This is a genomic window from Pseudomonas putida (assembly GCF_004357765.1).
Lineage (GTDB): Bacteria > Pseudomonadota > Gammaproteobacteria > Pseudomonadales > Pseudomonadaceae > Aquipseudomonas > Aquipseudomonas putida_U.
Genome location: NZ_SMTE01000012.1, coordinates 107,493 through 161,997 on the forward strand (window position 1 = coordinate 107,493; position 54,505 = coordinate 161,997).

The window sequence follows — 54,505 nt, forward strand, 5'->3', positions numbered from 1 at the left end:
TCGCGGACGTAGTAACCAATCGATAGGCCGGTGATCGAGCGGGTCTGCATGCCGCGGTAGGCGATACGGGCATACGGCGCATCCTGCAGCCAAAGCTCGCCAGCACCGAACAGGCCCCGGTCGTCTTCCTTCATGCTGCTGATGTCCCAGCTGCCGATCGGCTCGCCGGTTCGGTGCTGCCAGAGCACCGGGAAGGTTCGCGACTTGGCCTTGGCGTCCTCGATCGACTCGAGGAAGGCGCCAGGCGCGACAACCTCGTTGTAGCTGTCGACCACGCCGAACACTGAGCCGTAGCCAGAAAAAAGGCCGTCGTCGCCGACAGCCTTCACGTCATAGTCGAAAGAGCGGTACTTGACCGCCGCCAGTCGATCCTTGTGTCTCATTGGGTGTTACCTCTTGGCTGGTCATTGAGCCAGTCGAGCAGCGCCGACTTGGCCTGGTTGGCACCGCCGGGGTCTTCACCCAGCTTATCGATCGGCAGCATGTTGGATTGCACAGTGAGCTTCGCGGCGTTGCCACCCTGCGGAGGCAGGTTCTCTTTGCGGCGGCAGTCGTCCCGGGTGTAGATCCCGTTCTGCGTCATCGAGCTGTAGAAGGCGGCCCGCGCCGCGCTATCCATGCGGAGCAGCCCTTCCGGGTTGAACTTCACATAGAAGCGGCGGCGCTCATCAGGACGCAACAGGCGTCGGTTAGCGCACATCTCGATGCGCTTGATCCAGGGGAGCAGGGTGAACGACAGGAAGCCGATCATCTGCTGCTCCATGCCTGTGCCCCAGCTGGTGGAGTTCTGCGTATGTCCGACCATCCAAGGCGGCACCCGGAACCAGCGGCAAATTTCCTCGACGTTGAATGCCCTGGTCTGGAGCATCTGCGCATCCTCGGGCGTCATGGAGACCGACTGGTACTTCATGCCCGCCTCGAGCAGCATGGTCTTGCCCGCGTTGGTCACACCCTCGTACTGCTTGACCATATCGTCGCGCAGCTCGCCGCGCTGCTTCGGGTTGAGGATCTGGTCGGTGGAAAGTACGCCGCCGAGCTTCATCCCGTTGGCGAACATCTTGGCTGCCGACTCATCGGCGGCCATGGCCGAGCCCAGTACCTGACGCCCGTAGGACAGAGGCGAAAGCCCGCACAGCGGGTCGGTACCGAACGCCCTGACGTGGACCATCTGCTCATCGGTCAACGTGTGCGGCTTGCCAAAGCTGTCGGTGTATCGGTACTCGATACGGCCATCTGCCAAGCGGCGCGGAGGCGACATGCTCTGCGGAAGTAGAAATTCCAAGCTGGTCAGCGTCCTGCCGCTCATGTGCGGCTCGCAGAAAGAGTTCCCCTGGAGAAGCAAGCTGGCCATGACGTTCTCCCAGAACTCCACTGGGGTCTGGTCGGCGTTTGGCTGTTGACTGATGACGAAGTTGACCGGGTGGGAGCTTGCCACCACCGGCGCGCCGTTCTTGTCTTCGTAGAGCGCGATCGGCAGCGTGGCGATCGTCTCGGCGATGAGCCTCACGCACGCCCAAACTGTCGACAGCTGCAGAGCCGTTTGCTGGCTGACCACTTTCCCAGACGCCGAGTCGGTGCCGTAGAACTTGCTCCAGAACGTCGAATCGGTAAGACCGATGCGCCTTCCTGCCCAGCCTGCCACGCTGGAAGCCATACCTGGCTCGGCGGACTTAACCAGCGCCTGGCCCAGCACCTGAGTGAGAGATTTAGCCACTGGTCAGCCCCTTGCGGATGAATCCGGCTGCAGCGAGGCAAGCGAATGCTGCTGCCAAGAGGCTGTAGCCCAGGCCCGCCAGCACGTATACGCCCGCGATGCCCAGCAGCAGGCCACTGGCCGCGAGCGCCAGAAAGATGATGAGACCAGTTTTCATAGGGTTCCTGTCAGCCAAGCACGATGGGATTGGCGAAGAAGTTGTCGAAGCCGCCGTTTCCTTCAGCTGCCAGCCGCAGCACGGACCCGATTGCCATGATCAGCGCGACCGCGCCGTCGATCTTGTTGTCGTCGCCCTGTTTGATCGGGCGGACCACGTCGTCGTTTCCTGGCAGGTGCTTGCCGATCACGTTGCCGATACACCAGGTCATGATCGGATTGCCGTCGTGATGGAAGCGTCCTGACTCGATCGCCGCCTCCAGCTCCTTCATGCCGTCGGACATGTTGGTGTAGTTCTGGGTGATGGTGATCGGGTTAAAACCCTCGTCATCAAGGTCGTGGCTCAGGCCAGTGGCGCCATGTGGGTCAATCGGACTCTCCTTGATCGGCGCCAGATGATTCGCTTCCTTGGTGTCCTCAAGGATCTCCCGATAGTCCACCTCTGCACCTGGTGTCGTGAACAGGTGCCCGGTATTGACCCAGGCCTGGAAGCGCTCGGCCATGCGCTTGTTGTCCACATCGTTGGCGGTGTCTTCCGGAACCCAGAACGCCGGCGCCACGCTGTAGTAGTGGATCTTTCCGTCGATCTCACGCCAGAACAGCCTGGCCCTGGAGTTCATGTCCAGCTTGCGTGCCAAGTCGAAGCCAGCGATCCACTCCTGCCCCTCGAACTGCTCAAGCGTGAGCGTCTTGTCCTCGCAGGCCTTCCAGCTTTCCATGTTGAAGAAGCCGGATTTGGCACTCACCCACAGGTTCAGGTGCTTGGTCTTGAACGTGTTGGTGAAGCGCGCCGAGCGAATCGCCCTGGCCAGCTGGCTCTCCAGGTACTCCTGAAACACCGACACGCCCATGCACGGGTTGGCCTTGGCCAGATTCTTCGGGTCGGTCCAGTCGTCGCCATCGTCGAGCGTCCAGATGTAGCCGAATAGCTCGTCGTCCGGCACGGTGCCGTTGAGCATCTCGATGACCTGGCGGCGCTTGTCGTAGCAAGGCCCCTCGATGTTCGCGCCGGCAGTGGTAATGATGAACATCAACGGCTGGCGGCGAGCGCCCATGCCGGTGAGCATTGTGTCGTACTGGGCCGCGCTGTCGTGCTCGTGGTATTCGTCGATGATCGCGCAGGACGGAGACGCACCATCACCAGGGTTGCCGATCAGCGGCTCGAAACGGCTGCCGTTCGACGGGATGTTCAGGTTAGAGGCATTTACCTCAATGCCCGCCGCCTCGATCAGCATGGGCGACCGGCTAACCATCAGCCTCGCGGGACGGAACACCTCCCAAGCCTGCTTCTCGGTGGTTGCACCGGAATAGACCTCTGCACCGAACTCGTTGTCGGCGGTGAACATGCTGATGCCGACGCCGGCGGCAATCACCGATTTGCCGTTCTTGCGGGGCACCTCCCAGTAGCTCTCGCGGAAGCGCCGGTATCCGCTCTTCTTCCGGACCCACCCGAAGGTGCAGGCCAGGCCGAAGAGCTGCCAAGGCTCCAGGGTGATCAGCTGTCGCTTGAACGCCCATTCGCCCTTGGTGTGGGGCAGCAGCTGCATGAGGCGCAGCTTCTTCTCGGCCTTCGCCGGGTCGAACTTGTACGGGTAGTTCTTCGAGCGGCTGGCCGCTACATCATCGAAGTGCCGCTCGATCGCCTGATGAATGAAACGGCAAGCGGGAAACTTTCCTTTGAGGACGGACTTTGCCCACGCCATCGCCTTGTCGACGTTGGTGTACTTGGCTCTGGCCATCAGGAACTCAGTAGGGCTGCAAACTCGTTGGTGGATTTCTGCTTGTTTCCGCCGATGATCCGTGTGCGGCTGGCCGGGTCCAGGCCCAGCATCGAACCGAAGGTGACCATCTGGCGCATCGCTTCGTTAGCTGCAGTCAGCGCCGGATTTTTCACCGGCCCGCCAGTGGCCCCAGCCACCACGATGCCGTGGGCGATAACCGATTCTTGCGCCCTGCGCCAGTTTCCGTAGGCAGAGCAGAAAGCCTCGACGTTGTGCATGTCGGTCAGGGCAAGAACTTTTGCCCGGAGCAATTCCGGAACCAGCATTTCCCAAACCCTGGTCGCGTGTTCGCACAGCCATTCGGGCGCGTCGACGTTGGTCACGAGGGCGAAATCTGGCTCGTCCTTGTTCAGCTTGCGCTTGCCGGGATTGCCGGCCAACGCCTTCTGGGCCGTGGGTTTTGGGCGACGGCCGGAGCGCCCGGCAACCCCTGGCATCGGCGCCTCCACTAAACTTTATATTTCGCGGGTGTAAAAAAACGACTGAGGGCGCGGTGTCCGAGCGAAAAGGCCTGAACTTTTGACCCTCCCCCTCCCCATCAATGAGATTTCGTCTCATTTCAGCCGTTTTCGATCATTTTTTGATCGTTTTCGACTCCCGCTGCGTCTTGGCCTTGTGGCAATCGCGGTTGATCGCCCGCAGGTTGTGGTCATCATCGGTCCCGCCGTGAGCCAGGGCCACGATGTGGTCAACCTCATGCGCTTCGCGGATGCGGCCGAGCCGGGTGCAGTCATCACACAGACAAAGGTACTGATCTCGCTTCAGGATTCGCTCACGCTTGCGCCGCCACGGGCGACCGCCACGGCCCGACCCCTTACGTGTCGCCCAGGCCTTGGCTTGTTCGGCAGCCAGGTCGGCATGGCCATCGCAGTAGCCATTGGCATTGCGGTGCAGCGATCGGCAGCCTTGCGCCCGGCATGGTCGTTGTGGTCTCAGCGGCATGGCGAGCCGTCCAGATAGTGCGTGCGAGGAAGTTCGTCAGAGTCGATAGCCGTATCGTCAGCCAGCGCCTCGATCAGGGCTAGGTTCTGGGTCGCGATCTGTTCGAGCAGGCTGGTCTGCTTCTGCTGCTGGTCCAGGATCTGCTGGAGCAAAGAGATTGCTTGCTCGTTCACGGGCCACCTTCATCCACTTGTTGATCCATTCACGCCGGGCCGCGCACCCAGTACAGCTCATCAGCCCTGAGCCTTACGAGACAGGAACAGGTCGGAGTAGCCGCGAAGCTTCTCCACGCCCATGAAGCCGACCATGCCGCCGGCGAATGTGGCCATGCCCTGCGGCAAGCCCATCCATTCGAGCAGCGGCACCAGGGCCAGGGTGATGAGGCCGCATAGCGCGCCCTCCAAGAACATCTGCCGGCGCGTGCCGCCGCCATACACCACCCGGAGGACGGCGATCGCGACTGACAAGCCAGCGGCATACAGCTGAGGCTGATGGGCCAGCACCCAGGTGAGCACAGCGGCCCACAGGCCAGGATCCTTCTCGGGCATGTTTGGCATCTCGGTTCCTCCCTTTGCGGGGAGTTGAATACGAAAAAGCCCCAGCATTTGCTGAGGCCTTTGGAAGGTGGTTTGTGGCGTTTCCCTTCGCCCCCACACGGGGCTAGACTCTGCCTCCCATTAATAGGAGGCAATGCCCATGGAATTAAAAGAAAAAGCCTGGCACATCGCGATGGCCTTGGTAGCAAACGGAACCATCAAGTTCGACTTGGACGACTGCCTGGCCGGCATCGAAGCCATCGAAGAGGCGCAAGAGAAGATTCGTGATGCTTACAAAGCGCGATCTACCGCTAACGTCTCGAAAACTTTGGACTCGCTGAAGGGGTTCCGGCCATAAAAAAACCCGGCTCTAGGGCCGGGCTTTTAATGTCAGTCCTCAACGTGCGCAGGAATGACAGGATGGACATAATTTCGCTCAGTCGCTCACTGATGTCAACAGGCAATCACGCGGCCTCTTTCATCAGCAAGCCTTCAGCCTCCAGAATCACGCGCACTTCAGCCAGCGCGTCGTCGATCATGCCGTCGAGCTTCTCGTTGATCTCCAGCCTCCAGCGCCGGCGCGTAGACTCCGGTGTGGCGTCGAGATCCCAGGTGTTCATGTCGTAAAAGCTGTCCGGCAGGATGATCACATCCTCTTCGAGCGCTTCGATGCGCTTCTTCGCTGCCTGGCCAGCGGCGACAGCAGCATTCACGGCGGCCTCCCGACGCCACGGCGAGGCATCCAGAGGAATATCCACCGATACAGATTGTGGAGCCTTGCGACGTGCCCCCTTGAGCTTTGGTATGGCCCAGGCGGTCACCGCCTTGTAGATGAACAATGCCGGCGCAGGGCTTGCGATCAGTGGACGAACCAGCGTGATCGCCTGCACCTTTTTCGCCTTATTGGTGCTGTATTTTGCTACTAGGGCATCCCAGTGCCGCCCCTTGAGCATGTGATGCAGGCGCGCCGACAGCCAGTAATCGACCTGGGTGCGGTCGATGCCGTCCGACCGCCCACCCAGCGAGGCCAGGCAACCACCCTCCTCCTCTGCCGACTTGTACAGCTTCTGCCAGGCCTGGGCCTTCGCCGCTCCCTTCTCGCCCGCCGCCAGAGCGGCAACTACTGCACCCGAAACGCTGCTGTAAACCATGTCCTTCCCCCTCAATCCCCGGTGTAGTTGGTGCCGCCGGCGCCGCGCCGGTTGCTTCCCTGATATGTCGCCTCAGGCCCGGATGCCTGAGGGTTCTTCAACAGCTCGATCTGCCGGAGCGCTGCCCGAAGCCTCATGCTGAGCTGGGTCACCAGTTCATCCAGGGCCAGGGCCTCGCCGGTTGCAGCCACTACCCAGCCCGAGGCGTTGCAGTGGTCGCATGGCAGTTCGTGAAACAAACCCTTGATTACCGCTCTCCCACGGCACAAACGGCACTCTTCCAGCTCGATCACGGCCTTCTTGAAGGCTGGGCCGTGGCTCTTCCTCACTCAGTCACCTCGCCCAGCACCTCGAAGCCCCGTGGTGGCCAACCGAAAAGGCGCCACATCACTTCCTCGTTCCAGGTAAGCGCACGCTGGCGACCGTAAAGGGTGGTCATGGTGTAGCCGCCCAATTCCTTCTTGATGCGCACTGTGCGCTCGCCGAGACGATGGCAGAGTTCGGCGATCACCGACTTTGGGCTGCCATTCGGGGTGCTGTCGTCGTAGGAAAGGCAACCGCAGATGGCTTGGGCTTTATCGATCAATTGGCTGTTGTTCATCGTTTTGAATCCTCGCTAATTACAAATGCGGTAAGGTCGCTTGAACCCGCGCCTGCCGTGGCCTGGGCCGATTTCTGCGAATTTTCAACTAAGGCGTTATTAAGGCGGTGGATGGACTGAAAGCCGATCCGATCAAGCCAGGCGTGCCACTTCTCCAAGGCTGCCCGACGCTGCTGCATGGCTTGGGTGTGGATGTAGGTGCTGGCGATCTTGCCGAGCGTGTGGTTCAGCAACATCTCGCCGATGTGGCCGTCGATGCCGAGGTCAGTCCAAGTGCTGCGGGATACCTTGCGCAGGTCGTGACTGGTCCACTCGCCCTGCCCCAAGCGCTTGAACACGTTGCTGGCCTGGGTCTCGCTCAGGGACAGGCCGCGCCGGCTTGGAAACAGGTACACACCCTCATAGCCGTTGGCCTGCTGAATAGCCCGGTACCGGACCAGAAGGGCCTGCAGTTGGCCTGTCAGCGGGAGGCGGTGTTCGGTGCGGGTCTTGGTGTTCGCCGCTGGGATGAACCACTCGGCAGCCGCCAGGGAGATATCGCTCCAGCGCGCCATGCGGGTCTCGCCGATCCTGGTGCCGTGGGCCAGCATCATCAGGGCCAGCATGGCATCGCCTGGCGCTGCCTCGAAGGCCTGGGCGAGTTGCTGCATCAGCTCCGGCAGTTGCACGTCACGCAGTCGAGCTGCCTTGGGCAGGATCTTGGCCTTGGTGAAGTCGTTGAAGCGCATCCCGGCCATTGGGTTGGCATCGATCAAGCCCAACTGCAGGGCCTGGCGGAATGCGGTCAGCAGCAGCGCGAACATCTGCCGCAAGTAGGACAGTGACACCTCGGCCTGACACGGCCACATCAGATGCTTGTCCAGAGCATCGGCATTCACATCGGCCACGGCCAGATCTTCCAAGCGCGGCTTCAGGTGCTGGGCAATGGCGGATCGAGCGCCGGCCTTGCGCTTCGCCGACAACGAGCGGTCACGGGCCATACGGTCGCCGTACCAGTCGAGCAGCTGCCCCACGGTGGCCATGCCCGATACCACCGGCGCGGTGGCCGGATCACGCAGCAGTCGCTGACGCAGGGTGTGCAGTTCGGCAATCATCGCCGCCACGGGCAGGTCCGGCCAGCGGGCGACCGGCACCCACTTCTTGCCGCGCACCAGGTGCCAGGTACCGCGCTCGCGGTTGCTCCAGAAGCGCAGGTACAGGCCGGGGTGACGCGGGTCGCGCAGGTCACGCACCGACTTGTCGGCGGCCTGCCGGCGCACTTCGGCCTCGCTCAGCTTTACCTCACGTGTCGCGCTCATGCGGCCACCGTCACAGGCTGGAGCAGGTAGGCGCGAATGGCCTCGACGGCGTCGATGTTGCCTCGGCACACGATCGCCAGGTAGCCCTGGCCGGCCAGCGCCTGCAGGTAGGCGTCTTGGCTTGGCGACACCGGCGCATCGAACGGCGGCATGGCCTTGAACTCGATGTACAGGCCGAAGTACCCACCGCGGGCCATCGGCAGCACTAGGTCGGGCACGCCGGCCTTCACGCCCTGCGCCTTAAGCTTTCCGGCCACTGCCTTGACCCGGTGGCCGCCGTTCGGGACGTGGTAGATCAACTTGTAGGCCTGCGGGTAGCGCAGCTGCAGCTCTTTCATCAGCGCGGCCTGCTCCTGCCCTTCCCTGTCTACGGGCTTGGCGCGGGCTGGTTTGGTCTTGAACGGGCGAAGGACGGAGGCGTTCATGCGACCAGCACCCCCTCGTTGATCAGCACAGCCTGGGTGCGCATGACACCCTCGGCGTGGTACTGGCGGGCGGTGTCGCGATCTACCGCCTTGCTACGCCCGTCGCAGGCGTCATGGCAGGCGCTGCAGCACCAGGCGCCCTGCAGGTCGTGCGGCTTCTTGCCGACGCCACAGGTGCCGGCCAGGCGGTAGTGCGCGAGCACAGCGGTCTCCGGGTTGCCGTTGCACACGCCGGGGATGCGCACCTGGCACTCCCGCCCGCGCGCGGCCTTGGTCAATTTGGTTTGGCGCACGTTCAGGACTCCTTCTCGCCGCGGTGCGATTCCCACTCGAAGGGCACAATCACCCCTCCGCCCTCGCGCAGGCGGTCGTAGCAGCGCTCGCCCATGGCATGGCGAAGCTGGTCTCGGTCGAGGTTGGAAATCACCACCGTGGGGCGCATCTGCTCGTAACGCCCGTTGATAATCGCAAACAGGGTGGTCAGCTCGAATTCGCTCGGCTGCTCCTTGCTCACGCCGACTTCGTCCAGCACCAGTAGCGACGGCTCGATCAGGCTGGATAGGATCTCGGCCTCGGACTGTTCGCTATCGCGGTCGTAAGTGGCGCGGATGGACTGCAGGATCGCCCCCACCGTGCGGTAGACGGCGGTTGCCGAGGTGTTGCGCATCAACTCGTTGGCCATGCCGGCGCCCAGATGGGTCTTGCCAGTACCAACCTGGCCCAGCAGCATCAGGCACCGCCCGGTGCGCTCGATCTCTTCGAACGCCGCCACGTAGCGGGTGCAGTAGGCCAAGGCCTTGCGCTGCCCTTCGTGCTCGACGCGGTAGTTGGCCAAGGTGCGGTCGGCGAAGCGCTTCGGGATAAGCGCCGAGCCCAGCTTGCGCGTCATGGCCTCACGCTTCAGGCGCGTTTCTTCCGCCAGCTGCTTGGCCTCGCGCTCGGCAATGGCGCTCTTCTCGCACTCAGGGCAGCGCCCGACGATCTCGCGCCCCATCAACAGGGTCACTCGCTGCTCGAAGGCGCCGTGGTGCTCGCACTCGGCTGGCTGGACACGGAAGCCCGCGGCGTTTCTCACGTCGGACATGGTGATTACCGATTCAGATCGCATAGGTGCCGTCCTCCCGCGGGGCTAGGCCGGCGGTGTAGTCGCGCTCGTTGAAGCCGTGATGACGGCTGTTGGGGTTTGCTCTGGCTGGAATCTGGGTGCCGATGCGCTTGGCCACCCAGTCCACCTCGAAGCCTCGCCATCCGTTCTCGACGGCGACTGCCAGGGCCTGGGCTGGCTGGATGCCGAAGGCCTTGCACTGCTCCAGCTTTTGGTTCAGTGCGGCCCAGATGCGTGCAGTGACCGGGGCCTTCGCGGCCTTGCGGACAGTCAGGTAGTCAGCGATCAGCGTCTCGTCCAGGCCGTGGGGGTTGTCGGCCAGCATGGCGGCCTTCCCGAACGGTGCTTTGCGGTCAGCTTTGGCCGGAGCCGGCGGCTCGGCGCTGGGGGGGCATGTATTTTCTTCCGAAGGAAGAAATACATAGGGGGTTAGATTCTTAGAATAAAGAAGGGAGTCGGCGGTTTTGGTCTGTTTCGACTCGGATCCGATTCGGACCACTTCAGCCGAGTCGGCTGTTTTGGTCTGTTTCGGCTCGGTGACATAGACCCAGTCTTTCGGGTCATTAACGCCGATGTCGCCCCTGGCGCCGCCCTCACGGAACAGCACGCGACGACGCAGCAGGCTAGAGACCGCCTTCGAGACCGTGTCGGGATGAGCGTTGATGGCTTTGGCGATGTCGGTCGCAGGGATGCGTTGAGCACCTGCCCCGAAGTTGATGGTGGCCTTGGCCACATACAGCACAATCTTCATCTCCCTGGCCGGGAGATCGATAGCCAGCAGGCCATCCATGAGCTGGTTGTCCATCCGGGTGAACCCCCTGGACTTGTCAAGTGGGACTATGTTTGTCATGCTTAAACCCGTAATGAAGCTGTAGAGAAAGCCGCCCTGCCAGGCGGTTTTTTTTCGCCTACGAAACCCCTACTGGATGGATTCGCAGGTGTTTTGAACATCTACTGGCGCAAAGCCAGCCTTGTCAGACTTAACGCACTCCTCTACCGAATGCTTTGGATCCGCCATGAGTTGGCCGCCAGACAGAATTTGGAGTTGATACTGACGAGAGATCGGTACGACCTCCCCCCACATGGTTACTGCGCTTGGCTGAATCCCCAGCGCGTCGGCAAGCTTCTTCTTGCTGCCGAAATGGTTTGCGGCGTCACGCGTTTTCATTGCGCTTCCTCGATGGTGCGTCCGTGAATTTCAGCATGCTGAAAGCTCATAGTCAACGACACTGTTCAGCGAACTGCATACTTAAATTCAGTTAACTTAAACTCAGCGCATGGAAAGACACGAGCGAATCGCCAAGGCCATTGCGGTCAGTGGCAAAAAGAAGGGCGAGATTGCGGCCGCTTGCGGCGTTGCAAACTCAGCCGTTACCCAATGGATTTCAGGCGAAAGCAAAAGCCTACGTCCTGAGAACCTATACGCCCTTGCAAAAGCGACCGGCTTCCGCGCTGAGTGGCTCGCCATCGGTGAAGGCCCAGAGGTTGAGGAAAGTAACGTTCAGGCCATACCCCAGCCCAAGATGTCGTTCCGCTACCCTGTGATCAGCTGGGTCGCGGCGGGTGCTTGGTCGGAGGCAGTGGAGCCGTTCCCGCCAGGCTTCTCGGATCGGTATGAGGTCTCCGACTACGATTCAAAAGGCGTTGCATTTTGGCTGGAGGTCAAAGGCGACTCCATGACTTCGCCTGTCGGTACCAGCATTACCGAAGGCATGATGATCCTGGTGGATACTGAGGCGGACGTCATATCCGGGAAGCTGGTGGTAGCGAAGCTGGCTGACAGCAACGAAGCCACATTCAAAAAACTCGTTGAAGATGGGGGCCGGCGATTTCTCAAGCCTCTAAACCCCGCATACCCCGTCGAGATGTGTGCAGAGGGGTGTCGCATTGTGGGCGTGGTTGTACGAGCTACGATGAAGCTTTGACACTTAAAGCCACGGAAACCCGGACACGCGCCGGGTTTTTTTACGCCTGGACCAAAGCGGATATGTGCCGTTTCTTTACAGGTCCAAGGGATAGAGCCGACGAGGGTCTTGCAAAAATCCTACGACAGAGGATAACTGTACGCATATACAGTACAAGGAGTCGTCAACATGCTGTCTCTCGCGTTTTCACACTCACCTTCTCGTTCATACGAGCGCCTGGGCTACCGAATCCAGCAGGCCGTTTCGTCACCTCATGTGCAGAAGCGTCAAATGGTTGAGCTGACCCCATCCCCAGAAGAATCCGTGGCGGATTGGGCAAGGATTCTGAGCGACCTTGAAGAGACGACCGGCATTCGTGTAGACCGGCTGCCCTCAGGGGCGATCCGTATCGCTTGGCGAGAATTCACCGAGAACTGAAGTGCTTGGCCCGCACACGCGGGCTTTTTTACCCCCTTGTATTTCAGATTACTGAAAATATTTGTTCAGCTTGCTTGACCTGTGAATTTCAGATTGCTTAAATTCACTCATCGCCGAGCTACATCGGCGGGCAGCTACGGCAGCCACCGCTCTTTACACAACTCGACACCCGTCACCCTCAGCGGCACATGAGGGCAGCAGCTGCCTCATGCAGTGAGCTGGGTTCAGGTAACCAAGTGGCGCGCATGCCAATGCGGGGAAGCGCGTAGCCCAGAGAACGATGGGCGCCTGGATCAATTCGATTTCACTGGCTGGCCTTGGCGACAGGGCCAGACGGGAAATCAAAGCAGGTCGTGCGAACTGGCCCAGAAAGTAGATGCTGGGCCAGAAGGGTGAGTTAAAGCATTACAGTGGAAAGCATACCCAAGGCCCCAAGGATGAAACCAATGAGCGCTCCTCGCCCTGGGGTTTCATGGAACAGAAACCACACAATTACGGGCTCGAGAAGCAACAACGAGGTGACTGATACCACGGTGACGATCCAAATATCACCGACAGCAACGTATCCAAGCCAGTATGCCGCCAGTAGGCAAATCCCTGCAAAACACATCAGTGCTAAGGGGAAACTGAGAGCACCCCACGAAGCACTTCCGGTATGGGCCAGTTTAGCGACTACCACCTCACTGTAGATTGCACAGAACTCACCGACCACCATCAATCCTAGAGCAGAAACTCCGAGTAGTTCTTTGGACATATCAAAAACTCCTTCGTATTCAGGGCAATATTTTTCCGCTCCCAGCTGGCAATGCCACTGACCAAGAGTTCGTTGCAGGAATACGAAGCAGCCTTGAACAGGCCTGAATTACCGAAATACTTTCCCATGCTCATGTCCTTCGAAGGAGGTGAGTCTCAGCATCAAACCAAGACGCCGTTCAGATAATACGGCCCAAGAACCATTCTGAACACCCAGCAACGCGTCCGCCTGACGAAAACTGCCCGATCACCTGGTTCCCCATCACCAGGCTGCATCGGTCGTGGCGTTCGCCCTTCCCTGGTCCGGGAGGTAGCGGCAGCGAGCGTCACGACCAATGCAGCCCACCGAGGACACTTCATGGAAACGATCACTTGCGGCTCATGGATTGGCCAGCTCGGCAAGGCGCTGGCTCCCCGCGAGCTTGAAGCATTGCTGTGGGTGGCCCAAGGCCTCACCACCAAAGAAATCGCCCGCCAGATGGCGGTCAGCCCGGGCACCGTGGCCAACCGCATCGAGGCCGCGCTGTTCAAGTTGGAAGCCGGCCGCCGCATCGAGGCGGTCACCAAGGCCATGCGCCAACAGATCATCAGCCCGCTCTGCATCATGCTCGCCAGCCTCATCGCCATGCATGCGGTGATCGACGACGGCGACCCCATGCGGCGCGATCGCCGGGTGCCAGAGCGGCGCACCGCCCAGATTCGAATCGTCCGCCGGGCCGAAAGCCTGGAACTTCACGCCTGACCCTACCGAGGATCAAACCATGCACCCTTCCATGCAAGAGCGTGTGAGCGGCCTGGCCGACCTGCGCGCTCGCTCCGTAATCGCCACCGCTGAGTTCTACGAGCTGATCGGGCGCCCAGCCCCAGCGCCTGGCCCCTTCTATCAGGCCGTCACCAAGGGCAATGCCTGGCACATCATCGAAATCGCCACCAGCAAGACCAAAGGCTTCTGTTTCAGCCACCGTGCCGCTATGCGCTTCGTGGACGCCATGGAGGCCGGCGCTGCCAGCAAGCGAGGGCTGCAATGATCGGCTCGCCCATCCCCGACCAGCGCGCACAGGTGTTGGCCCAGCTCAATGCCAGTATTGATAGCTTCTTCTCGCAGGGCGGCGCCGTAGAGACGCTGCCGAGCAGTGAGTACGTGCCGCATCGTCCCCGCCGTGAGCTCGAGCCTGAGCGCAAGGTTGAGCCTCCCGTGCCAAAGCGTTTGGCAAAACGCCTCGAACAGCTCGACTACCTGCGTCATCTGGCCAAGACCATGACCTACGCAGAAGCTATGGCGCATACCGGTCTTTCACAGTCGGCACTCGTTCGCGCGGTCAAGCAAGGCGGCTTCAAGTTCCAACCACACCCGAATCGGGGCAAGGGGAACCTGGGCAAGAAGTTCACCGACCAAGCCGAGGACAGGGCGAAAGCCGAGCAGATCGTTGCCTTCCGAAACGTCGGCATGAAACGGGTCGATGTCATTCGCGAGCTGCAGATCTCCTACAAGCAGCTCAGCCGCATCCTGCGCGAATTCGAGATCGATTTCCCGACCACAGCCGAGAAGCGAGCGAAGCGAAGAGCATGAAACGCATCACCGCCCGCGTCCGGCACGGCCGGCGCCAGCAACACATCAATCTGCCGCCCAGCGGCTTGGGAGGTATCGGCAATGGCCGAGCAAAAGACGGGAGCCGCGAAGCACTCTGCCGACTACCGGGACCGCAAGAAGAAGAAGGCCGAGAAGCTCGGAATCGAGGTGGTGAGCATCACGATGCCTGCAGGGATCAAGAAAGCACTTGCCGCCGAGATCAAGCGCCACGGCTACAAGCAGGTGCAGGAACTGTGGCAGGACCTGGCCTTGTCGTGGATTGCGCAGGATCCTGAAGAGCGTGCGCGCCGACTTGAACGACCTGACGCGCCAGCTTTTTACATATCGCCAAAGCTAGCGCGTCAGTTCGAATCGGCAAGCATTGCGGAACTGAAGCGCGACCCAGGTGACGAGATCAGGCCGCCAGAATTCGATCTATAACCGATCGCCCCATTGAGAAGGCTGAAACCTGTGCCTGGAAGACGTCGGCGTACTCGCCTTTCAGATTTTCTCGCGTGCCAGATAGCTCTTGCCCGTCCTTGAAGATGGCAAGCGTCACCGCATAGTGCTGCATCGGACACGATGGATCGTCCCGATTCGTTTTGATTGGGCCAGTTATCCGGGTCCGGATTTCGTGGTCGAGGTAGTCCTCGAAGTCTTGTCGGTGCGTTGGTTCGAGCGACATTCAGACACTCCTGTACCCGGCCCCATGCCGGTCACCCGTAATACCCCATCCCAAACCAAATTGCCACCATGCCGCATCCGGCCACTGAGCGACAAATACATGTGCCCCCAACCGGAGGGGAACTATAAACAAGAGGCTAAGTCAACTCGGTTGAGGCCCTAGGAAAGCGGTGATTACACCTGCTACTACAGCAGTTCCGACCTCTTTGCCAAACGCAGCGAGTCTAGTCAGAGCCGAGGTTTTGTCTTCAGTTTCGGACGAGGCAAGCTCTTGAAGGATGGACGTGAGCGAAACGGATTCTTCGGCTGAAAGCGTCCCTAACAACGGGGTTATCTCCGCTAAAAAAGCGTTGAGTTTATTGTGATCAACGTAGATCTGAGCATTGATAAGCTCAGCTGACATATTGAACCCTTTGTTACCCTCAATGAGGACATCCGCTGTATGCGGAGCACTCAATTCTAAAAGAGTGGTCCCATTGATCACTGTGTTGTTCGTAATTCTGATCAAAATCTTTTCGCTCCTTGATACGGCGAATCGCCGCTCTCCTGTAATAGCCCATAGCCACCGCCTTTTCAAATCGCGCTGCCCGCCAGCGCCTTCCCCTATTCAACGACAGGATCGGCGCCAAGGCCTTTTCGGTAGCGGGCAATCGCGATGATCTGGCGCAGGCAGATGGCCATTTCCTTCTTCAGATGGTCATCCGGAAGACCGATCTTTTTCAGCATTGCCTGGGCTTCTTCCTCGATCGAGGCAAGGGCCTCGGTATCGCTTTTCAGTGTCATGGCGACCTCCTCCAGGTCGAGTCAGCCATGAATTGATAGCTCACCAGAACAATGCGCGCCAACTACGGCGCCTTCCCCTATTCAACGATAACGCCTCCCCGGCGAGGGCGGCGCCTGCAATGGAGATTGCCCATGAACCCCTACCAGATCAATGGGCCGGCGCAGATCGGTGTCAGTGGTGGCCGCACCAGCGGGCACATGCTCTGGAAAATACTGGAGGCCCACGGCGGCAAGCTACCGGCAGACGTGCACGCCTTCTTCCAGAACACCGGCAAGGCGGAATTCCTGTGCCATATCATTCTCCTGGCATAAAAAACCGCCGAATAGGATTTTACTGTTTCGTTGGCTCAATTATGTTCCAGTAACAATCAGAGTACGCGGTGTTTCTAAAATCAAAAACCACCTTTCGCTTACCTTCTGAGCTAACCACTACAGGCGCGGTATACGCTTTAACGACCATGGCATCAGAGAACCTGTTCTTGTCCCCGACAGAGGACATGGCGTCTTCCAGTAGGTCACCCCTCTGCCGAGCCTCCATAGCCTCGCCAGCCACGGCAGAGATCTTCTTGCAGGTTTCCTCGCCACTCGCGGCAAAGGTAAGTGTAGAAACGGACGCGAGAGCAGCAATCAGCAAGACTCGATTCATGACGTTCTCCATTAAAATCGCCTGCAATCTACTGTGCGTGGCGAAAAACGAGCCCAGGTAGCCCAGCCGCTCGGACTATCACTACCCATCCAAATTACTCACGCGAAGGGCACGGATATGCCCGAGGATTAGAAGCGAAGATTTGCTGAGGCGCTCAGCGCACAACGGCAGGAAGCGACGGACCCGAGCCAGCTGCGAAAAGCACAGGCGGGGCCTCTATCAATGTCCGCTAAGATGTGGGCCGGCATCGCCCCCGTTCAACTACTCAAGTGGGCGCTTGTGATGGCTATAACGCTCGGCATTGGATGACCGCGATGAGTCCGGCGGGCCTTGTCTTTGACCGCCTCGAAAGGGCCGGATTTTGATGTAATCGTCACGTTCCTCTGGGTGTGCTCTTTTGTTCACATCGTCTCGACCGCTTGGAGAACCATCACTTTCAGATGGCTTGTTACTCAGCCTGTCACTCTCTATCCCATACCTATCTCTGGTCATACACACCTCTCAATGCTCAGAAGTTCTGAGCAAATCAAGTATGCGCTGATAACAATCAAAGAAATTTTTTATCAGACCACCGGACATAGCTAAATAAAATTTATAAGCACCGCTATCGCTCGAGTGCTACGGATGACGTGATATTCAAAAAGCTGACGATCGATCTGTGTCGGTGCGAGATCGTCGGCGAAACAAACGCGCTGGACTACTGCTGTGACGAAGTGGCTGATCAGTTTGAGCTTGTGAAGACGTCCCGACGACTGGAGTACAAAAGTACTCCGATCAGCTGTAACCCCTCTCCCCTCTATTCACTGCCGCGATATGGCGGCCAAGGAATCCGTATGCCCAGCGCACAAACGGCGGCACGTTGGTGCCCGGACGAATGCCCGATAACAGGCCGCAAGTTCTTCATGTGGATCGAGCACCCCGATGACGGGATGGTTCCGACCTACGGTGGTCCTTTCGACAGCTACACGATCCCCGTCCGTGACGGCGACGAAGGCTTCTGCTGCGAACGCTTCGATCATGACCTGGGCGGCTGGCGTGATAGCGAAATCGTCGGGCTCAAGCTGATCGACGACCAGAGCGACGAATGCGAACACGGTCAAGTGGCCGAGATGCAAGCAGAACTGGCAGCTCGAGATGAACTGATCGATCAGTTGCGCAGCGGCTACGTCTTCGAGACCGGGCCTTACGAAGTGGAGCTTAGCGATGCCCAGTGGTCCGCTGCGCTAGGCGTCTTCGAGAACTACAACATGGGCGATGACAAGCACTTCGTCTTCCTGGAAGAGCAAGGGCGCGGGGTGATTAGCGAAATCCTGATCGAGATCGGCGTCGCCCAGGCGCCTGATGCTGATGAGGTGCGCGAATGACCCGCCTCGCCCTCTGCCTCCTGCTGCTGGCCACCGGCGCCAGCGCGGACCCACGCGAAACCCGGCCACTGCCTTACAGCGCCCAGGTCTACCACGACGATCAGCGCGGCGTGACCTGCTGGCAGTTCTCGAATGGACTGAGCTGCATCCCCGACAGCCATCTCCAGGCCGGCAACGAGCGCGAGCTCTCCCCGCACGAAACCCAACCCGAACCTACACCCGCTACGGCGCCTGGGCGCTGGATTGATGAGAGGTATCAGCTGTGAGCAAGTATCGCAAAGGTCAGCTTTACACCCGTCGCATGCGCCCGTCCGACGATACCGACAGTTGGCGCCTGGCAATGCGCCTGGCGTTCTACACCACGATGCTGCGCAGTGGCGATTACAAGAGCGCATACGTGCTCTGCCGCCACGGTGTGAAAGGGATCATGGAAGTTGGTCGGAGCCGGAAGGACCTGACCTCAACCCTATTCATGTCCGGTTGCCGCAACTTCAAAGATATCCAGCGCAAGAACAAGTTCAGCAACATCGAGCGCGCCAAAGCGGCCAAGGCAAAGCAGGTAGCACCATGACTGACCTGATCGAAGTGAAGACCAGCGATCTTTCTGGCGAGGCGCTTGGATGGTCCGTGGGCAAGGCTGAGGGACTGGAAGTGTTCTTGGCCCCGCCCGAGTACGGCAATCCCTGGCGGGTGTTCGCCCGGTACCAGGGCGAAGCCATCGTGCACGCCAAGCGCTACAACCCCTGGGAAGACTGGGCGCTTGGCGGGCCGATGATTGATCGCATCGACCCGCAAGAAAAGCGTTTACCCAAAGTCCTTGGCGGTGGCCGGAGCGCCGAGGTGTGGATTGATCTCGATGACGGCGATGCCCGAGTGGGATTCGGGTGGGGTGAAAACCGACTGATCGCCGCAGCCCGCGCCTACGTCGCCGCCAAGATGGGCGAGTTCGTCCAGGTGCCGAAGGAGCTGATGCCGTGACCAAATACCAGTTCAATCTGATCCTGTCGCTGCTGTTCATGATCGCGGCCAATGGCGCTGGCACGCCTGGCGCCACAGCTATCGGCTACACGATCGGCATCGCATGCGGCCTCGTTGCGTTGGTTTATGCCTTCTTGGAGCGAAAGTCATGATCCTGCCCCTGATGTACGTAGCCCTCCACCTCTACCGGTGGCCGCGATGAGTGATGCACCGATCGAGCCGCAAGACTGGTCGTTCGGCGTCAAGGTTGTGCAGATCGAAGACATCCGCGTCGCTCGCGGCCTCACACGAAGGCCGAAAACGACCTGTCGCCACCGGAAGCTGGTCTATGACGACAAGGAGCGCCGCATCTGGTGCAGCGACTGCGAGTCAGAGGTCGAGCCTTTCGATGCATTCGCCGGCTTGGTCGAGATGTTCAGCGGCGCGCAGTCGCGGATCAACCGCCGTGCTGCGGAGCTGGCCGAGGCGGAGAAATTCCAGATCCGCAGCCGGGCAGCCAAGGTGATGGACGAGGCCTGGCGCAGCACAAAAACCGCACCGCTGTGCCCTCACTGCAATAACGCCCTGCTGCCAGATGACGTCGTAGGCGGCCTGGCCAGCGCCAGCAAGGCCCTGGTTGTCGCCGCTCGCAAGCGCAACGAAGCCAACAAGCCGAAGTAACCCCTCCCCCTACTACTCAAGCCCGCCGGCGTGCCGACCAGAAATGCGTCGCAGCCAGCAACACACCCGGTATGGCCATGCCAAGGCCGCTGTAGATGAATGCAGGCTGCTCTGTCATCAGCCCACTTAAAGCGAACCCGATACCAGTTGGTATCAGGGTGACTGCTGCATAGCCCCACGGCTTTCTAGTTTCCTTGGCCATATCGTTCCTCCCATTGAACCCCGATTAAACCACATGAGCCCGCCGACATGCGCGGGCGAGGATGACCTATGTCCGATAACACCGTGAAGTGCAGCAGGTGCCGCAACCAGCACAAGGAAAGCGAGCGCGTTCTTGCTCCCTGCAAATGGCTAAAGGGTGCCAGCACCATGGTCTGTCCGCGCTGCCGGTGCACCAGTTACTACATCGTCGAGCCTGTGCCGGCGGCCTGACCAACAACCTGCCGCCACCGGCGGCGTGGAGACCATCCCATGGAAACCGAGATCCTTTCGGATGAAGAGCTGGTGGCGATCACTGGCTACAAACCTCGGGCGTGGCAGCGCCGCTGGCTCACTGACAAGGGCTGGCACTTCGTGGAGAGCCGCGGCGGTCGCCCCCTGGTAGGCCGCCAGTACGCTCGCCAGAAGTTGAGCGGCGTGGTTATCGACACCGTGCCCGTGACCGCTGCACCACCCCCGGCGCCAGCCTGGACCCCTGACTTCTCCCGAGTGAAGTGAAATGCGACCCAGAAGTACCGAGAATCGCGACCTGCCGCCGGGAATGTACCGGCGCAAGCGCACCAGGAAGAACGGAAAGGTGTGGGTCGGGTACTACTACCGCGACCAGAACGGCAAGGAAATCCCACTCGGTACCGACCTGGTGCAAGCCAAGCTGGAGTGGGCTGCCCTGGAGGCAAAGGCGACGCCGAGCGAACTGAAGACCATGCAGGGCATTTTCGACGAGTACGAGCGCAAGATCATCCCGGGCAAGGCAGCACGGACGCAGAAGGACAACATCTACGAGCTCAAGCAGCTGCGGGCCGTGTTCGATTCGGCGCCGATCGATGCCATCACGCCAGCCATGATCGCCCAGTACAGGGATTCGCGGTCGGCCAAGACACGCGCAAACAGGGAGATCGCCCTGCTCTCCCACGTTTTCAACACGGCGCGGGAATGGGGGCTGACCACACGGGATAACCCGTGCTTGGGCGTGAGAAAGAACAAGGAGAAACCGCGCGACTTCTACGCCAACGAAACGGTGTGGCAGGCGGTGTATGAGGCAGCTCCACCGGAGCTGAAGGATGCGATGGACCTGGCGTACCTGACCGGACAGCGACCGGCAGACGTACTGTCCATGCGAAAGGACGATGTGGAGGGAATCTATCTACTGGTTAGCCAGGGCAAAACCAGCAAACGATTGAGGATCGTCCTTGAGGTGGACGGAGTGAAGAACAGCCTGGGACTGCTGCTCGAGCGCATCATGATCCGCACCAGCCAGCACCTGTCGCCGTTCTTCATCGTCAACGAGCACGGTAAGCGCATGAGCTGGGCGATGCTGCGCAATCGCTGGGCAGCTGCGCGGGAGGACGCCAGAGTGAAAGCCGAGGTCGAGAAGAAGCCTGACCTGGCCAATCGAATCGCCCAGTTCCAGTTCCGCGATATCCGACCGAAGGCGGCGTCGGAGATCAACGACCTGAGCGATGCAAGCGTGCTGTTGGGGCACTCAAAGGAGGGAATTACCGAGCGTGTTTACCGCCGCGTCGGGGCCATCGCCAAGCCTTCGAAAGGCTGAAGTTTCGGAACTCCATGCCTTTAGTTTCGGAACTCCTGCCTTTTTCAGCCCATAAAGAAAAACCCCGCATACGTTAATCTGCGGGGCTTTCGAATATGGAGGCCGAGGTCGGAATCGAACCGGCGTAGACGGATTTGCAATCCGGAGCATAACCACTTTGCTACTCGGCCTCAAAGTCGGACATAGCGGCTTGCGCTTTGCTATCTCCTTGAAACACTGAACCTTTTTCAAAGTTCGCTGCGTTTCGATGGGCGCCATTATGTCTGCATTCGAACAACCTTGCAACCCCCTGATTTAAAAAAATCTTCAAGGGGTTCAAGGTGTTAGCGCAAGCGACCGAATTTGCTCCAGAGGCTGACCAGCGTGTTCTCCACGGTACCGCTCGCCGCCACACCGATCCGCTCCTGCAGGCTCTTGCGTTCGGCGTAGTGCACATGGAACAGGTTGGCCTCACGGGCACGATCGCTGAGGTACTCGTCGCTGGTGCGCAGCTCGTCCACCAATTTGCGGTTCAGTGCCGCGACGCCGAGCCAGACCTCGCCGGTCGCCACTTCATCGATGTGCAATTGCGGGCGATAGCGGGTGACGAAGTCCTTGAACAGCTGGTGGGTGACGTCGAGGTCTTCCTGGAATTTCTCGCGGCCCTTCTCGGTGTTTTCGCCGAACACGGTGAGGGTGCGCTTGTACTCGCCCGCGGTCAGCACTTCGAAGTCGATGTCGTGCTTCTTCAGCAGGCGGTTGACGTTGGGCAACTGGGCCACCACGCCAATGGAGCCAAGCACGGCGAACGGTGCGCTGACGATTTTCTCACCGATGCAAGCCATCATGTAGCCGCCGCTGGCCGCGACCTTGTCGATGCACACGGTCAGCGGGATACCGGCCTGGCGGATACGCGCCAGTTGCGAAGCGGCCAAGCCGTAGCTGTGCACCAGACCGCCGCCGCTCTCCAGGCGCAGCACCACTTCGTCGCGCGGAGTGGCCAAAGTCAGCAGCGCGGTGATTTCGTTGCGCAGGCTCTCGGTGGCCGAGGCCTTGATGTCGCCGTCGAAGTCGAGCACGAACACCCGGGCCTTCTCCTCGCCCTTGCTTTTGCCTTTCTTCTGCTGTTTTTCCGCTTTGGCCTGCTGTTTGCGCAGGGCCTTGAGCTGGGGCTTGTCGAGCAGGCCCGACTCCAGGCGCTCGCGCAGCTCCTTGTAGAACTCGTTGAGGCGGGTGACCTGCAACTGGCCGCCCGGCTTGCGCCGGCCTTTGCCACGCATGCCGGCGATGGCGGAGAGCACCAGCAGGATGGCGATCACCAGGGTGGCGGTTTTGGCCAGAAAGCTTGCGTATTCGGCAAGAAACTCCACGTTGACTCCTTGATAGACCTGCGCCTGAACGGCGCGAAACTGTTGCAAGCATACCGGTGCGCCTGTGACGCTGCCAGCCGGCGCAAACGCTGGCAACACAGTTCAAACAAGCTTTTCAAACGCTTGTATGTTTTTTCGTTGACAGCCTGGTTGGCGCATCCTAACCTCGCAACAACCTTACTGCGCCGGACACTTTCGTGGGCAACCTGTACCTGATCCGCCATGGCCAAGCCTCATTCGGTGCCGAGGACTACGATGTCCTGTCGGCCACTGGAGCGCGCCAGAGCCACGCCCTGGGCCAATACCTGGCACAGCTGGGGGTTCGCCTGGATCGTTGCCTGGCCGGCAGCCTGCGGCGTCAGCAAGACACCGCCCGCCTCGCACTTCAGGCGATGCAGGCCGACGGTTGCCCGGCCCCGGTCATTGAGACCGACCCGGCCTTCAATGAGTTCGACGCCGACGGCGTGGTGCGCGCTCTAGCGCCGGGCCTGCTGGTGGACGAGCCGAACGCGCTGCACATCCTGCGCAACGGCGCGCAACACCGCAGCGAATTTCAGCGCCTGTTCGCGCTGATGGTGCAACGCTGGCACGACGGCCAGCATCACAGCGAGGGTCTGGAATCCTGGGAGGCCTTCACCGGCCGGGTCGAAGCCGGCCTGCAGCGGGTGCTGGACCAAGCCGCCAGCGGCGACAACATCGCCATCTTCACCTCTGGCGGCACCATCGCCGCCCTGCTCCACCTGGTCACCCGCATCACCCCCAGCCAAGCCTTCGCGCTGAACTGGCAGATCATCAACACGTCGCTCAGCCAATTGAAGTTCCGTGGCCGCGACGTGTCCCTGGCCACCTTCAACAGCCAGGCCCATGTGCAGCTGTTGAAGGCGCCGGAGCTCATCACCTATCGATGACCCGGCCTGTTGAGTCCTCTCGGGGACGTGAAAATCACTCTATAAGGAATGCACCATGACCTCCGTAGCTGATGCCGTTAAAAAGATGCAAGAGAAGTTCAACCCATCCGCTGCCGCCGGCCTGGACCTGGTGTTCGGCTTCAATGTGACCGACGAAGACAAGCAATACGCGCTGATCGTCAAGGACGGCACCTGCGACCTGCAGGAGGGCGAAAACCCGGATGCCAACTGCACCCTGGTGATGGACAGCGAAACCCTCAAAGGCATCGTCAGCGGCGAAACCGACGGCATGCAGGCATTCATGAGCGGCAAGCTGCGTGTCGAAGGCGACATGATGCTGTCGATGAAGCTGAGCGAGCTGTTCCCAGCCTGATTGGTGGGTCTGTCGAGCCAGACGAAAACCGAAGCCCGGGCGGCTTCGGTTTTTTTTTGCGCGGCCGATGGGAGCGTCATCAAGGCAGTTGATCGGCCGGCAACACCCGCGCCTATATGAACGTTGGCACGCTTGTTCCAACCCCGGTCGGCCATTAGATTAGCCAATAGTCCTCGTGACAGATAATAAGGAAAACGCATGACGCTCACCGACCCGTCCACCCAGGTACGCCCCGGCGAAGAACTCGATGCCCAGGTCATCGACACCTTTCTCAAGGCCAACATCACCGGGCTCGAGGGCTCGCCGGGCATCAGCCAGTTTCCAGGTGGCGCCTCCAACCTGACCTATCTGGTGAGCTACCCTGGCCGTGAGTTCGTGTTGCGCCGTCCGCCTTTCGGCGAAAAGGCCAAGTCTGCCCACGACATGGGCCGGGAGTATCGCATCCTCAACCAGCTCAACAGCGGCTTCCCCTACTGCCCAAAAGCCTATGTGCATTGCACCGACTCCACGCTGATCGGCAGTGAGTTCTATGTCATGGAGCGGGTCAAGGGCGTGATCCTGCGTTCGGACATCCCCAGCGAACTCGGCCTCGATGCACCACGCACCGAACGACTGTGCAAGAGCTTCATCGAGCGTCTGGTGCAACTGCACCAGGTCGATTACCTGGCGTGCGGCCTGGCCGACCTGGGCAAGCCTGAAGGCTATGTGCAGCGCCAGATCGAGGGCTGGAGCAGCCGCTACGGCAAGGCCCGGACGCCGGATGCACCAGCCTGGGAGCAGGTGATGGTTTGGCTGCGTGAAAAGATGCCGGCCGACCACCCGCGCCCAGGTATCGTGCACAACGACTACCGCTTCGACAACGTCATCCTCGACGCCGACAACCCCATGCGCATCATCGGGGTGCTGGACTGGGAAATGGCCACTCTCGGCGACCCGCTGATGGATCTGGGCAACAGCCTGGCCTACTGGATCGAGGCAACCGACCCGCCCGCCGTACAGCAGATGCGCCGCCAGCCCAGCAACGCGCCGGGCATGCTGACGCGCCGGCAGTTCGTCGATCATTACGCTGAGCGCGCCGGCATTCGCCTGGACAACTTCGACTACTACTATTGCTACGGCCTGTTCCGCCTGGCGGGGATCGTTCAGCAGATCTACTACCGCTACTACCACGGCCAGACCCAGGACAAGCGCTTCGCCCAGTTCATTCATATGAACCGCTTGCTCGAGCAGATGACCCTGCAGGTCATCGACAAGTCCGCGCTCTGACATCCGCCCCGACGACCGACAAGGAACACCCCATGCCCAAGACCCACCTGTTCGACCTCGACGGCAAGATCGCCTTCGTTTCCGGCGCCAGCCGTGGCATCGGCGAAGCCATCGCGCACCTGTTGGCCCAGCAGGGCGCCCATGTGATCGTGTCCAGCCGCAAGCTCGAAGGCTGCCAACAGGTCGCCGACGCGATCATCGCCGCTGGCGGCAAAGCCACCGCAGTCGCCTGTCACATCGGCGAGCTGGAGCAGATCCAACAGGTGTTCGCCAGCATCCGGGAACAGTTCGGACGCCTGGATATCCTGGTCAACAATGCCGCCACCAATCCGCAATTCTGCAACGTGCTGGACACCGACCCAGGGGCCTTTCAGAAAACCGTGGACGTCAACATCCGCGGTTACTTCTTCATGTCGGTGGAAGCCGGCAAGCTGATGCGCGAGCATGGTGGTGGCAGCATCATCAACGTCGCGTCGATCAACGGCGTGTCACCCGGCCATTTCCAGGGTATCTACTCGGTGACCAAGGCTGCGGTCATCAACATGACCAAGGTGTTCGCCAAGGAGTGCGCACCGTTCGGCATCCGCTGCAATGCGTTGCTGCCGGGCCTCACCGACACCAAGTTCGCCTCGGCCCTGGTGAAGAATGACGCCATCCTCAACGTCGCGCTTCAGCAGATCCCACTCAAGCGCGTGGCGGCGCCCGAAGAAATGGCCGGCGCCGTGCTGTACCTGGCCAGCGAAGCGTCCAGCTATACCACCGGTACCGCGCTCAACGTCGACGGTGGCTACCTGTCCTGAGCAGACCGCTCAGCCATGGCGACGCTGCCCCGGGCTACAGGCAGGTCGCCGCGGCGGCACGACGCTGCAGGGCCACGCCGTCGTTCTGCTTGGCGTAGTAGTCGACGTGGGTGCCGCCCGCCTGCGGGTAGACATCGACGAACGACTCGGCGCCACGGGTGTACACCGTCAGCCCGCCTTGGGCGCGCGGCTCGAGGTAGCCGCTGGCGTCGACGCCGAAACGCACCTCATCCTGCCAGCTGTACTGGATGCACTGGGCAACCAGTTGCGGCGCTTTCTGCGAGTCGAGCTGGGCTGTCGGCTTGCCGCCACGCGCGGTCTCCATGGTCGCTGAAGCACAACCGGCCAGCATCAGTACTACGGCCATCGGCACGATCGCTCGCATGTTCCACCCTCGCTAGGAAAAAAGAACGCGACTCTAGCACTGCCTGGTGATTGGAGTGAATTGTCATGGGCCTGGCGCTGTCGCAATAAAGACCTATCACTGCACAAGGAACTGCCATGCGACTGCTTCCCCTGACCTGCGCCCTGCTCTTCGCCGGCCTGCCCCTGTTGCCCATGACCGCCTCGGCGGCGCCCTCGGCCGAGGAAAGCATGCAGGGCCCGGAAACCCATAACCGCGAAGTGAAGGTCGGTGACAAGGCCCCCGACCAGTACAAGCGCGACGACCAGACCATCCGCGATTGGAAGGCCAAGGGCCTGCCTGAACCTGAAAAAGAGAGCCACTGGGTACGCATGGGCGACCACTACGTGCTGGTGCAGATCACCAACGGCGTCATCCTGGCCATCCATCCCGCCTCCTGAAATACCCCGGGCCGCTCTACGCAGCGGCCCGGCCAGCAGTCTCGTCCCCAGCCAATCCCCCTTGTCGACAGGCGCCGCTCATCGCTGGCGCCTGAAAATATTGCGCGTCAAGGAAACCAAATGGATCGTTGCCAGTCATAGTGGGTGTCCCGTAAACCTTTGCGGATCAAGGACCTATATCGTGATCAAGCGCATTGCCAGTCTTTCCCTGCTCGCCGCCATCCTGCTCAGCGCCGGGTGCTATCACCACCACTACCGCGACGACGATGGCTGGCGTGACCACGACCGTGGTGACCGCCACCACCATCGCCGCCATGACCGCGATGACGATGACCGTCAATACCGTGATCGTTATTACCGCTGAAGCGTCCTTTCAACCCTATTTCACCCGATGATTCCTCTGAGGTTCATATCATGCGTTTGACTTTGCCTTCCCTCGCCCTCGGCCTGCTGCTGTGCCAAGGCGCTTTCGCCGGTGACGGTACCGCCGCCATCGGCGGTGGCCTGGGGGGAGCCTTGGGCAATATCGTCGGCCAATCGATGGGCGGCAAGACCGGCGCCGCCATTGGCGCAGGCCTGGGCGGCGCAGCCGGCAGTGCCGTGGGCGCACGCAAAGGCAACCGCACCGAAGCGGCGATCGGCGGCGGCCTGGGTTCGGCCGGCGGCTCGCTGCTGGGCGGCGCGGTCGGAGGCTCGACCGGCTCGACCATCGGTGCCGGTCTGGGCGGCGCGGCCGGTGGTGCACTGGGCAACCATGTCGGCGACAACAACCGCAGCAGCAGCCACCATTACAAGCACAAGCACCGCCGTCACCGTCACTGATCCATCGCGGCCAGGGCGCCTGCCCCTGGCCTGCCCCTTGCGGGCAAATTCCTGCAACATGTCAATAATCCCTTCACCGCAGGCTGGCACACTGACTGCTACTGTCTATCGTGCCCCTTGAGTGAAGGAACACCCTCTCCCCATGAACCATGAGCTGCTCTGGGTCCTCGGCCTGCTGGCCATCGTCGTCACCCTCTTCATCATCAATCGCCCACGCATGGACGTGGTCGCGCTGCTGGTCATCCTCACCCTGCCCTTGTCGGGCATCCTCACCGTCGAACAGGCCTTGGCAGGTTTCGCCGATCCCAACGTGGTGCTCATCGCGGCGCTGTTCGTGATTGGTGAAGGCCTGGTGCGCACCGGCATCGCTTACCGCATCGGTGAATGGATGAGCGAACGGGCCGGCAACAGCGAAGCGCGCCTGCTGGTGCTGCTGATGGTATCTGTAGCAGGCCTGGGCTCGATCATGAGTTCCACCGGCGTAGTGGCGATCTTCATTCCCGTGGTGCTGAGCATTGCCGCCCGCCTGCACATCTCACCCAGCCGCCTGATGATGCCACTGGCCTTCGCTGGCCTGATCAGCGGCATGCTCAGCCTGGTGGCCACGCCACCAAACGTGGTGGTCCACAGTGAACTGGTACGCAGTGGCGAGGTTGGCTTCCAGTTTTTCAGTTTCACCCCCTTCGGCCTGGTGGTGCTGGCGCTCGGTGTCGGCTACATGCTGCTCACACGCAACTGGCTCAAGGGCGAGGCGCGCAAGGACGGTCGCGTGGAAACCCGACGCACCTTGCTTGACCTGGTGCTCGACTACAAGCTCAGCGGTCGTGAGCGACGCCTGCGCATCCGCCCGCACTCGCCGCTGATCGGCCACACCCTGGGCGAACTGCAACTGCGTACCCGGCACGGCGCCAACGTGATCGGTATCGAGCGTCAGCACAAGTTCACCACCCGTGTCATGACCGCCGACTCGAGCACGGTGCTGCACCCTGGCGATGTCCTGCTGCTCGATCTGTTCGGGCCGCGCGACGGGGACGACCTGCGCACTTTGTGCCAGACCATGCAGCTCGAACCGCTGCGCTTCAAGGCGGCCTACTTCATCGACCAGTCGCAGGACCTGGGCATGGCTGAAGTCTCGCTGCCTCCCGGCTCGCAATGCATCGGCAAGAGCGTCCTGGAGCTGACCTTCCGCACCCGCTTCGACCTCAACGTGGTGGGCCTGCGCCGGGAGCAGTCGGCCATCGAGGCGCAGTTGCTGGAGGAAAAACTGCGCCTGGGCGACACCTTGCTGGTGGTCGGTCCCTGGAAAGCCATCCGTCAGTTGCAAAGCCGCCCCTACGACTTCCTGGTGTTGAGCATGCCAGCGGAAATCGACCAGGTCGCCCCCGCTCGGGAACGCGCACCCTATGCCCTGATCAGCCTGGCGGTGATGGTCGGTCTGATGGTCAGCGGTGTGATACCCAACGTACTCGCGGCCCTGATCGGCTGTCTGCTGATGGGCGCTGGCCGCTGCATCGACATGAACAGCGCCTATCGCGCCATCCACTGGCAGAGCCTGGTCCTGATCGTCGGCATGCTGCCCTTCGCCCAGGCGCTACAGAAAACCGGCGGTATCGACCTGGCGGTGAGTGGCCTGGTGAGCGTGCTGGGCGGCGCCGGGCCGGTGGCTATCCTGGCCTGCCTGTTCGCGGTCACTGCACTGATCGGGCTGTTCATCTCCAATACGGCCACGGCGGTGCTGATGGCACCGGTGGCCGTCGGCACCGCCGCACAGCTGGGCATGTCACCGTATCCGTTCGCCATGACCGTGGCCTTGGCAGCTTCGGCCGCGTTCATGACGCCGGTCTCGTCGCCGGTGAATACCCTGGTGCTCGGACCCGGGCAATACCGCTTCGCTGACTTCATCAAGGTCGGCGTGCCATTCACGGTTCTGGTGATGGTGGTGACTGTGCTGATGGTGCCTTGGTTGTTTGGGTTTTAGGGGGTTCGCTTGAGAGGTGTGGTGTTGCGGATATCGAGCGCCGCCCGCGCGGCGCTCGATATCCGCAACACCACACCTCCCCAGCGCACGCCTAGTGAACTGCGCTAGATCCCCTCTAAACCTCAGCGACTCCGCCTCTAAACCCCTCATGCAACTTGGGGCAGATTGACATCAGCCTGCCAGTGGAAACACACTGCAGCGTCATCGCCCCAGGTGCTCGCAGCCGTCGTCCTGGTTTTCCGTTTCCGCTTGTCGGTCGAGCCTATGGTTTCCCCAGCCCACTCACGCCTGTTGCCCTACGCCATTCTTTTCTGCCTGACCCTGGCCTTGACCCTGGGTGGGATCCTGGCGCGCCCCATCGAATCGCTGTCGTTGTTCTGGCCGGTCAATGCCGTGCTGGCCGGCATGCTGCTGCGCTATCCACGCCAGGCAAAGCCCGTCGGCTTCGTGCTGGTGTGGCTGGCGATGGTGGTGGCCGACCTCGCCACCGGCAGCGACTGGGCGCCGGCATTATGGTTCAACCTGTGCAACCTCGGCGTGGTGGTCACCCTCTGGGCGGTGCTGTCGCGCCTGCCCAGGCTGCACCGGCGGATGCGCACGCCCCAAGGGGTGCTTAGCGTGTTCGCAGCCTGCGCAGGTGGTGCGATGGTTGCGGCCAGTCTGGCCAGCCTGATGGCCACGCCGTGGTTCCAGCAGTCACTCTGGGCGACCTGGATAGCATGGTTCAGCGAACAGTTCTCCACCAGCGTGCTGGTGCTGCCGGTCTTGCTCACCGCCCCCTCGGCGCGTGCCTTGGTCCGCAGCGGCGGCCAGCCTGTACGCCTGGCACCGCTGCTGGTGCTGCTGGCCTCGCTGGGGCTGAGCATCGTCTTCGGTGGGCCGGGGGCTATCGCCTTCCCTGTCGCTGCGCTGCTGTGGTGCGCATGGACTTATTCGCCGTTCCTGGTCTCGCTGCTCACCCTGACCGCGGGCAGCACCCTGATCGTGGCAGTGGCACAGAACCTCATGCACTTCAACATGCCGCAGAGCGAAACCGGCGTGACCACGCTCATGTCGGCCCGCCTGGGCATCGCCATGCTGGTGCTCGGTCCCCTGGTGGTGGCCTGCGTCAGCCAAACCAACCGTAGTCTGATGGCGCGCCTGGCACATCAGGCGACCATCGACCACCTCACCGGCACGCTCACCCGCAGCGCCTTTGCCCGGCGAGCCTATGCCCTGCTGGAGAGCCGCCAGCAGCACACCCCCGCCTTGCCCCTGACCGTGATGATGCTCGACATCGACCACTTCAAGTCGATCAACGACCTGCACGGCCATGCAGTCGGAGACCAGGTGCTGCGTCAGTTCGCCCTGACTTTGCAGGAACACCTGCACGAGGGTGAATTGCTGGCCAGGCTGGGCGGAGAGGAGTTCGTGGTGGTCATTCCGGGCCTGGCCCCGGAGCGTGCGCCGTTCACCGCCGAACGCCTGCGCCGGGCAGTGCAGGAGCTGCACGTGAGCCAGGGCGATGCACGCCTGCGCATCACCGTGAGCATCGGTTTGGCCGGCTGCCCCGCGGACGCCCCGGCGCCGACCCTCGACCAGCTTTTGGCCAGCGCCGACCAGGCGTTGTACCGGGCCAAGGCCAAGGGTCGCAATCGGGTCGAACCGGCCGAGACCACCCGCCGAGTGATCTGACTCAGCCCAGCTGCTGGGGCTGCTCAAATTCTGCTCAATTTAACAGAGCCCGCCACTCGCTTGGCTTACAGAATGTTATCCACAGACCTACCCACGTTTTTTGTGGACAGATTTCCCTGTGTGAAGAACGACTTATCGCACAACCAAATGGCAATTTGCCGCTCGCCTGCCAGGGCCGTCGGAATCAGCTCGGAGGGATGGTACCGAGCAGCCCCACCAAAATCGTCAAGAGCAGAAAACCACCCAGAAACAGCGCCAGCTTACCCATTGGAACCTCTGCAATGTGATGAGGAGATGGCATCTATTTTCGCGCCCACACTGATACCGTTACAGATTCAGGTTGACGGGAAAAAACCGTATCAGATGCCATGTCGTGCGCTCCTCTGCCCCTCTGCGGCAATCTGTCGCAGGCGCCAACGTTTGCGTCATAACCAAAGTGACCAGTGGGTCATTTTTTTATCTCATCTTCTCCTACACTCAAGGTCTGGCCATCCTTCCGTTCGGAAAACTCGACAGAAAAAAGTCGAAACTTTCCGCTTGCAAGGCAGGTCAGGAATTAAGTAGGCCAAACGCAAGGGACGTTTCATTCGGGCGCCCCGCCTTCGGTCGACCCATCCCGTTCAGTCCAATCGCTTTTAGGCTGGAATGCCAGGCGCGCCGTGCTTGCGCGCACGACTCAGGGGCATGGATAGCTTTTGCAGTTACAGATCAGAGAGAACCAACACGAGATGAAACGACGGGTGCCTGCACCCAACCAAGCATAGGGACGGAAAGAAGTATGATCAGTGCCGCTGTCGAACCCAACGCAACAACTTTTCACCCGGACAATCGCGAACCGCTCACCCCGGATTTCGCCACGACAGCCAAGGCACCTGGCGCTCAGCGCCAACACAACCCCAACAAACGCAAGATCCTCTTCGTCACGTCGGAAATCGCCGACTTGGTCAAGACCGGGGGGCTGGGCGATGTGTCCGCGGCGCTGCCGCGCGCCCTCGCCCATCTGCATGATGTGCGGGTGCTGATTCCCGGCTACCGGCAGGTCATGGAGAGCGACAACCCGATTCATATCGTCGGTGAACTCGGTGGCCACGCGGCGTTGCCGCCGTGCAAGATCGGACGCATGGACCTGGCCGACGGCCTGGTCATCTACGTGCTGATCTGCCCGGAACTGTACCAGCGTGACGGCACCCCCTACGGCGCCAACAATGGCCGCGACTGGCCCGACAACCACATTCGCTTCGCGCGACTAGGCCTGGCGGCGGCGGAAATCGCCGCCGGCGAGGGCATGATCCACTGGAAGCCGGAAGTGGTTCACGCCCACGACTGGCCGGCGGGCCTGGCGCCCGCCTATATGCACTGGCGCGGTTTGAACACGCCGACCCTGTTCACCATCCACAACCTGGCCTACCAGGGTGTCTACAGCCGCGGCTGCAGCCCGGAGCTGGCGATCCCCGAGCACGCCATGCAACAGGAAGGCATGGAGTTCTACGGCAAGCTGTCCTTCCTCAAGGCCGGGCTTGCGTATTCCAGCCACATCACCACGGTCAGCGCCACCTACGCCCAGGAGATCACCACCCCTGAGTTCGGCTGCGGGCTGGATGGCTTCCTGGCCAGCAAAGCCCAGCAAGGCCTGCTCGGCGGCATTCCCAACGGCATCGACGAAAGCTGGGATTCGGCCACCGACAAGCACCTGCAGCACAACTTCAGCATCAACGACTGGGAAGGCAAGGCACGCAACGCCGCCGCCGTGCGCGAGCTGTTCGAACTCGATGAGTCCGAAGGGCCGCTGTTCGCCGTGGTTTCGCGTCTGGTCTACCAGAAGGGCCTGGACCTGACCCTGGGCGTTGCCGACTACATCGTCGAGCAAGGCGGGCAGATCGCGATCATCGGCCGCGGCGAGCCGGAAGAGGAGCAGGCCATGCGCGAACTCGCCCTGCGCCACCCCGGCCGCATCGGCGTGCGCATCGGTTTCAACGAGACCGATGCACGGCGCATGTTCGCTGGCAGCGATTTTCTGCTGATGCCTTCGCGCTACGAGCCCTGTGGCCTGAGCCAGATGTACGCGCAACGCTTCGGCTCGTTGCCGGTGGCACGCAATACCGGCGGGCTGGCCGACACCATCGAGAATGGCGTGACCGGTTTCCTGTTCGACGAGTCGACGGTAGACAGCTACCGCGAAGCGCTGAGCCGGGCCTTCTACGTCTACGGCAAGCCCGACCTGCTCAATGCCATGCGCTGCCTGTCGATGACCCAGCCCTTCAACTGGTGCCAGGCAGTGGAACCCTACGCCCGTCTTTATGAGGATCTGGTCAAGCAGACCCGACTGGCCCACTACTGAACGGAGCGTTGAAGATGCAAAGACATGGCGCACACTTGCTGGACGCCACGTCTGCGCGCTTCGCCCTCTGGGCGCCGGATGCGCGCAGCGTGAGCTTGGAAATCCAAGGGCAGCCGGCCATCGAGCTGCTCCCAGGCGCCGACGGCTGGTTCAGCGGGGTCGCCCCGTGCCAGCCCGGAGCACGCTATAACTATCGTATCGACGATGAACTGCAGGTCGCCGACCCCGCTTCGCGCTTTCAGCCTGAAGGCGTGCATGGGCCGAGCCAGGTCGTCGACCTGGCCAGCCATGCTTGGAAACACCCCTGGCAGGGCCGTCCCTGGCACCAGGCGGTGATCCAGGAGCTGCACGTTGGCGTGCTCGGCGGCTATGCCGGGGTGGCGCAGCAATTGCCGCGCCTGGCCGAGGTCGGTATCACCGCGATCGAACTGATGCCCCTCGGGCAGTTTCCTGGCGATCGCAACTGGGGCTATGACGGCGTGTTGCCTTACGCCGCACAACACAGTTATGGCCGTCCCGAACAGCTCTGTACCCTCATCGACCAGGCCCATGGGCATGGTCTGATGGTGATGCTCGACGTGGTCTACAACCACTTCGGTCCCGACGGCAATTTTCTGCACCAGTATGCCAGCGACTTCTTTCGGCAAGACCGGCAGACGCCGTGGGGAGCCGCCATCGATTTTCGCCGACCCGAGGTGCGCGAGTACTTCATCCAGAACGCCTTGATGTGGCTGTGCGAGTATCGCTTCGATGGCCTGCGCCTGGATGCCGTGCATGCCATCGACCAGCCCGACTTCCTGGTCGAACTGGCGCAACGGGTACGTGCGGCCGTGGAGCCGGGCCGCCACGTCTGGCTGGTGCTGGAGAACGAGCACAACCAGGCGTTCCTGCTCGAGCAGGGCTTCGACGCTCAGTGGAACGACGATGGCCACAATGCCTTGCACGTACTGCTGACCGGTGAAACCGAAGGTTATTACCAGGACTATCAGACCGACCCGATCGGCAAGCTGGCCCGCTGTCTGGGCGAAGGTTTCGTCTACCAGGGCCAGCCCAACCGCCATGGCGAGCCACGCGGCGAACCCAGCGGGCATCTGCCGCCCAGTGCCTTCGTGTTGTTCCTGCAGAACCACGACCAGATCGGCAACCGTGCCTTGGGCGAACGCCTGTCGCGCCTGTGCCCACCGACAGCGCTGCGCGCCGCGACCGCCCTGCTGCTGATGGCGCCGATGATCCCGTTGCTGTTCATGGGCGACGATGACGGCAGCCGCAGTCCGTTCCTGTTCTTCACCGACTTCCATGACCAACTCGCCGATGCCGTGCGCGAGGGCCGTCGTGGAGAGTTCGCCCACTTCGCCGCCTTCAATGATCCGGCGCTGCGCGAACGCATTCCCGACCCCAACGCCCTGGCCACCTTCACTGCCTCGCAGCCCGATAGCCGAGAGGTACTGGCCGGTTGGCACGGCCTGTACCAGCAACTGCTGGCCCTGCGCCGCACCCACATCGTCCCGCACCTGCCGGGCAGCCGGGCCCTGGGCGCCGAAGTATTGGGCGACAAGGCCCTGACCGCGCGATGGCGCCTGGGCGACGGCAGCACCCTGCGCATCGACCTCAATCTCGCCGCCGAGCCCCAGGCCGCCGCCTTGCCCAGCCCCGCGGTGCGCCTGTTCGACAGCAGTGACAATGCCCATCCGGACTCGAGCCTGGCTGCGTACAGCTGCGTGGTCAGCCTGCTTCCCCCTGGCCAGGAGGCTGCATGAACGAACACCTTCTCCACCGCCTGGCCGCGCGGGTTGGCCTGGCCCGCGACTGGCTGGACGCCAACAACCGCCCACAGCAGGTCAGCGACGAGGTGCTGCGTCGGGTGCTCACAGCGCTCGGCCATCCGGCCGATGACGACGACGCCCTGCACGCCAGCCTCAAGCGACTGGACCAGGCCGAGGACAGCGAGCACCTGCCACCGCTGTTCACGGTGCAGGTCGGCACGCCGCTCGCGCTGCAACGCTACTTCGCTGCCGCCAGCCCGGTGCGCTGCACCCTCGAAGATGGCAGCCAGCACACCCTGGCACTGGACGACCAGGCCAACCTGCCGGGCGAACTGCCGATCGGCTACCACCAGATCGAAATCGAGGGCCACCGCTTCACCGTTGCCGTAGCACCGCCCTATTGCCACAGCCTGCAAGCGGCGGTGGATCAACCACCGCCGCGCTGTTGGGGCATCGCCGTGCAGCTCTACAGCCTGCGGCGTCCCGGCGATGGCGGCTATGGCGACTGTCTGGCTTTGGAGCAACTGGCACGCAGCGCCGCCGAGCGCGGAGCCGATGCCGTGGCGATCAGTCCGATCCATGCGTTGTCGGCCTACGACCAGGAACACTACAGCCCGTATTCACCGTCCAGCCGCCTGTTGCTCAACCCTCTGTATGCCAGTCCGGCCAGCGTGCTGGGAGAACGCGCCGTGCGCATGGCCGTCGAGGCCTGCGGCCTGGAACAGACGCTGGAGGAACTGGAGCAGCAACCTTTGGTGGACTGGCCGCGTGCCGCCGCCGCGCGCACCCAACTGCTGCAGGCGCTGTACCGGGACTTCAGCCAGGGTGAGCATCCACAGCGCAGCGATTTCGAGAGCTTTCGCGAAGCGGCCGGCGAAGCGCTGGAGCACCATTGCCGCTTCGAAGTGCTGCAAGCCGAAGCGGTCGATCGTGGGCTCGGCGCCGACTGGCGCGCCTGGCCTGAAGCCTGGCGCGACCCCTACCATCCTGAGGTCGAAGCCCTCGCCGCCACCTATCCGGCGCGGGTGGAATATCACGCCTTCTGCCAGTGGCTGGTCGAACGCAGTCTGCAACGCGCCCAGGAGGCCGCGCACAGCAACGGCATGCTGGTCGGCCTGATCGCCGACCTGGCCGTCGGCGCCGACGGTGCCGGCAGCCAAGCCTGGAGCCGTCAGGACGAACTGCTCCCCGGTCTCAGCGTGGGCGCTCCGCCCGACATCCTCAATCGCTCAGGACAGGACTGGGGGATCTGCGGGTTTTCCCCCGAAGGGCTCAAGCGCAACGGCTACCGAGCTTTCATCGAGATGCTGCGGGCCAACCTGGCCCATGCCGGCGGGCTGCGCATCGACCACGTGATGGGACTGCGCCGGCTGTGGGTGATTCCGCGCGGGTCCAAGCCCAGCGACGGCGCCTACCTGTACTACCCGTTCGACGACCTGCTACGCCTGTTGGCGCTGGAGTCGACCCGGCATCGGGCGGTGATCCTCGGCGAAGACCTCGGCACGGTGCCGGACGGGCTGCGTGAAGCATTGGCCGAGCAGCGAGTGCTTGGCATGCGCGTACTGCCGTTCGAGCAATCGGCGCCCGGGCAGTTCACCCCCATCCTCGACTGGCCGGACGACGCCCTGGCCACCACCGGCACCCACGACCTCGCGCCACTGGGCGGTTGGCTGGCGAGCCGCGACATCGACTGGAACCATCGCCTGCAACTGATCGACGCCGCCACCGAACTCCACTGGCGCCACGAACGTCACAAAGAACGCAGCGGGCTGCAACGCACGCTCGAAGCCAACTATGGCCCCCTCAAGGACAACGACGCCGTGATCGACGCCGCCATTCGTTACGTTGGCCACACCCGCGCCCCGCTGGTGCTGGTCCCCCTGGAAGACTTGCTGGGTTGCGACGAGCAACCCAACCTGCCGGGCACCACCGCCGGCCACCCGAACTGGCGCCGACGCTTCGCCGCCCCGGTGCGCGAACTGCTTGACGACGAAGACGCCGCCCGGCGCCTGGAGCTGTTGGCCCAGGCCCGCGAACAAGCCTGGGAGCGTGATCGATGAAAGCCCTCACCGCCACCCAGCGTCTACAGTTCCACAGCGACTTCACCCTCGACGATGCCGTGCCGCTGGTACCCTACTTCGCCCAGCTGGGTATCAGTCACCTGTACGCCTCACCGATCCTCAAGGCACGAGCAGGTTCGCGCCACGGCTACGACGTGGTCGACCCGACCCAGGTCAACCCCGAGTTGGGCGGCGAAGCGGCACTCGAACGCCTGGTGGCGGCTCTGCGTCAACACGGCATGGGGCTGATCGTCGACACCGTATCCAATCACATGGCCGTCGGCGGTGCTGACAACCCTTGGTGGCAGAGCCTGCTGACATGGGGACGCCGCAGCCCCTACGCCGAGTTCTTCGACATTCAGTGGCATTCCAGCGACCCCCTGCTGGCCGGCCAGTTGCTATTGCCGTTCCTGGGCAACGACTACGGCGTGGCCCTCAAGCAGGGTGAGCTACCGCTGGCCTTCGATGCCCAGCAGGGCGTGCTGCAGGTCGAACACTACGAACACCGCTTCCCGATCTGCCCACTGGACTACGGTTGGATCCTGGCGCAAAGCCCCGACCCGCGCCTGCAGGCTCTGGCGGCGCACTTCACGGCGTTGCGCGACTGCGCCGAGCCACTGGCCGATGCCTCGCCGCTGCATGCGGAACTGGCGCGCCTGGTGGAAGAAGGTGCCGACCTGCAATCGGCCCTGGCGGCTTTCGACAGCCGCGCCGAGGCCGGCTTCAAGCGCCTGCACCTGTTGCTCGAACGGCAGACCTATCGGTTGGCCAGCTGGCGCACCGCCGCCGACGACATCAACTGGCGGCGTTTTTTCGACATCAACGAGCTCGGCGGCCTGCGCGTGGAGCGCGCGACCGTGTTTGAGGCCACCCATGCCAAGCTGTTCGAACTGATCGAGCGCGGCCTGATCGACGGCCTGCGCATCGACCATATCGACGGCCTGGCCGACCCACGGGCCTATTGCCGCAAACTCCGTCGCCGGGTCACCGGCCTGCTGGCCAAGCGGCCACTGCAGGCGGCCGTCGAGCACTTCCCGATTTTCGTCGAGAAGATCCTCGGCCCCGGCGAGCACCTGCACCGTGACTGGCTCACCGACGGCACCACCGGCTACGAGTTCATGAACCAGGTGTCACTGCTGCAGCACGATCCCTGCGGCGAGGCGCCGCTGACCGAGGCCTGGGCCAACATCAGCGAGCGTCCGGATTTTGCCGAGGAAATCCGCCTGGCCCGTCATCTGGTGCTCAATGCCAGCCTGGCCGGTGACTGCGAGTCGGTGGCCCAGGCCTTGCTGCAAGTGGCTCGCGACGACCTGATGACCCGCGACCTGACCCTCGGCGCGATTCGCCGTGCGCTGCAGGCCCTGGTCGCGCACTATCCGGTCTACCGCACCTATTTCAACGCCTGCGGCCGCCCCGCCGAGGACGAGGCGTTCTTCCAGCAGGCCCTGGCCAATGCCCGGCAAGACCTCGGCGAAGCTGACTGGCCGTTGCTCGAGCACCTCGAACGCTGGCTCGGTGGCCAACCTTGGCGCAGCCTACCCCCCGGCCGGGCGCGAAAGCACCTGCGCCATGCCTGTGTGCGCTTTCAGCAACTCACCGCGCCGAGCGCTGCCAAGGCCGTCGAGGACACCGCCTTCTACCGCTCCGCACGTTTGCTGTCGCGCAACGACGTAGGCTTCGAGGCCGAACAGTTCAGTGCAGGGCCCGAACACTTCCACAACGAGTCCCAACGGCGTCTGCGCGACTTTCCCGACAACTTGCTGGCTACCGCCACCCACGACCACAAGCGAGGCGAAGACACCCGCGCCCGCCTGGCAGTGTTGAGCGAGCGTGGGGCCTGGCTGGCCAGTCGCTTCGAGCACTGGCGCGAGCTGGCAGCGCCTCTGCGCGCGACACTCGAGGACGGTCCAGCACCCAGCCCCGGCGACGAACTGCTGCTTTACCAGACCCTGCTTGGCAGCTGGCCGCTGGGCCTGGAAACCGACGATGAGGCAGGCCTGCGTCAGTACGCCGAACGTGTGCGTCAGTGGCAACAGAAGGCCCTGCGTGAGGCCAAGCTACGCAGCAGCTGGAGTGCGCCCAACGAAGCCTACGAGGCAGCTTGCGCGGCGATGGTCGATGGCCTGCTGCTGGACCCGGAGAATCAGCAACTGCGGCAGTCGCTGGCCGACGCGACGCAGTTGATCGCCTGTCCCGGGGCGCTCAACGGCCTGGTCCAGACCTTGTTGCGCATGACCGTGCCAGGCGTACCGGACCTGTATCAGGGCAACGAGTACTGGGACTTCAGCCTGGTCGACCCGGACAACCGGCGCCCCGTGGACTACGCTTGCAGACGTCAAACCTTGGATGATGGCGCCTCGCTGGCCGACCTGTTGCGACATTGGCAGGACGGACGCATCAAGCAGACGCTGGTCGCCCGGGTGCTGGATTGCCGCCTGGCCCATGCCGAGCTGTTCCAGCGAGGTGCCTATCTGCCACTGAACGTGCAAGGCCGACATGCCGACAAGGTGCTGGCCTTTGCCCGTCTTGGCGAAGGCCAGCGTGCCATTGTCGTGGCACCGCGCCTGGCCAGTGGCCTGCTCAATGGCGCCGCTTCACCGTTGATCCCGGCACAGAACTGGGACGATACCCGGCTGATACTGCCGTTTACCTTGTCGCCTGCCACCTGGAATGGACTTTTCGGCGGTGCCGTTGTCAGCCCTACAAGGGAGCTGAAGTTGAGCGCCGTGCTGTCGGAGTTTCCGGTCAACCTGTTGATTGAGCATGCCTAACGCATTCAGGAGCATCGTGATGAGCGTCGATGAAAAACGCATTCGAGAATTTGCCTACCAGATCTGGGAATCGGAAGGCCAACCCCATGGACAAGAGGAACGCCACTGGGAGATGGCGCGCAAGCTGGCCGAAGCCGAGGCCCTAGCACCCAAGGCCACGGCCCGCAAACGTGCACCGGCCAAGCCCAAAACCGCTGAATCCAAGCCCGCTGCATCCAAGGCCGTCGAGACCAAGGTCGCCGCCCAGCCCAAGGCCGCACCGCAGCCCAAGCCAGCAGCGCCAAAACCGGCGGCCGTGAAGAAGCCTAGGACAGCGAAGAAGCCCGCAGCCAGCTGAGCCTGGCCCGGCCTCTTCGCCGCGGTTCGACGCGAAGAGGCCGGACATCCCCCGCACCATTCCTTTCCCCAGGCTAACCGAGGTACGCCATGAGTCCCCGCACCCCAAAGAAAACCCGCTCCGTCGCTCCTTCGCGCATCCGTGAGGGCTCACCTTTCCCTCTGGGTGCCACCTGGGACGGCCTGGGCGTGAACTTCGCACTGTTTTCCGCCAACGCGACCAAGGTCGAGCTGTGCCTGTTCGATTCCACCGGCGAAAAGGAGCTCGAACGCATCGAACTGCCGGAATACACCGACGAGATCTACCATGGCTACCTGCCCGATGCGCACCCCGGCCAAGTCTATGGTTACCGGGTGCATGGGCCCTACGAGCCGGAGAACGGCCACCGCTTCAATCCCAACAAGTTGCTGATCGACCCCTATGCCAAGCAATTGGTCGGCGACCTGAAGTGGTCCGAGGCACTGTTCGGCTATACCATCGGCCACCCCGACGGCGATCTGAGCTTCGACGAGCGCGACAGCGCACCCTTCGTGCCCAAGTGCAAGGTCATCGACCCGGCCTTCACCTGGGGCCGTGACCAACGCGTGCAGGTGCCCTGGGAACGTACCATCGTCTACGAGGCCCACACCAAAGGCATCAGCATGCGCCACCCGGCAGTGCCTGAGAAACTGCGCGGCACCTTCGGCGGCCTGGCCAACGACGAGTTGCTCAAGCACATCAAGGACCTGGGGGTCTCCAGTATCGAACTGTTGCCCATCCACGCCTTCGTCAACGACCAGCACCTGCTGCAGAAAGGCCTGAACAATTACTGGGGCTACAACAGCATCGCCTTCTTCGCCCCGCACCCCGCCTATCTGGCCAGCGGCAAGATCGCCGAGTTCAAGGAAATGGTCGCGCACCTGCACGATGCCGGTCTCGAAGTGATCCTCGATGTGGTCTACAACCACACCGCCGAAGGTAACGAACTGGGCCCTACCCTGTCGATGCGCGGCATCGACAACGCTTCGTACTACCGGCTGATGCCCGACGACAAGCGCTACTACATCAACGATTCCGGCACCGGCAACACCCTCGACCTCAGTCATCCCTGTGTGCTGCAACTGGTCACCGACTCGCTGCGCTACTGGGCCGGCGAAATGCATGTGGACGGCTTCCGCTTCGATCTGGCGACCATCCTCGGTCGTTACCATGACGGCTACAGCGAACGCCACGGCTTCCTCGTCGCCTGCCGCCAGGACCCCTTGCTCAGCCAGGTCAAGCTGATCGCAGAGCCTTGGGACTGTGGCCCGGGTGGCTACCAGGTAGGCAACTTCGCGCCTGGCTGGGCGGAATGGAACGACCGCTTCCGTGATACCGTACGCGCGTTCTGGAAAGGCGACGAAGGCCAACTGGCCGAGTTCGCCGCACGCATGACCGCCTCCGGCGACATGTTCAACAACCGCGGACGCCGCCCCTACTCGTCGGTCAACTTCATCACCGCCCACGATGGCTTCACCCTGCGCGACCTGGTCTCGTACAACCACAAGCACAATGAAGACAACGACGAGAACAACCAGGACGGCACCGACAACAACCTGTCCTGGAACTGCGGCGCCGAAGGCCCCACCGACGATCCCGACATCAACGCCCTGCGCATGCGCCAGATGCGTAACTTCTTCGCCACCCTGCTGTTCGCCCAAGGCACGCCGATGATCGTCGCCGGCGATGAATTCAGCCGTACCCAGCATGGCAACAACAATGCCTACTGCCAGGACAGCGAGATCGGTTGGATCAACTGGGAGCTGGACGAGGACGGCGCCGATCTGCTGGCATTCGTCAAGCGCCTGACCCGCCTGCGCCTGGCCTACCCGGTCCTGCGCCGCTCACGCTTCCTGGTGGGCGACTACAACGAGGCCATCGGCGTGAAGGACGTGACCTGGCTCACGCCCGAAGGCGAAGAAATGAGCGTGGAGCAATGGGAAGACCCCCATGGCCGCTGCCTGGGCATGCTCATGGATGGTCGTGCCCAGGTCAGCGGTATCGCCCGACCTGGCGCGGAGGCGACCCTGCTGCTGATCGTCAACGCCCACCACGATACCGTCCCGTTCCTGCTGCCGGCCGTGCCCGAAGGTGACTACTGGAGCTGCCTGGTGGACACCGATCGACCGCAACTGCGCAAACCTCAGCACCTGGCCTTCGACACCCGTTTCGAGGTGACCGGACGCTCGCTGCTGTTGTTCGTGCTGCAGCGTGAGGAGGACTGAACCGGTTTGATCTCGATCAACCCCCGCAGTGCATCGGCTGCGGGGGCTCAGGGTGAACACAGCGCTAGCAATGATTCGGCATAGCCCGCCCCGGGCAAATAGCGAACCTCGCTATGCCGAATAAAATATCCTTCAAGTTCAATCAGTTGATCCTTATCACAGGCCGTCGACATCGACTTCACGCTTTCTTGACGCCGCCTCCGACCTCTCCTTAGCTGAACAATACCGTAGTCGTTGAAACTCATGCCGGGCGTCTAGCTCGCGCCTTTGTGCGCGCCCTGGAAAGCCAGCGTGCTGGTTTGGGTCGTCCCTGTTTTTGCCGTACAGCTCGAGACATCAGGCCAGGTCATTGACTGTACCCACAAGAACAACAGGAGATCCGCCATGAAAAGCACCTCGATACCCTCGCGTCTCGATCGCATTTTCTGCGCGGTTTCCACGTCGCTGCTTCTGGCAACCCCGGTGGAAACCTTCGCGCTCGAACTGCAGGAAGACCCCGTCTCGCCCAACTTCCTGCAGCAGCCGGCGGTGCCGCAGTTATCACTGGAACCGCTCAGCGCCAGCAGCCTAGGCCTGGGTACGTTGCAGGCGTTCTCCGAGCAGATGAGCGACCGCCACGCCCAGGTGTCCCCCGCGCGGCTCAGCAGCCAGTGGGCACAGTTCTTCCCTGCCCCGTCACGCCAGGGCGCGCAACCACCGGCGCAACTCGAAGCGCCCAGCCAACAGTTGATGATCGGACCGGACCTGTTCGTGCGCGAAACCAACACCGGCAATGTGCATCGTGCGGGGATTTTCGTGGGTCACAACAATCTGCAAAGCAGCTTCAACGGCATGCGCCCGCTACTCGGCGACAAACAACGCAATGCAGTCAACCTCAGCGGTGAAAGCCTGGGTGCGTACTGGAGCATGACCCATGAACGGGGTTGGCATGTGGATGCCGTGGCGATGGGCTCGCGCATCGACATCAACGGCCGCGGCGAGAGCGGCCAGCGCCTGGACGACAGTGGCCATGCGATGACGTTCTCGCTGGAGGGCGGTTACCCGATCGGGCTGGGTGGCGGTTGGGTGATCGAGCCGCAAGCGCAGTTGATCAACCAGCAGTTCTACCCCAGTAGCCGGGCGCAGGAGGAAACCTTGCAGGCATTCGACAGCCAACCGAGCTGGAGCGGTCGGGTCGGTGCCAAACTGTCCGGGCGCTACAACGTGCGCGGCATGCCCATCGAGCCCTATGTGCGGACCAACGTCTGGTATGACTTCAACGAGGGCAGCGAGGTGAAGCTGGACAAGGTCGACAAGATTTCCAGCTCCCGCTACTCGACCACGGTGGAACTGGGCTTGGGGCTGGTGGCGCGGGTGACACCGACGGTAGCGTTGTTCGTCAGCGCCGACTACAGCAGCGATGTGGACGACAATGATCTGAATGGGCTGATCGGCAGCCTGGGTGTGCGGATGCGCTGGTAGGCCGCGTCTGCTGTTTAGCAGGGCAGGCCTGCCCCCACAGAATCTTCACCGCCTTCGCAACCTGCGCGGTACCTGTGGGAGCGGGCTTGCCCGCGAAGCGGTCGTGACCGACGAACGATCAGGCCGGCTTCATTACCAGTACCCCAAGCGGTGGCAGGTTCAACCCCAGCGACAACGGCTGCCCGTGGCTGCTGATCGACTCGCTTTCCACCGCCCCCAGGTTGCCCACGTTGGAGCCGCCATACAGCTGCGCGTCACTGTTGAGCAATTCCTGCCAACGTTCGCCGAACGGCACGCCGATGCGGTACCCCTCGCGCGGCACCGGGGTGAAGTTGGCCACCACCAGCAACGGCTCGCCGCTGCTGCTCCAGCGCAGCCAGGCGAACACGCTGTTCTGCGCGTCATCACCAATCAGCCATTGGAAGCCCTGGGGCTGACAGTCCTGCTCGTGCAGCGCGGGCAGTTCGCGGTAGAGCCGGTTGAGGTCGCCGACCAGTCGTTGCACGCCCTGGTGCTCAGGGTACTGCAGCAGGTACCAGTCCAGTTGCTGGTCATGGTTCCATTCGCGCCACTGGCCGAACTCGCAGCCCATGAACAGCAGCTTCTTGCCGGGGTGGGTCCACATGAAGGACAGGTAGGCGCGCAGGTTGGCGAACTTCTGCCAGCGGTCACCGGGCATCTTGTCGATCAACGAATGCTTGCCATGCACCACTTCGTCGTGGGAGATCGGCAGGATGAAGTGCTCGGAGTAGGCGTAGATCAGGCCGAAGCTCATCTCGTTGTGGTGATAGGTGCGGTGCACCGGGTCGTTCTGGATGTAATGCAGGGTGTCGTGCATCCAGCCCATGTTCCACTTGTAGCCAAAGCCCAGGCCGCCCTGCTGGATCGGCTGGCTGACCCCCGGCCAGGCCGTGGATTCCTCGGCGATGATCAAGGCACCCGGCGCCTCGTGCTCGACCACGCCATTGAGGTGGCGGATGAAGTCGATGGCCTCCAGGTTCTCCCGCCCACCATGGCGATTGGGCACCCACTCCCCGGCCTTGCGCGAATAATCGCGGTAGAGCATCGAGGCCACCGCATCGACGCGCAGGCCATCGATATGGAAGTGTTTCAGCCAGTGCAGCGCCGAAGCCAGCATGAAGCCTCGCACTTCGTTGCGGCCCAGGTTGTAGATCAGCGTGTTCCAATCCTGATGGAAACCTTCCAGCGGGTTGTCGTACTCATACAGCGCCGTGCCGTCGAAACGTGCCAAGCCATGTTCGTCGGTGGGGAAATGCGCCGGGACCCAGTCCAGGATCACGCCGATGCCGCCCTGATGGCAGGCGTCGATGAACGCAGCGAAATCCTCCGGCGTGCCGTAGCGCGAGGTGGGCGCGAACAACGACAAGGGCTGGTAGCCCCAGGAACCGCCGAACGGGTGCTCCATGATCGGCAGCAGTTCGATGTGGGTGAAACCCAGGTCCTGGACATAGGGCACCAGGCGTTCGGCCAGCTCGCGCCAGTTGTAGTAGCGTGCGACTTCACCCAGGTCGTCGGTTTCGCAGCGCCAGGAACCGGGGTGCAGCTCATAGATCGACAAAGGTGCGCTGTAGGCATGGCGTTGATCGCGCTGGGCCATCCAGTCCTGGTCACGCCAGTCATGTTGCAACGCCAGGGCCACTTTCGACGCGGTGCTCGGCGGCAACTCGGTAGCGCGGGCCAGGGGGTCGGCCTTGAGTGGCAGCACACCGTCCTTGCCCAATACCTCGAACTTGTAGGCTTCACCACTGCCCAGGCGCGGCACGAACAATTCCCACACCCCGGCGCTGTGGCGCAGGCGCATGGGGTGGCGACGCCCGTCCCAGTTGTTGAAGTCGCCCACCACCGACACCCGCCGGGCATTGGGAGCCCACACCGAGAAGCACACCCCGGCGACGCCATCCACTTCGATCAACTGCGCGCCGAAACGCCCGGACAGATCGCGGTGATTGCCCTCGGCGAACAGGTACAGGTCCATGTCGCCCAGTTGCGGCCCGAAGCCGTAGGGATCTTCGGTGATCTGCTCGCCGCCGGCCCAGCCGATTTGCAGCAGATAGGGATGAGCCTGTTCCAGGTGCGCGGTAAACAGCCCAGGCAGGCTGCCCTGCTCCATCTCGGCGAGGATTCGCCCATCGTGGCGCGCCAGCAGGCGGACACTCAGGGCATTGGGCAGATACGCCCGCACCCACAGCCCACCTGCTCCATCATCGTGCGGACCCAGTACAGCGAATGGATCGGCGTGCTCGGCGCGGGCCAGGCCATCGAGGTCCTGCTGCCGAAGGCCGCCGTTGTCACGCATGGTCGCGTTCATTTATGACTCTCCCCAGGTACTGATCAGTCCATGCAGGCCATGCAAAGGCACGGCCAACCAGCTTGGACGGTTTTCGGCTTCGTAAGTGATTTCGTAGGCTGCCTTCTCCAGGCAGAACAGCTCCAGTGCGGCACGCTCGCCTTCGGCCTGTTGCCAGGCGTGTGGCAGGGCCGCGGTGGCCAACCCATAGGCCTCGACGAAGGCGTGCCGCGCTTGGTGCAGGTACTGTCGCGCCACCCGCTGCCGGGCCTGGCGCGCAGGCTCGGAGAGGTCGACCGCCGAGGCGCTGCGCAGAACCATGGCAGCAGCATAGTCGAAGGATCGCAGCACGCCGCTGACGTCTTTGTAGGGACTGTGCCGGGCTCGACGCTCCTCCAGTGGCCGCGACGGCTCGCCTTCGAAATCGATCAGGTAGGCATCGCCCTGCACCACCAGCACCTGGCCCAGGTGCAGGTCGCCATGCACGCGCATCAACAGGCCGCCCTGGGCCTGCTCGGCGAGCTGATGGACGTGGGCCGCCAGGCCGTCGCGCTGTTGCTGCAGGTCGTCGACCAGCGCCTGGCTGTCGCGGTCGAGGCTGTCGCGGTGTTGCGCCAGCAGGTCCAGGGCGTGGCTCAGCTCGGCACTGATCTGCCGGCTCCAGCGGGCACTGTCATCGCCATCGCTGGCGCGCGGCGCGAATGCCGGGTCTTCGCTCGGTGCCGCCAGCAACAGGTGCATTTCACCCAGGCGCTGACCGAGCAAGGCAGCGAAGCCGGCGAGTTCGGCCAGCGCATTGGTGTGCGCCTCGGGCTCGGCGCTGGCCGGTTCCATTTCGTCGCGAATCGCCCGCTCCAAGGTGTTCTGGGTCCAGGCCCAGGCATCCCCCTGATTGTTCAGGTAACCCTGGGCGATCATCAACAGGTGCGGCGTGCCCTGAGCGTCCTCGCGGCTGACCCACGCCAGCAGCGGCGAGATGTTGGCGAAACCGGCAGCGGTCAGATACGCGCTCATTTCAAGCTCCGGGTGAACGCCGGGATTGACCCGGCGAATCAGCTTGAGCACCACTCTGTCGCCAATCACCACCGAGCTGTTGGACTGCTCGGCGCTCAGGTAGCGCACCTCGCTCTGCTCATCGAGCTCGAGCGCGGCCAGGGCCTCGTTGCTGTGAAAACGCAACTCGCCCAGGCCGTGGCCGCAGGACCGTCGGTCTCCCGCCTGGCAGGCGTGCAGGACCGCACGGATGAACGGTTCGAGGACGAAGGCATCGGTGATCAGCCCGACCTGACGGCCTCGGCGCACCCGGGCCAGGGCCAGTTGCTGGGGCAAGGCGCTGTTGATCTGTTCCTCGGCGAGCAGGCCGAAAGGCAGCAGGTACTGGCTGGCCACACCCTCGCTCAGCACCTGCAGTTCGCCGAGCAATACCGGCGTGGTGGCGGTGTCGAAGCGCACGCCGTAGCTCAGGCGCACCTGATCGATGGGCCCTTCCTTGCCGGCGAACCAGCGCCGCTTGGGCAGGTATTGGGGCAGGATGGTCTCCTGCAGCGTGTCTCGCGATGGTGATTCGAGCAGTTCTTCCATGCGCTTGCGCAAAACCAGGGTAGTCAATTCGGGCAGGCCCTCCGTGGGCCGGGTGTGCCAGCTGGGCATGCGGTCGTGAGCCGCCAGCAGGAACCAGTAGAAGCCATAAGGCGGTAGGGTCAGCAAGAACGGCAGTTGGCCGATCGGCGGGAAGGCGCTGCCGCCAAGCATTTCCACCGGTACCTGATCGGCGTACTGCGACAGGTCCAGCTCGGCTGCCTGGGCGGCGCGGGACACGTTGGCGACACAGAGGATCACCTCGGTGTTGCCGTCGGCGTCGGTGTATTCACGGATGTAGGCCAGAATGCGTCGATTGCTCGGAGTCAGCAGACGCAGGCTGCCGCGACCAAAGGCTTTCTGCTGCTTGCGCACCGCCAGCAGCCGACGGTTCCAGTTGAGCAGCGAATGCGGGTCGTGAGCCTGGGCTTCGACGTTGACGGTCTGGTAGCCGTACAGCGGATCCATGATCGGGGGCAGTACCAGGCGCTGGGGCTCGGCACGGGAAAAGCCGCCGTTGCGATCAGGCGACCATTGCATCGGTGTGCGCACGCCGTCGCGGTCGCCGAGGTAGATGTTGTCACCCATTCCCAGTTCGTCGCCGTAGTACAAGGTCGGCGTGCCCGGCATCGACAGCAACAGGCTGGTCAGCAGTTCGATGCGGCGGCGATCGCGTTGCAGCAGCGGCGCCAGGCGCCGGCGAATGCCGAGATTGATGCGGGCGCGGCGATCTTCGGCGTAGTAGTTCCACAGGTAGTCGCGTTCCCGGTCGGTGACCATTTCCAAGGTCAGCTCATCGTGGTTGCGCAGGAAGATCGCCCACTGGCAGTTGGCGGGGATCTCCGGGGTCTGGCGCAAGATGTCGGTGATCGGGAAGCGGTCTTCCATGGCCAGGGCCATGTACATGCGCGGCATCAAGGGGAAGTGGAAGGCCATGTGGCACTCGTCGCCCTCGCCCTCGCCGAAGTACGGCCGGGTGTCCTCCGGCCATTGATTGGCCTCGGCCAGGAGCATGCGATCAGGGTAGTTGGCGTCGATTTCGGCGCGGATCGCCTTGAGCACCTGGTGGGTTTCCGGGAGGTTCTCGTTATTGGTACCGTCGCGCTCGATCAAGTAAGGAATGGCATCCAGGCGCAGGCCATCGACGCCCAGGTCGAGCCAGAAGCGCATCACTCCAATCACCGCCTTGAGCACCTGCGGATTGTCGAAATTGAGGTCCGGCTGGTGGGAGTAGAAACGGTGCCAGAAGTACTGGCCAGCGACCGGGTCCCAGGTCCAGTTGGACTTCTCGGTATCGAGGAAGATGATCCGCGTGCCCGCGTAGTGTTGGTCGTCGTCCGACCACACGTAGAAGCTGCGGGCTTTGCTGCCGGGCTTGGCGTGGCGGGCGCGCTGGAACCAGGGGTGCTGGTCGGAGGTGTGATTGATGACCAGCTCGGTGATCACCCGCAGGCCGCGCTTGTGCGCCTCGGCAATGAAACGGCGTGCGTCGGCCAGGCTGCCGTAGTCGGGATGCACCGCCTTGTACTCGGCGATGTCGTAGCCGTCGTCACGCCGCGGTGACGGGTAGAACGGCAGCAGCCAGAGGGTGTTCACGCCGAGGCCGGCAATGTAATCGAGCTTGCCGATCAGACCTGCGAAATCACCGATGCCATCGTTGTTGCCGTCGAAGAACGACTTGACGTGCAGCTGATAGATGACCGCGTCTTTGTACCACAACGGATCGTCGATGAATGCTGCCGGGCGTGAACGCTTGGCCATGGGCGACTCCTTTCAATGACGGTTTACCTGGGTTCTGGCAAAGACCTCAAATGGCTTTACCGGGCCTTGCGGATACGCCAGATGCCAAATGGCAGATAACCGGGGTCGATGCGCATCCATTGGGTCTTGCCGTACCACGACCAACGATGCCCGTTCATCAGGTCCTCACCGTGGGTCTCGGCATCGTCGTCCAACCCCAGCTCCCAAAGGGGCAGCTCGAAATGCGCCTCCTGAACGTTGTGCGGATCAAGGCTCACCGCTACCAGGATGTAATTGTCGCGATCGGGGGTGCGCTTGGCGAAGTACAGGATGTTGTCGTTCCAGCAGTTGAAGAACGCCACGCCCAGGTGGGTCTGCAACGCCGGGTTCTGTCGGCGAATGCGGTTGAGTTGGGCGATCTCGGCGATGATGTTGCCCGGCTGGGTGAAGTCGCGTGGCCGGATCTCGTACTTCTCCGAATCCAGGTATTCCTCCTTGCCTGGCAGCGCTGCGCTCTCGCACAGCTCGAAACCGGAATACATCCCCCACAGGCCGGAGCCCATGGTCGCCAGCGCGGCACGGATGAGAAACCCGGCACGGCCGGATTGCTGCAGGAAATAGGGGTTGATGTCCGGCGTGTTGACGAAGAAGTTCGGCCGGTAGCACTGACTCCACGGCGGCTGGTTGAGCTGCTCGAAATACTCACGCAACTCCTGCTTGTGGTTGCGCCAGGTGAAGTAGGTGTAGCTCTGGGCGTAGCCGACCTTGCCCAGGCGGGCCATCATCGCAGGCTTGGTGAAGGCCTCGGCGAGAAAGATCACCTCGGGGTGCTGGCTGCGCACATTGGCGATCAGCCATTGCCAGAACGGCAAGGGCTTGGTGTGCGGGTTGTCCACGCGGAAGGTCTTGACCCCTTCTTTTACCCAACCGACCACCACGTCACGCAGCGCCAGCCACAATGCTGGGACGGCATCGGGCGCGTAGAAATCGACATTGACGATGTCCTGGTACTTTTTCGGCGGGTTCTCGGCGTAGCGGATGGTGCCGTCAGGACGCCAGCTGAACCAGCCAGGATGCTCCTTGAGCCAGGGGTGGTCCTGGGAGCACTGGATGGCGAAGTCCAGGGCGATCTCCAGGCCATGCTCGGCAGCGGCGGCGACCAGCCGGCGGAAATCTTCGCGGCTGCCCAATTGTGGGTGGATGGCCTCGTGGCCGCCCTCGGGACTGCCGATCGCGTAGGGGCTGCCGGGATCGCCAGGCTCGGCGCGCAAAGCGTTGTTGCGGCCCTTGCGGTGTTGGCTGCCGATGGGGTGGATCGGCGGGAAATACAGCACATCGAAGCCCATGTCGCGGATCATCGGCAGGCGCGCATGGACATCGTTGAAGGTGCCGTGGCGCTCGGCGCTGTCGGTGATCGAACGCGGGAACAGCTCGTACCAGCTGGCGAACTGCGCGGCCGGGCGGTCGACGTCGAGGGGGAACTCCTCGCTGCGGGTCAGGTAGCTGCGGTGCTCGGCCTCAGCCATCAAGCGCGCCGTATCGCGGTCGAGCAACAACGCCACCTGATCGTCGGCGGACAGACTCGTCAGGCGTTGCTGCAGGGCATTCAACTCATCCCGCAGCACACCTTCGCTGAGTTCGATGCCCTTGCCCAGCATCAGACGCCCTTCTTCGAGCTCCAGCTTGACCTCGACACCCGCCTGGTACTTCTTCTCCAGGTCGTGGCAGTAGGTGGCGAACGGATCGATCCAGGCCTCGATGCAGAACAGGTGCGGGCCCAGCGCCAGAGGGGTGAATTCGGCCAGCCACAGGTCATTGCCTGGCGACTGCATCGGCACGCAGTGCCAACTCCGGCTGTGTGCCTGGCGCCAGTGCAGCATCACTGCCAGGCGGTCATGGCCATCGCTGTAGACCTTGCTGCTCACCGCCACCGGTTGGCCGCTGGTGGCCTTGGCGGCGAAGGTGCCGGCATCGAGCACGGGCTGGGTGTCTTCGATCACAATACGCGGCGCCAGCAGCGCCTGAGCCAGGCTGATGGCCTGGTCCGGATGGTCGTTCGCCATGGGCACGCTTTCGAAGGGCTCGTTTCGTGTCATCGGACCATGCTCCCTTGGGCTTGTGGCGGTAAGGGTTCAGAGCCGCGCGCAGGCGATGGGGTTCAAAAAAATTGAGCGATGCCGATCGACCGACGGTCAAAGCCTGTATCGCCCTTTCATTCACCCATGCGAGGTCAGGCCATGAACATTCCCATTCCACCGGAGACACCCGACCCCAACATCGACGACCCGAGCCTGCCGCCGCCCGTGCCGGAAGAAGAGCCGGACGAGCTGCCGATCAAGCCGACCGTGCCGCCAACGGTGGGCGACCCGCCGAGTGATGAACCACCGGTGAAGGCTTAAGCGTAGACGAGGCAGCTGGTAGTTTTGGCAGTTGTCCGGCTACCGCCTGCGCACGCTTCGAAGCAGCCGCCGAAACTACACCTGATACTTTTACCAGTTGTGCACTCCCAGTGGAAAAACAACCATTACGTCTCGTCCTGCTGACGGGAGTATGGCCATGATCAAGAATAATGAAGACATTTACTGGAATCTTAGCGGTAAGACATTGCAACGATTCGATGGGTGGTTCAGCAAGCATTCCGATCACCTCAAGGACGCCGACGTGGACCAACCGCTTTCCGAGCTGTTCGCGACAAAGACGGATTTCGAGAAGTTCATCGATAGCGTCGAAGCGCTGAGAGAACCAGATGCGGGTCGACTCAAGGCCAGTCTCATAAAAGCCTACGACGAGGGCCTTACGCTTGGAGACCTGCTCAGTCGATATCAGGATTACGGAGAATCCAGCTAGCTGAGGGCTTTGGCTCTGGCGTCTACGGATCGACGTCAGGGCCACCGCTTTCAAACGAGTTCTGTGACGCGGGTATCCCTCTTTGTGTGTGATCTGGGCCTGGGTCAAGCGGCAGACCCAGACTCAACCGCATCTTAACGTTTACGTAAAGGTCACAAGTCGATTGACAGTATCCAAGGCCAGGTTTACGTTAACGTAAAGGTGACGAACAGGACCGAATCCGAGCTCGACACCTAACCTTGTGGGAGCGGGCTTGCCCGCGAAAGCGATCGCCCAGGCAACGACGGTGGTCCTGATACCGCATTCGCGGGCAAGCCCGCACCCACAGGGTTTGGTGTTGCAGTCTTGAGCTACGGTTTACCCACATATCAAGAACAACAAGGTGCCCCGCATGCATTACCCTTCCCTGAACTTCGCCCTGGGCGAAACCATCGACATGCTTCGCGACCAGGTGCGCACCTTCGTTGCCGCCGAACTGGCACCACGTGCCGCGCAGATCGACCACGACAACCTCTTCCCTGCCGACATGTGGCGCAAGTTCGGCGACATGGGCCTGCTCGGCATCACCGTGCCGGAGGAGTACGGCGGCGCCGGGCTCGGCTACCTGGCACACGTGGTAGCGATGGAGGAAATCAGCCGCGGCTCGGCCTCGGTGGCCCTTTCCTATGGCGCCCACTCCAACCTGTGCGTCAACCAGATCAACCGCAACGGCACCCCTGAACAAAAGCACAAGTACCTGCCCAAGCTGATCAGCGGCGAGCACATCGGCGCCCTGGCCATGAGCGAGCCCAACGCAGGTTCGGACGTGGTGTCGATGAAACTGCGCGCCGAAAAACGCGGCGACCGCTACGTGCTCAACGGCAGCAAGACCTGGATCACCAACGGCCCCGACGCCAACACCTACGTGATCTATGCCAAGACCGATCTGGACAAGGGCGCCCACGGCATCACCGCCTTCATCGTCGAGCGCGACTGGAAAGGCTTCTCGCGCAGTAACAAATTCGACAAGCTGGGCATGCGCGGTTCCAACACCTGCGAGCTGTTCTTCGATGGCGTCGAGGTGCCAGAGGACAGCATCCTCGGCCAGCTCAACGGCGGCGTGCGCGTGCTGATGAGCGGTCTGGACTACGAGCGCGTGGTGCTCTCCGGCGGCCCCACCGGCATCATGCAAAGCTGCATGGACTTGGTCGTGCCGTACATCCACGACCGCAAGCAGTTCGGCCAGAGCATCGGCGAATTCCAGCTGATCCAGGGCAAGATCGCCGACATGTACACCCAGCTCAATGCCAGCCGCGCCTACCTGTATGCCGTGGCCCAGGCCTGCGACCGTGGCGAGACCACGCGCAAGGACGCTGCCGGGGTGATTCTCTACACCGCCGAGCGCGCTACCCAAATGGCCCTGGAAGCGATCCAGATCCTCGGCGGCAACGGCTACATCAACGAGTTTCCAGCGGGCCGCCTGCTGCGTGACGCCAAGCTGTACGAAATCGGTGCCGGCACCAGCGAAATTCGCCGGATGCTGATCGGTCGCGAACTGTTCAACGAAACCCGCTGAGCAGGAGGAACCTCGCAGATGGCCACCTTGCATACCCAGATCAACCCGCGCTCGGCAGAGTTCGCCGGCAACAGTGCGGCCATGCTCGAGCACGTCCAGGCCCTGCGCCAACTGCTCGCCCAGGTCAGCCAGGGCGGCGGGCCCAAGGCCCAGGAGCGGCATACTTCGCGGGGCAAACTGCTGCCACGCGAACGTATCGACCGCCTGCTCGACCCAGGCTCGGCATTTCTCGAAGTCGGCCAGTTGGCCGCCCATGAGGTGTATGGCGAG

At 62.3% G+C, this 54,505-nt stretch carries 64 protein-coding genes and 1 tRNA gene (2 of these 65 only partly in view); 37 read left to right on the forward strand and 28 right to left on the reverse strand.

What is annotated here, in order from left to right; translation table 11 throughout:
* The 8 genes from E2H86_RS19345 to E2H86_RS19375 form a co-directional block, all read right to left on the reverse strand.
* Window positions 1-383, reverse strand: partial view of an HK97 family phage prohead protease gene (locus E2H86_RS19345; protein ID WP_133330697.1) — the 5' portion only. The gene continues 319 nt to the left of window position 1, outside the view; the window shows 383 of its 702 coding nt (coding positions 1-383); its start codon is at window positions 381-383; the stop codon falls past the left edge of the window.
* Window positions 380-1,714, reverse strand: coding sequence for a phage portal protein (locus E2H86_RS19350; RefSeq protein ID WP_080641088.1), 1,335 nt, complete (start codon window positions 1,712-1,714; stop codon window positions 380-382). Before E2H86_RS19350 ends, E2H86_RS19345 begins: the two co-directional genes overlap by 4 nt.
* Complete coding sequence (locus tag E2H86_RS26015; RefSeq protein WP_165976100.1) at window positions 1,707-1,871, reverse strand: hypothetical protein; 165 nt, start codon at window positions 1,869-1,871, stop codon at window positions 1,707-1,709. The genes E2H86_RS19350 and E2H86_RS26015 overlap by 8 nt, the downstream gene beginning before the upstream one ends.
* 10 nt (window positions 1,872-1,881) lie before the next feature.
* Window positions 1,882-3,609 carry a terminase large subunit gene (locus tag E2H86_RS19355; RefSeq protein ID WP_133330699.1) on the reverse strand — a complete coding sequence of 576 codons (1,728 nt, stop codon included), beginning with the start codon at window positions 3,607-3,609 and terminating at the stop codon, window positions 1,882-1,884.
* Window positions 3,609-4,088: a phage terminase small subunit P27 family gene (locus tag E2H86_RS19360; protein ID WP_108078152.1), complete on the reverse strand. Its 480-nt coding sequence runs from the start codon at window positions 4,086-4,088 to the stop codon at window positions 3,609-3,611. The genes E2H86_RS19355 and E2H86_RS19360 overlap by 1 nt, the downstream gene beginning before the upstream one ends.
* A 136-nt stretch (window positions 4,089-4,224) precedes the next feature.
* Window positions 4,225-4,593: an HNH endonuclease gene (locus E2H86_RS19365; RefSeq protein ID WP_133330701.1), complete on the reverse strand. Its 369-nt coding sequence runs from the start codon at window positions 4,591-4,593 to the stop codon at window positions 4,225-4,227.
* Window positions 4,584-4,766, reverse strand: a complete 183-nt coding sequence (locus E2H86_RS19370) for a hypothetical protein (protein WP_010952644.1) — start codon at window positions 4,764-4,766, stop codon at window positions 4,584-4,586. The genes E2H86_RS19365 and E2H86_RS19370 overlap by 10 nt, the downstream gene beginning before the upstream one ends.
* A gap of 60 nt (window positions 4,767-4,826) precedes the next feature.
* Complete coding sequence (locus E2H86_RS19375; RefSeq protein WP_010952643.1) at window positions 4,827-5,150, reverse strand: phage holin, lambda family; 324 nt, start codon at window positions 5,148-5,150, stop codon at window positions 4,827-4,829.
* Between the two features lie 139 nt (window positions 5,151-5,289).
* Here E2H86_RS19375 and E2H86_RS19380 point away from each other — a divergent pair, with 139 nt between their 5' ends.
* Window positions 5,290-5,487: a hypothetical protein gene (locus tag E2H86_RS19380; protein ID WP_133330704.1), complete on the forward strand. Its 198-nt coding sequence runs from the start codon at window positions 5,290-5,292 to the stop codon at window positions 5,485-5,487.
* Between the two features lie 106 nt (window positions 5,488-5,593).
* Here E2H86_RS19380 and E2H86_RS19385 read toward each other — a convergent pair whose 3' ends face one another.
* From E2H86_RS19385 to E2H86_RS19425, 9 genes are all read right to left on the reverse strand, one after another.
* Window positions 5,594-6,280 carry a hypothetical protein gene (locus E2H86_RS19385; RefSeq protein ID WP_133330706.1) on the reverse strand — a complete coding sequence of 229 codons (687 nt, stop codon included), beginning with the start codon at window positions 6,278-6,280 and terminating at the stop codon, window positions 5,594-5,596.
* Window positions 6,281-6,291: 11 nt separating this feature from the next.
* Window positions 6,292-6,609: a hypothetical protein gene (locus E2H86_RS19390; protein WP_133330708.1), complete on the reverse strand. Its 318-nt coding sequence runs from the start codon at window positions 6,607-6,609 to the stop codon at window positions 6,292-6,294.
* Window positions 6,606-6,881 carry a hypothetical protein gene (locus tag E2H86_RS19395; RefSeq protein ID WP_133330710.1) on the reverse strand — a complete coding sequence of 92 codons (276 nt, stop codon included), beginning with the start codon at window positions 6,879-6,881 and terminating at the stop codon, window positions 6,606-6,608. Before E2H86_RS19395 ends, E2H86_RS19390 begins: the two co-directional genes overlap by 4 nt.
* Entirely contained in the window at window positions 6,878-8,179 is a 1,302-nt protein-coding gene (locus E2H86_RS19400; protein ID WP_133330712.1) for a tyrosine-type recombinase/integrase, read from the reverse strand. The genes E2H86_RS19395 and E2H86_RS19400 overlap by 4 nt, the downstream gene beginning before the upstream one ends.
* Window positions 8,176-8,604, reverse strand: coding sequence for a VRR-NUC domain-containing protein (locus tag E2H86_RS19405; RefSeq protein WP_133330715.1), 429 nt, complete (start codon window positions 8,602-8,604; stop codon window positions 8,176-8,178). The genes E2H86_RS19400 and E2H86_RS19405 overlap by 4 nt, the downstream gene beginning before the upstream one ends.
* Window positions 8,601-8,897, reverse strand: coding sequence for a DUF1364 domain-containing protein (locus E2H86_RS19410; protein ID WP_133330717.1), 297 nt, complete (start codon window positions 8,895-8,897; stop codon window positions 8,601-8,603). The genes E2H86_RS19405 and E2H86_RS19410 overlap by 4 nt, the downstream gene beginning before the upstream one ends.
* A 2-nt stretch (window positions 8,898-8,899) precedes the next feature.
* On the reverse strand, window positions 8,900-9,712 hold the full coding sequence (locus E2H86_RS19415; RefSeq protein ID WP_133330719.1) for an ATP-binding protein: 813 nt from the start codon (window positions 9,710-9,712) through the stop codon (window positions 8,900-8,902).
* On the reverse strand, window positions 9,702-10,559 hold the full coding sequence (locus E2H86_RS19420) for a replication protein (protein ID WP_133330721.1): 858 nt from the start codon (window positions 10,557-10,559) through the stop codon (window positions 9,702-9,704). The genes E2H86_RS19415 and E2H86_RS19420 overlap by 11 nt, the downstream gene beginning before the upstream one ends.
* 69 nt (window positions 10,560-10,628) lie before the next feature.
* Entirely contained in the window at window positions 10,629-10,877 is a 249-nt protein-coding gene (locus E2H86_RS19425) for a Cro/CI family transcriptional regulator (protein WP_133330723.1), read from the reverse strand.
* A gap of 109 nt (window positions 10,878-10,986) precedes the next feature.
* Between E2H86_RS19425 and E2H86_RS19430 the strand changes: the two genes are divergently transcribed.
* Entirely contained in the window at window positions 10,987-11,634 is a 648-nt protein-coding gene (locus tag E2H86_RS19430) for a LexA family protein (protein ID WP_133330725.1), read from the forward strand.
* Between the two features lie 168 nt (window positions 11,635-11,802).
* Window positions 11,803-12,051 carry a DUF1654 domain-containing protein gene (locus tag E2H86_RS19435; RefSeq protein ID WP_133330727.1) on the forward strand — a complete coding sequence of 83 codons (249 nt, stop codon included), beginning with the start codon at window positions 11,803-11,805 and terminating at the stop codon, window positions 12,049-12,051.
* A gap of 397 nt (window positions 12,052-12,448) precedes the next feature.
* On the opposite strand, the gene E2H86_RS19440 is transcribed toward E2H86_RS19435, so the two are convergent.
* Entirely contained in the window at window positions 12,449-12,766 is a 318-nt protein-coding gene (locus E2H86_RS19440; protein ID WP_133330839.1) for a hypothetical protein, read from the reverse strand.
* Between the two features lie 396 nt (window positions 12,767-13,162).
* On the opposite strand from E2H86_RS19440, the gene E2H86_RS19445 reads away from it, so the two are divergent.
* From E2H86_RS19445 to E2H86_RS19460, 4 genes are all read left to right on the forward strand, one after another.
* Entirely contained in the window at window positions 13,163-13,546 is a 384-nt protein-coding gene (locus E2H86_RS19445) for a response regulator transcription factor (protein WP_133330729.1), read from the forward strand.
* A gap of 19 nt (window positions 13,547-13,565) precedes the next feature.
* Window positions 13,566-13,832: a hypothetical protein gene (locus E2H86_RS19450; RefSeq protein ID WP_133330731.1), complete on the forward strand. Its 267-nt coding sequence runs from the start codon at window positions 13,566-13,568 to the stop codon at window positions 13,830-13,832.
* Entirely contained in the window at window positions 13,829-14,374 is a 546-nt protein-coding gene (locus tag E2H86_RS19455) for a hypothetical protein (protein ID WP_133330733.1), read from the forward strand. Before E2H86_RS19450 ends, E2H86_RS19455 begins: the two co-directional genes overlap by 4 nt.
* A gap of 81 nt (window positions 14,375-14,455) precedes the next feature.
* Window positions 14,456-14,815 (forward strand): hypothetical protein, encoded by a 360-nt coding sequence (locus E2H86_RS19460; protein ID WP_133330735.1) that lies wholly within the window; start codon window positions 14,456-14,458, stop codon window positions 14,813-14,815.
* Here E2H86_RS19460 and E2H86_RS19465 read toward each other — a convergent pair.
* Together E2H86_RS19465 and E2H86_RS19475 are read right to left on the reverse strand one after the other, a co-directional pair.
* Window positions 14,790-15,059: a hypothetical protein gene (locus tag E2H86_RS19465; protein WP_133330737.1), complete on the reverse strand. Its 270-nt coding sequence runs from the start codon at window positions 15,057-15,059 to the stop codon at window positions 14,790-14,792. The genes E2H86_RS19460 and E2H86_RS19465 overlap by 26 nt on opposite strands.
* Window positions 15,060-15,661: 602 nt before the next feature.
* Window positions 15,662-15,841, reverse strand: coding sequence for a hypothetical protein (locus E2H86_RS19475; protein ID WP_133330741.1), 180 nt, complete (start codon window positions 15,839-15,841; stop codon window positions 15,662-15,664).
* 132 nt (window positions 15,842-15,973) lie between these two features.
* Here E2H86_RS19475 and E2H86_RS19480 point away from each other — a divergent pair, with 132 nt between their 5' ends.
* Window positions 15,974-16,153 (forward strand): hypothetical protein, encoded by a 180-nt coding sequence (locus tag E2H86_RS19480; RefSeq protein ID WP_165976095.1) that lies wholly within the window; start codon window positions 15,974-15,976, stop codon window positions 16,151-16,153.
* A 19-nt stretch (window positions 16,154-16,172) separates the two neighbouring features.
* Here E2H86_RS19480 and E2H86_RS19485 read toward each other — a convergent pair whose 3' ends face one another.
* Complete coding sequence (locus E2H86_RS19485) at window positions 16,173-16,487, reverse strand: hypothetical protein (RefSeq protein WP_133330745.1); 315 nt, start codon at window positions 16,485-16,487, stop codon at window positions 16,173-16,175.
* Window positions 16,488-17,320: 833 nt separating this feature from the next.
* Here E2H86_RS19485 and E2H86_RS26105 point away from each other — a divergent pair.
* Genes E2H86_RS26105 through E2H86_RS19510 form a run of 6 tightly spaced genes read left to right on the forward strand, consistent with a single transcriptional unit; the run spans window position 17,321 to window position 19,489 of the window.
* Window positions 17,321-17,851: a hypothetical protein gene (locus E2H86_RS26105; RefSeq protein WP_207955644.1), complete on the forward strand. Its 531-nt coding sequence runs from the start codon at window positions 17,321-17,323 to the stop codon at window positions 17,849-17,851.
* On the forward strand, window positions 17,848-18,117 hold the full coding sequence (locus tag E2H86_RS19495) for a hypothetical protein (RefSeq protein WP_133330747.1): 270 nt from the start codon (window positions 17,848-17,850) through the stop codon (window positions 18,115-18,117). Before E2H86_RS26105 ends, E2H86_RS19495 begins: the two co-directional genes overlap by 4 nt.
* A complete protein-coding gene (locus tag E2H86_RS19500) occupies window positions 18,114-18,422 on the forward strand; it encodes a hypothetical protein (protein ID WP_133330749.1) in 309 nt (102 codons plus the stop codon). Before E2H86_RS19495 ends, E2H86_RS19500 begins: the two co-directional genes overlap by 4 nt.
* Window positions 18,419-18,829, forward strand: coding sequence for a phage protein NinX family protein (locus tag E2H86_RS19505; protein WP_133330751.1), 411 nt, complete (start codon window positions 18,419-18,421; stop codon window positions 18,827-18,829). The genes E2H86_RS19500 and E2H86_RS19505 overlap by 4 nt, the downstream gene beginning before the upstream one ends.
* A complete protein-coding gene (locus E2H86_RS26020; protein WP_165976101.1) occupies window positions 18,826-18,981 on the forward strand; it encodes a hypothetical protein in 156 nt (51 codons plus the stop codon). Before E2H86_RS19505 ends, E2H86_RS26020 begins: the two co-directional genes overlap by 4 nt.
* A gap of 46 nt (window positions 18,982-19,027) precedes the next feature.
* Complete coding sequence (locus E2H86_RS19510) at window positions 19,028-19,489, forward strand: hypothetical protein (RefSeq protein WP_133330753.1); 462 nt, start codon at window positions 19,028-19,030, stop codon at window positions 19,487-19,489.
* A 16-nt stretch (window positions 19,490-19,505) separates the two neighbouring features.
* Here E2H86_RS19510 and E2H86_RS19515 read toward each other — a convergent pair whose 3' ends face one another.
* The gene (locus tag E2H86_RS19515; RefSeq protein ID WP_133330755.1) at window positions 19,506-19,691 is read right to left on the reverse strand and encodes a hypothetical protein; all 186 of its coding nucleotides are present in this window, start codon (window positions 19,689-19,691) and stop codon (window positions 19,506-19,508) included.
* 68 nt (window positions 19,692-19,759) lie between these two features.
* Here E2H86_RS19515 and E2H86_RS26025 point away from each other — a divergent pair, with 68 nt between their 5' ends.
* From E2H86_RS26025 to E2H86_RS19525, 3 genes are read left to right on the forward strand one after another with little or no spacing between them, the layout of a single operon-like run.
* Complete coding sequence (locus E2H86_RS26025; protein ID WP_165976102.1) at window positions 19,760-19,921, forward strand: hypothetical protein; 162 nt, start codon at window positions 19,760-19,762, stop codon at window positions 19,919-19,921.
* 39 nt (window positions 19,922-19,960) lie between these two features.
* A complete protein-coding gene (locus E2H86_RS19520) occupies window positions 19,961-20,206 on the forward strand; it encodes a DUF4224 domain-containing protein (protein WP_133330757.1) in 246 nt (81 codons plus the stop codon).
* Window position 20,207: 1 nt separating this feature from the next.
* Window positions 20,208-21,260 carry a tyrosine-type recombinase/integrase gene (locus tag E2H86_RS19525; RefSeq protein WP_133330758.1) on the forward strand — a complete coding sequence of 351 codons (1,053 nt, stop codon included), beginning with the start codon at window positions 20,208-20,210 and terminating at the stop codon, window positions 21,258-21,260.
* Between the two features lie 96 nt (window positions 21,261-21,356).
* Here the strand turns inward: E2H86_RS19525 and E2H86_RS19530 are convergent.
* Together E2H86_RS19530 and sohB are read right to left on the reverse strand one after the other, a co-directional pair.
* Window positions 21,357-21,430 (reverse strand) — tRNA-Cys (locus E2H86_RS19530).
* A gap of 153 nt (window positions 21,431-21,583) precedes the next feature.
* Window positions 21,584-22,609, reverse strand: a complete 1,026-nt coding sequence (gene sohB / locus E2H86_RS19535; RefSeq protein ID WP_133330760.1) for a protease SohB — start codon at window positions 22,607-22,609, stop codon at window positions 21,584-21,586.
* 197 nt (window positions 22,610-22,806) lie between these two features.
* Between sohB and E2H86_RS19540 the strand changes: the two genes are divergently transcribed.
* The 4 genes from E2H86_RS19540 to E2H86_RS19555 all read left to right on the forward strand — a co-directional run bounded on the left by E2H86_RS19540 (window position 22,807) and on the right by E2H86_RS19555 (window position 25,956).
* Window positions 22,807-23,517: a histidine phosphatase family protein gene (locus E2H86_RS19540; RefSeq protein ID WP_133330762.1), complete on the forward strand. Its 711-nt coding sequence runs from the start codon at window positions 22,807-22,809 to the stop codon at window positions 23,515-23,517.
* Between the two features lie 55 nt (window positions 23,518-23,572).
* The gene (locus E2H86_RS19545; protein WP_133330764.1) at window positions 23,573-23,890 is read left to right on the forward strand and encodes an SCP2 sterol-binding domain-containing protein; all 318 of its coding nucleotides are present in this window, start codon (window positions 23,573-23,575) and stop codon (window positions 23,888-23,890) included.
* Between the two features lie 198 nt (window positions 23,891-24,088).
* On the forward strand, window positions 24,089-25,156 hold the full coding sequence (locus tag E2H86_RS19550) for a phosphotransferase family protein (protein WP_133330766.1): 1,068 nt from the start codon (window positions 24,089-24,091) through the stop codon (window positions 25,154-25,156).
* A gap of 32 nt (window positions 25,157-25,188) precedes the next feature.
* Complete coding sequence (locus E2H86_RS19555) at window positions 25,189-25,956, forward strand: SDR family oxidoreductase (protein ID WP_133330768.1); 768 nt, start codon at window positions 25,189-25,191, stop codon at window positions 25,954-25,956.
* A gap of 34 nt (window positions 25,957-25,990) precedes the next feature.
* Here the strand turns inward: E2H86_RS19555 and E2H86_RS19560 are convergent, their stop codons facing one another.
* Window positions 25,991-26,341 carry a hypothetical protein gene (locus tag E2H86_RS19560; RefSeq protein ID WP_133330770.1) on the reverse strand — a complete coding sequence of 117 codons (351 nt, stop codon included), beginning with the start codon at window positions 26,339-26,341 and terminating at the stop codon, window positions 25,991-25,993.
* Between the two features lie 116 nt (window positions 26,342-26,457).
* Here E2H86_RS19560 and E2H86_RS19565 point away from each other — a divergent pair, with 116 nt between their 5' ends.
* From E2H86_RS19565 to E2H86_RS19620, 12 genes are all read left to right on the forward strand, one after another.
* A complete protein-coding gene (locus E2H86_RS19565; RefSeq protein ID WP_133330772.1) occupies window positions 26,458-26,760 on the forward strand; it encodes an RcnB family protein in 303 nt (100 codons plus the stop codon).
* 184 nt (window positions 26,761-26,944) lie between these two features.
* Window positions 26,945-27,124: a hypothetical protein gene (locus tag E2H86_RS19570; RefSeq protein WP_133330841.1), complete on the forward strand. Its 180-nt coding sequence runs from the start codon at window positions 26,945-26,947 to the stop codon at window positions 27,122-27,124.
* 50 nt (window positions 27,125-27,174) lie between these two features.
* The gene (locus E2H86_RS19575; protein WP_133330774.1) at window positions 27,175-27,582 is read left to right on the forward strand and encodes a glycine zipper domain-containing protein; all 408 of its coding nucleotides are present in this window, start codon (window positions 27,175-27,177) and stop codon (window positions 27,580-27,582) included.
* 142 nt (window positions 27,583-27,724) lie between these two features.
* Window positions 27,725-29,560, forward strand: a complete 1,836-nt coding sequence (locus tag E2H86_RS19580) for an SLC13 family permease (protein ID WP_133330781.1) — start codon at window positions 27,725-27,727, stop codon at window positions 29,558-29,560.
* 249 nt (window positions 29,561-29,809) lie between these two features.
* The gene (locus E2H86_RS19585; RefSeq protein WP_133330843.1) at window positions 29,810-31,234 is read left to right on the forward strand and encodes a GGDEF domain-containing protein; all 1,425 of its coding nucleotides are present in this window, start codon (window positions 29,810-29,812) and stop codon (window positions 31,232-31,234) included.
* 778 nt (window positions 31,235-32,012) lie between these two features.
* Window positions 32,013-33,572 carry a glycogen synthase GlgA gene (glgA, locus tag E2H86_RS19590; RefSeq protein ID WP_133330783.1) on the forward strand — a complete coding sequence of 520 codons (1,560 nt, stop codon included), beginning with the start codon at window positions 32,013-32,015 and terminating at the stop codon, window positions 33,570-33,572.
* A 14-nt stretch (window positions 33,573-33,586) separates the two neighbouring features.
* A complete protein-coding gene (gene treZ / locus E2H86_RS19595) occupies window positions 33,587-35,329 on the forward strand; it encodes a malto-oligosyltrehalose trehalohydrolase (protein WP_133330785.1) in 1,743 nt (580 codons plus the stop codon).
* Window positions 35,326-37,395, forward strand: coding sequence for a 4-alpha-glucanotransferase (gene malQ / locus E2H86_RS19600; RefSeq protein WP_133330787.1), 2,070 nt, complete (start codon window positions 35,326-35,328; stop codon window positions 37,393-37,395). The genes treZ and malQ overlap by 4 nt, the downstream gene beginning before the upstream one ends.
* On the forward strand, window positions 37,392-40,166 hold the full coding sequence (locus tag E2H86_RS19605; protein ID WP_133330789.1) for a malto-oligosyltrehalose synthase: 2,775 nt from the start codon (window positions 37,392-37,394) through the stop codon (window positions 40,164-40,166). Before malQ ends, E2H86_RS19605 begins: the two co-directional genes overlap by 4 nt.
* Before the next feature lie 16 nt (window positions 40,167-40,182).
* Window positions 40,183-40,503 carry a DUF2934 domain-containing protein gene (locus E2H86_RS19610; protein WP_133330845.1) on the forward strand — a complete coding sequence of 107 codons (321 nt, stop codon included), beginning with the start codon at window positions 40,183-40,185 and terminating at the stop codon, window positions 40,501-40,503.
* 89 nt (window positions 40,504-40,592) lie between these two features.
* Complete coding sequence (glgX, locus tag E2H86_RS19615; protein WP_133330791.1) at window positions 40,593-42,746, forward strand: glycogen debranching protein GlgX; 2,154 nt, start codon at window positions 40,593-40,595, stop codon at window positions 42,744-42,746.
* Window positions 42,747-43,130: 384 nt separating this feature from the next.
* A complete protein-coding gene (locus tag E2H86_RS19620) occupies window positions 43,131-44,207 on the forward strand; it encodes an autotransporter domain-containing protein (protein WP_133330793.1) in 1,077 nt (358 codons plus the stop codon).
* A 118-nt stretch (window positions 44,208-44,325) separates the two neighbouring features.
* Here the strand turns inward: E2H86_RS19620 and glgB are convergent, their stop codons facing one another.
* From glgB to E2H86_RS19635, 3 genes are read right to left on the reverse strand one after another with little or no spacing between them, the layout of a single operon-like run.
* The gene (gene glgB, locus E2H86_RS19625; RefSeq protein WP_133330795.1) at window positions 44,326-46,536 is read right to left on the reverse strand and encodes a 1,4-alpha-glucan branching protein GlgB; all 2,211 of its coding nucleotides are present in this window, start codon (window positions 46,534-46,536) and stop codon (window positions 44,326-44,328) included.
* A complete protein-coding gene (gene treS / locus E2H86_RS19630) occupies window positions 46,537-49,854 on the reverse strand; it encodes a maltose alpha-D-glucosyltransferase (RefSeq protein WP_133330797.1) in 3,318 nt (1,105 codons plus the stop codon).
* Window positions 49,855-49,910: 56 nt separating this feature from the next.
* Window positions 49,911-51,929, reverse strand: coding sequence for an alpha-1,4-glucan--maltose-1-phosphate maltosyltransferase (locus tag E2H86_RS19635; RefSeq protein ID WP_133330799.1), 2,019 nt, complete (start codon window positions 51,927-51,929; stop codon window positions 49,911-49,913).
* A gap of 141 nt (window positions 51,930-52,070) precedes the next feature.
* Here E2H86_RS19635 and E2H86_RS26030 point away from each other — a divergent pair, with 141 nt between their 5' ends.
* The 4 genes from E2H86_RS26030 to E2H86_RS19650 all read left to right on the forward strand — a co-directional run.
* The gene (locus tag E2H86_RS26030; RefSeq protein ID WP_165976103.1) at window positions 52,071-52,232 is read left to right on the forward strand and encodes a hypothetical protein; all 162 of its coding nucleotides are present in this window, start codon (window positions 52,071-52,073) and stop codon (window positions 52,230-52,232) included.
* 157 nt (window positions 52,233-52,389) lie between these two features.
* Entirely contained in the window at window positions 52,390-52,680 is a 291-nt protein-coding gene (locus E2H86_RS19640; protein WP_133330801.1) for a hypothetical protein, read from the forward strand.
* Between the two features lie 391 nt (window positions 52,681-53,071).
* Complete coding sequence (locus E2H86_RS19645) at window positions 53,072-54,235, forward strand: isovaleryl-CoA dehydrogenase (protein ID WP_133330803.1); 1,164 nt, start codon at window positions 53,072-53,074, stop codon at window positions 54,233-54,235.
* Between the two features lie 18 nt (window positions 54,236-54,253).
* Window positions 54,254-54,505: the beginning of a carboxyl transferase domain-containing protein gene (locus E2H86_RS19650; RefSeq protein WP_133330805.1), read on the forward strand. Its footprint extends 1,356 nt past the window's final position; only the first 252 of its 1,608 coding nucleotides appear in the window; it begins with the start codon at window positions 54,254-54,256; its stop codon lies beyond the right edge, outside the window.

Bases quoted from the DNA above. Each gene is read 5' to 3' on its own strand.
- E2H86_RS19415 (WP_133330719.1), bottom strand. From the start codon at position 9,712: ATGCGATCTGAATCGGTAATCACCATGTCCGACGTGAGAAACGCCGCG.
- E2H86_RS19395 (WP_133330710.1), bottom strand. From the start codon at position 6,881: ATGAACAACAGCCAATTGATCGATAAAGCCCAAGCCATCTGCGGTTGC.
- E2H86_RS19450 (WP_133330731.1), top strand. From the start codon at position 13,566: ATGCACCCTTCCATGCAAGAGCGTGTGAGCGGCCTGGCCGACCTGCGC.
- E2H86_RS19485 (WP_133330745.1), bottom strand. From the start codon at position 16,487: ATGAATCGAGTCTTGCTGATTGCTGCTCTCGCGTCCGTTTCTACACTT.
- malQ (WP_133330787.1), top strand. From the start codon at position 35,326: ATGAACGAACACCTTCTCCACCGCCTGGCCGCGCGGGTTGGCCTGGCC.
- E2H86_RS19520 (WP_133330757.1), top strand. From the start codon at position 19,961: ATGGAAACCGAGATCCTTTCGGATGAAGAGCTGGTGGCGATCACTGGC.
- E2H86_RS19355 (WP_133330699.1), bottom strand. From the start codon at position 3,609: ATGGCCAGAGCCAAGTACACCAACGTCGACAAGGCGATGGCGTGGGCA.
- E2H86_RS19380 (WP_133330704.1), top strand. From the start codon at position 5,290: ATGGAATTAAAAGAAAAAGCCTGGCACATCGCGATGGCCTTGGTAGCA.
- E2H86_RS19465 (WP_133330737.1), bottom strand. From the start codon at position 15,059: ATGTCGCTCGAACCAACGCACCGACAAGACTTCGAGGACTACCTCGAC.
- E2H86_RS19635 (WP_133330799.1), bottom strand. From the start codon at position 51,929: ATGACACGAAACGAGCCCTTCGAAAGCGTGCCCATGGCGAACGACCAT.
- E2H86_RS19580 (WP_133330781.1), top strand. From the start codon at position 27,725: ATGAACCATGAGCTGCTCTGGGTCCTCGGCCTGCTGGCCATCGTCGTC.
- E2H86_RS19440 (WP_133330839.1), bottom strand. From the start codon at position 12,766: ATGGTGGTCGGTGAGTTCTGTGCAATCTACAGTGAGGTGGTAGTCGCT.
- E2H86_RS19605 (WP_133330789.1), top strand. From the start codon at position 37,392: ATGAAAGCCCTCACCGCCACCCAGCGTCTACAGTTCCACAGCGACTTC.
- glgX (WP_133330791.1), top strand. From the start codon at position 40,593: ATGAGTCCCCGCACCCCAAAGAAAACCCGCTCCGTCGCTCCTTCGCGC.
- glgB (WP_133330795.1), bottom strand. From the start codon at position 46,536: ATGAACGCGACCATGCGTGACAACGGCGGCCTTCGGCAGCAGGACCTC.
- E2H86_RS19545 (WP_133330764.1), top strand. From the start codon at position 23,573: ATGACCTCCGTAGCTGATGCCGTTAAAAAGATGCAAGAGAAGTTCAAC.
- E2H86_RS19620 (WP_133330793.1), top strand. From the start codon at position 43,131: ATGAAAAGCACCTCGATACCCTCGCGTCTCGATCGCATTTTCTGCGCG.
- E2H86_RS19505 (WP_133330751.1), top strand. From the start codon at position 18,419: ATGACTGACCTGATCGAAGTGAAGACCAGCGATCTTTCTGGCGAGGCG.
- E2H86_RS19515 (WP_133330755.1), bottom strand. From the start codon at position 19,691: ATGGCCAAGGAAACTAGAAAGCCGTGGGGCTATGCAGCAGTCACCCTG.
- E2H86_RS19385 (WP_133330706.1), bottom strand. From the start codon at position 6,280: ATGGTTTACAGCAGCGTTTCGGGTGCAGTAGTTGCCGCTCTGGCGGCG.
- E2H86_RS19435 (WP_133330727.1), top strand. From the start codon at position 11,803: ATGCTGTCTCTCGCGTTTTCACACTCACCTTCTCGTTCATACGAGCGC.
- E2H86_RS19525 (WP_133330758.1), top strand. From the start codon at position 20,208: ATGCGACCCAGAAGTACCGAGAATCGCGACCTGCCGCCGGGAATGTAC.
- E2H86_RS19400 (WP_133330712.1), bottom strand. From the start codon at position 8,179: ATGAGCGCGACACGTGAGGTAAAGCTGAGCGAGGCCGAAGTGCGCCGG.
- E2H86_RS26105 (WP_207955644.1), top strand. From the start codon at position 17,321: ATGCCCAGCGCACAAACGGCGGCACGTTGGTGCCCGGACGAATGCCCG.
- E2H86_RS19375 (WP_010952643.1), bottom strand. From the start codon at position 5,150: ATGCCAAACATGCCCGAGAAGGATCCTGGCCTGTGGGCCGCTGTGCTC.
- E2H86_RS19455 (WP_133330733.1), top strand. From the start codon at position 13,829: ATGATCGGCTCGCCCATCCCCGACCAGCGCGCACAGGTGTTGGCCCAG.
- E2H86_RS19510 (WP_133330753.1), top strand. From the start codon at position 19,028: ATGAGTGATGCACCGATCGAGCCGCAAGACTGGTCGTTCGGCGTCAAG.
- E2H86_RS19560 (WP_133330770.1), bottom strand. From the start codon at position 26,341: ATGCGAGCGATCGTGCCGATGGCCGTAGTACTGATGCTGGCCGGTTGT.
- E2H86_RS19475 (WP_133330741.1), bottom strand. From the start codon at position 15,841: ATGACACTGAAAAGCGATACCGAGGCCCTTGCCTCGATCGAGGAAGAA.
- E2H86_RS19565 (WP_133330772.1), top strand. From the start codon at position 26,458: ATGCGACTGCTTCCCCTGACCTGCGCCCTGCTCTTCGCCGGCCTGCCC.
- E2H86_RS19495 (WP_133330747.1), top strand. From the start codon at position 17,848: ATGACCCGCCTCGCCCTCTGCCTCCTGCTGCTGGCCACCGGCGCCAGC.
- E2H86_RS19405 (WP_133330715.1), bottom strand. From the start codon at position 8,604: ATGAACGCCTCCGTCCTTCGCCCGTTCAAGACCAAACCAGCCCGCGCC.
- E2H86_RS26025 (WP_165976102.1), top strand. From the start codon at position 19,760: ATGTCCGATAACACCGTGAAGTGCAGCAGGTGCCGCAACCAGCACAAG.
- E2H86_RS19575 (WP_133330774.1), top strand. From the start codon at position 27,175: ATGCGTTTGACTTTGCCTTCCCTCGCCCTCGGCCTGCTGCTGTGCCAA.
- E2H86_RS19640 (WP_133330801.1), top strand. From the start codon at position 52,390: ATGATCAAGAATAATGAAGACATTTACTGGAATCTTAGCGGTAAGACA.
- E2H86_RS19425 (WP_133330723.1), bottom strand. From the start codon at position 10,877: ATGAAAACGCGTGACGCCGCAAACCATTTCGGCAGCAAGAAGAAGCTT.
- treS (WP_133330797.1), bottom strand. From the start codon at position 49,854: ATGGCCAAGCGTTCACGCCCGGCAGCATTCATCGACGATCCGTTGTGG.
- glgA (WP_133330783.1), top strand. From the start codon at position 32,013: ATGATCAGTGCCGCTGTCGAACCCAACGCAACAACTTTTCACCCGGAC.
- E2H86_RS19550 (WP_133330766.1), top strand. From the start codon at position 24,089: ATGACGCTCACCGACCCGTCCACCCAGGTACGCCCCGGCGAAGAACTC.
- E2H86_RS26030 (WP_165976103.1), top strand. From the start codon at position 52,071: ATGAACATTCCCATTCCACCGGAGACACCCGACCCCAACATCGACGAC.
- E2H86_RS19555 (WP_133330768.1), top strand. From the start codon at position 25,189: ATGCCCAAGACCCACCTGTTCGACCTCGACGGCAAGATCGCCTTCGTT.
- E2H86_RS19430 (WP_133330725.1), top strand. From the start codon at position 10,987: ATGGAAAGACACGAGCGAATCGCCAAGGCCATTGCGGTCAGTGGCAAA.
- E2H86_RS19420 (WP_133330721.1), bottom strand. From the start codon at position 10,559: ATGACAAACATAGTCCCACTTGACAAGTCCAGGGGGTTCACCCGGATG.
- E2H86_RS19445 (WP_133330729.1), top strand. From the start codon at position 13,163: ATGGAAACGATCACTTGCGGCTCATGGATTGGCCAGCTCGGCAAGGCG.
- treZ (WP_133330785.1), top strand. From the start codon at position 33,587: ATGCAAAGACATGGCGCACACTTGCTGGACGCCACGTCTGCGCGCTTC.
- E2H86_RS19645 (WP_133330803.1), top strand. From the start codon at position 53,072: ATGCATTACCCTTCCCTGAACTTCGCCCTGGGCGAAACCATCGACATG.
- E2H86_RS19360 (WP_108078152.1), bottom strand. From the start codon at position 4,088: ATGCCAGGGGTTGCCGGGCGCTCCGGCCGTCGCCCAAAACCCACGGCC.
- E2H86_RS26015 (WP_165976100.1), bottom strand. From the start codon at position 1,871: ATGAAAACTGGTCTCATCATCTTTCTGGCGCTCGCGGCCAGTGGCCTG.
- E2H86_RS19480 (WP_165976095.1), top strand. From the start codon at position 15,974: ATGAACCCCTACCAGATCAATGGGCCGGCGCAGATCGGTGTCAGTGGT.
- E2H86_RS19365 (WP_133330701.1), bottom strand. From the start codon at position 4,593: ATGCCGCTGAGACCACAACGACCATGCCGGGCGCAAGGCTGCCGATCG.
- E2H86_RS19460 (WP_133330735.1), top strand. From the start codon at position 14,456: ATGGCCGAGCAAAAGACGGGAGCCGCGAAGCACTCTGCCGACTACCGG.